This is a genomic window from Yoonia sp. SDW83-1 (assembly GCF_046762885.1).
Lineage (GTDB): Bacteria > Pseudomonadota > Alphaproteobacteria > Rhodobacterales > Rhodobacteraceae > Yoonia.
The window spans coordinates 168,651-224,658 of the sequence record NZ_JBKQXO010000006.1 but is presented as its reverse complement, the minus strand read 5'-3'; the positions used below and the strand labels follow the sequence as shown (position 1 = coordinate 224,658).

Below are 56,008 nucleotides of genomic sequence, written 5' to 3'. Positions count from 1 at the left end.
GCAAAGCTACCTGTCATTCCCCGCCATCATTTCCGCATGCGAAATCACCGGCGCACAGGCGATCCATCCGGGCTACGGGTTCCTGTCAGAAAACGCAGCCTTCGTGCAGGTTGTCGAAGATCACGACATCACCTTCATAGGCCCCACCGCCGAACATATCCGGATCATGGGGGACAAGATCACCGCCAAGGATACGATGAAGGAACTGGGCGTGCCATGTGTACCCGGCTCCGACGGCGGCGTGCCCACTTTGGATGATGCAAAGCGCATTGGCGAAGAAGTCGGTTATCCGGTGATCATCAAGGCAACTGCCGGTGGCGGTGGACGCGGCATGAAAGTGGCCAAAACCGCCGCTGACATGGAAAAGGCCTTCATGTCAGCCCGCGCCGAAGGCAAGGCTGCGTTCGGCAATGACGAAGTCTATATCGAAAAATACCTGACCACACCGCGGCACATCGAAATTCAGGTCTTTGGGGACGGCAAGGGGAACGCGGTCCATCTTGGCGAACGCGATTGTTCACTGCAACGGCGGCACCAGAAAGTATTCGAAGAGGCCCCCGGCCCCTGCATCACACCTGAACTGCGCGCCAGAATAGGCAAGGTCTGCGCGGATGCGGTCGCCAAGATCAACTATATCGGTGCCGGAACCATCGAATTCCTGTTCGAAAACGATGAATTCTACTTCATCGAAATGAACACTCGCCTGCAGGTCGAACACCCCGTGACCGAAGCGATCTTTGGCGTGGACCTCGTGCGCGAACAATTGCGGGTCGCTTCCGGTCTGCCAATGTCAATCACTCAGGATGATCTGCAGATCAACGGTCATGCGATCGAGGTACGGATCAACGCTGAAAAACTGCCTAGCTTCTCCCCCTGCCCCGGCACCATCACCCAGTATCACGCCCCCGGCGGCCTTGGGGTGCGGATGGATTCGGCACTTTACGACGGCTATCGGATCCCACCCTACTACGACAGCCTGATCGGCAAACTGATCGTGCATGGGCGCGACCGGCCTGAAGCGCTGGCGCGACTGGCGCGGGCCTTGGGTGAACTTATCGTCGATGGGGTCGATACCACCATCCCACTGTTCCACGCTCTGCTCGCTGAAGAGGCTGTGCAGACCGGTGACTACAACATCCACTGGCTGGAACATTGGCTTGAGCAAAACCTCGGCTAGGCCGATGCGGGATGATGAGCCGATCCTGACGCCAGACCTGCTGCTGCAGGCCTACACGGTCGGTGTGTTTCCCATGTCCGAAGGGCGGCATGACCCGGATGTGTTCTGGGTTGACCCCAAGCGTCGCGGGGTGATCCCTTTGGATGGTTTTCGGATCTCACGCAGTCTGGCGCGCACGATGCGGCGCGGACCGTACATGGTCACTGTGGATGCAGCCTTCGATGACACGGTGCAGGGCTGCGCCGACAGGGACGAAACCTGGATCAACGACACGATCTTTGGCCTATACCGCGCGCTATTCCTGCGCGGTGCCGCCCATTCAGTTGAGGTGTGGGAGGACACAAATCTCGTCGGCGGGGTCTACGGTGTGACCATCGGCAGCGCATTCTTCGGGGAAAGCATGTTCAGCCGCACCACGGACGCGTCAAAAGTCGCGCTTGCCTATCTGGTGGACCGGCTGCGATTGGGTGGGTTTACCCTATTCGACACACAGTTCATTACTCCGCATCTGGCCAGCTTGGGGGCCATCGAAATCAGCCGGGCTGACTACCGCAAGCAGCTGGCCGCGGCGATCCGGACAGATGCGTCATTCGCGGCACCCGGGCCGGTGCCACCCGCTCAGGATGTCATACAGCGCAACACCCAAACGTCATAACGGGGGTGATCCATGGCATGTAGTGCAGGCGCCGACGCCAACATCCAGCCTGAAAATGCGGGTTCGGGCTCGGCCTGATAAAAGACGTCCAACGCGGCATAGGCATCACCTGACGGGTTATCCGCCGGATAGCGGCACGCATTCAACGTCACCCGCAAATAGCCCAACTGCCCGGTTTCACCGCGGCGCAGCGACATATCCGTGACCACGCCGGTCAACTTGTCCAGCACCCTCAGATCACCACCCGGCGCATCCGCAACCTGTTGGGCAGACGCAGGTCCAGCCAGCGCCAAAAAAGTCAAAGCAGCAAAAAGAAAACCACGCATAGGATCAATCCTATTCCGGTGACCACGCCTCATAATCGGACCGCTCCGCCGGGGCCGATTTGCGAATGGAGCCGGCGGGCGCATAGGCCGCCATCGTGCCGGTCAGGTTTTCCTGATGCGGCTTTTCCCAGTCCTTGCGCTTCAATGCAGCCTCAGTCGGGGGCTGGTCCCATGTGTGATGCAGCCAGCCATGCCATTCCGGGCTGACACGCGATGCCTCGTTATCCCCGTTGTAGATCACCCAACGGCGGCTGTCGTCGGCGTTGCGATAATAGACGTTGCCCTCAGCATCCTCGCCCACCTTCTGGCCTTTGCGGCTGGTCCACAATTGGGTGCCATAAGACTGACCATCCCACCATGTGAAGATGCGTTTGATGTTATGACCAAGGCCCATATGCCGTCTCCATTCTCGTTGGGTCTGTCATGCACGAAAGGTACAGGAAGGTCCAGTAGGCTCAGGGCACGCGGGCCGTCACCTCAATCTCGATCTTCATCTCGGGGTTCTGCAACCCTGCCGAAATCATCGTCGCCGCCGGGCGCGCAGTGGCAAAGATTTCAGACGTGATCGGCCAGCAGGCAGGCCACTCGTCCACATCCGGCACAATGTAATTGACACGCACAACATGGTCGAGCCCGCTACCCGCCTCTTCCAGGGCCTTGGCGATCGTGCCCAGCGCATTGCGGCACTGATCCACGATGCTCTCGGGCATTGTCATCGTCGCATAATCGTACCCGGTCGTGCCCGCCACAAACACCCAGCCATCCGCCACAACAGCACGGCTATAGCCGATCTGTGCCTCAAAAGGCGAACCAGTTGAGATATGGCGGACGGTCACGGCAATCAGCTCGCCGTTGCAGGGGCTTTCTTGTTGCCTTTATCGTGGATCATCAGAGGGGCAACATCAGATGTCACAGCCTCTTCATTGACCACCACTTCGGTCACGGTATCCATACCGGGCAGGTCAAACATGGTATCCAGCAGGATATCTTCCATGATCGAGCGGAGGCCACGGGCACCCGTCTTGCGCTCGATCGCCCGTTTGGCAATAGCGGCCAGAGAATCATCGGTGAAGGTGAGCTTGGTATCTTCCAGCTCGAACAGGCGCTGATACTGCTTGACCAACGCATTTTTCGGCTGGGTCAGGATCGTGATCAGCGCATCTTCATCCAGATCAGTCAGCGTCGCAATCACCGGCAATCGACCCACGAATTCAGGGATCAAGCCGTATTTCAGCAGGTCTTCAGGCTCCAGATCCTGGAACACTTCACCAATTCCGCGATCATCATTGTCTTTGACATCAGCACCAAAGCCCATGCCGGACCCTTTGCCGCGCTGGCCGATGATCTTGTCCAGACCAGCAAATGCGCCACCACAGATAAACAGGATATTCGTCGTATCGACCTGCAGAAACTCCTGCTGCGGATGCTTGCGGCCACCTTGCGGGGGCACAGACGCAACCGTGCCTTCCATGATCTTCAGCAAGGCCTGCTGTACACCCTCACCCGATACGTCACGGGTGATCGACGGATTGTCGGACTTGCGGGTGATCTTGTCGACCTCATCAATATAGACAATGCCACGCTGGGCGCGCTCGACGTTGTATTCAGACGCCTGCAGCAGCTTCAGGATGATATTTTCAACATCCTCGCCCACATAACCGGCTTCGGTCAGCGTCGTGGCGTCGGCCATGGTAAACGGCACATCCAGAATACGGGCCAGTGTCTGCGCCAACAGGGTCTTGCCGCAACCGGTGGGACCGATCAGCATGATGTTGGATTTCGCCAGTTCAATATCCGACTTATCGGCATGGTTCAGGCGTTTGTAGTGGTTGTGAACCGCCACGGACAGCACGCGCTTGGCATGCATCTGGCCAATCACGTAATCATCCAGAACCTGACAGATTTCGGTCGGGGTCGGCACACCGTCGCCAGCCTTCAGACCGGCGGATTTGGTTTCCTCGCGAATGATATCCATGCACAGCTCAACGCATTCATCACAGATGAACACGGTCGGCCCGGCAATCAACTTGCGCACCTCATGCTGGCTCTTGCCACAAAAACTGCAATAGAGCGTGTTCTTGCTATCGCCACCGGATGTATTCGCCATCTCAAACCTCTTGGCCGCTCGGCCGCTCAAATAGAATTCGGGCTGCCCCCGGTCCCAACACTAGGACAGCCCGCCAAGGTCCACAATGTCAAAATGACCATGCGCACGGTCAAGTTAACAAGGTCTTTACGGTGCGGCGGCTTTCCGCAAAGTCAGCACAACGATATGGCCATGTGGCAACACATCGCCAAACCGTTACGCCATCGCAGCTACGGCCTTAATCGTCCGACTTTTCGCGGTTTTCGACAATCTCGTCGATCAGACCCCAATCCTTGGCCTCATCAGGCGACATGAAATTGTCACGCTCCAGCGCTGTTTCCACCTTTTTCAAGGTTTGACCGGTATGCTTGACATAAATCTCGTTCAGCCGGTCCTTCAGCTTCTGGGTCTCCTGGGCATGGATCATGATATCGGTCGCCTGCCCCTGATACCCCCCGGATGGCTGGTGAACCATCACACGGGAATTGGGCAGAGAAAAGCGCATGCCGGGGTGGCCGGCCGTCAACAACAACGACCCCATGGATGCCGCCTGCCCGATCACCAGGGTCGACACTTTCGGTTTGATATACTGCATCGTGTCATAGATCGACAGGCCCGAGGTCACGACACCACCGGGGCTGTTGATATACATGCTGATCTCTTTCTTGGGGTTTTCGGCCTCAAGATGCAAAAGCTGGGCAACAACCAACTGACTCATCCCGTCATGAACAGGACCATTCAGGAACACGATACGTTCCTTCAGCAGGCGGGAAAAAATGTCATAGGCACGCTCCCCCCGCGCGGTCTGTTCAACGACCATTGGGACAAGGTTCATATAGGTCTCGACGGGGTCTTGCATATTTACTGCCTCACTGTTGGACGGTTCTGTCCTACTTCTAAAATCCTGACAGAGTCTTAGTGTTGGGTGTCAGGGGCTTCAAGGGTCGCATGGCATGATTGACAAATCGTAAGCGATGACTTACGGTAAGTCATGAATTACGAAGATGCAATAGTCGCCCTCGCTGATCCCACACGACGCACCATTATCGACAAGCTGCGTGGTGGCGGGTTGCCGGTTGGGGCCATCGCCGAGGGTCTGCCTGTCAGCCGACCGGCGGTCAGCCAGCATTTGCGCGTGTTGTCCGATGCGGGCCTGCTGCACGTCACGCCAAAAGGAAACAAACGGCTCTACAGCATTGCCCCCGAAGGTGTGGACAGTCTGCGCCGATACCTCGACAGCCTGTGGGATGATGCGCTCGCCGCCTTCGCCCGCGCCGCCGAAGACCAAGCCAAAGGAAAAACTGATGAATGATCCAATCAACAAATCCGTTACCGTACCCCTGACCGCGGCGGAGGCATTCGCGCTCTTCACCGACGGGATCGACAAATGGTGGCCGGGTCAGACGCATTCGGTTTCTGCCAGCCAGAAAAAGACACCAAAGAAGGTTCATTTCGATACCCATAAGGACGGCAAAATCACCGAACTGACGGAAGACGGCGAAACCCATATCTGGGGCAAAATCCTCGCCTATGACCCCGGCAAATACCTCGCCTTCACCTGGTTCCCGGGCAAGACAGAGGACGAGGCAACCGTTGTCACCGTCAGCTTCCAGCAAACCGAAACAGGCACGCAATGCGACCTGACCCATGGGGGTTTCGACATCCTCGGCGATCTGGCCGATGCCGTCAGCAGTAGCTACCTCACTGGCTGGGATCTGGTCTTGGGCAGCTACTGCACCGCAGCAAAACAGCCCGCCTTGGCGTAAGACGGGTTGTCGAAATCAAATACGCCGCGTCAGTTCTAATTCGGCGCGTCTGATGTGAATTGCGGAATCGCCCGGTCAGAGGCCGGGGTCGGCTCGATATCAACCCAGTTGGTCTCTGCCAGATTGATATTGGCCGGAATATCCTCTTCCCAGAACCCAACCACGTTCTTGGTGATGTTCAGATAAAGCTTGTCATCCACAATCCGCCACAGGTTGGGATTGCCGGGAACCTTGCCACCTTTGGAAACACCATAGGCACAATGGCCATCGTATTGCGGGACGTAAGCCGCTGGATCAGCCAGAAACCGATCCCGGTTTTCCTCGGTCGCAAAGGCGAACATGGCGCCATTATACTCCGCCGTGATGCTCGACAATCCGGGCACGGCGGCAGGCTGCGATTGCCCCACAGGGCTCTGCTCCAGATCGAAATAGGCAACAACATCATAGCCCGAAACGGCAAAACCCGTCGGGTCAAGATACTGATCACCGGCAAAGGCAACGCCGGGCAGCATGACCACCGCAGCGATAAATGAACGAAAACGACGCATGAGAAACCCCTTTTTGCAAGTTGGTGATATCTCGTATCCCGCACCATGCATCGCCGATAGCCCCGCTAACGCGCAGTTGATCAGGGGTGAGGGTCGCGTGTTTTTCTTGCGCACAGAAACCCGGTCGGCTCGCTTGAAAGCAGCAGAGCGCGCTTTACTTGGCTTAATATGTTTGAGCCTACCTACACCGCCGCCCTGCAACGCCTGCAGGATTTCGTCCCGCATGCCGGTCGGGACTACGCCGCCAAACGCAATTACGACGATACGGCAGGTGTCTCGACCCTCTCACCCTATATCCGCCACCGGATCATCACCGAAGAGGACGTGCTGCGCGCCACACTCCGCCGCCACTCACCCGCTGCGGCTGAGAAGTTCATACAAGAGTTCTATTGGCGCACCTATTGGAAAGGCTGGCTGGAAATGCGGCCCGGCGTCTGGAAGGCCTACAAGACCGACCTGAACGCAGCACTGAACCGGATCCGCACCGAAAGCGGGCTCCGCCAGAATTGGGAAGCAGCCTGCAAAGGCGACACCGGGATCGATTGTTTTGACCATTGGGCGAACCAACTCGCCGATACCGGCTACCTGCACAATCACGCGCGCATGTGGTTTGCCTCGATCTGGATTTTCACCTTGCGGCTGCCCTGGACCCTGGGCGCTGATTTCTTCCTGCGGCACCTTATCGACGGCGACCCGGCCTCGAACACGCTGTCATGGCGCTGGGTCGGCGGCCTGCAAACCATTGGCAAAACCTACTTCGCCCGTCCGGACAATATCGCCAAATATACCGAAGGGCGGTTCAAACCGACGGGGCTCGCCACACATGCCGCCCCGCTTGATGGACCGCCGCATCCCGAACGCGGCCCGCTGCCAGCCAGCGACACTCTCGACCCCAAGCTGCGCACCGGACTTCTGATCACCGAAGAAGACCTGAGCGTGGGCTGGCTCTGCGATCAGGTCAGGCCCGTCGCCACCGCGACAGTGCAAACAACGGCCCATCGCAGCCCGCTGAGCGTCGCGCCAATAGTCACCGATTTCGTCGGAAACGCGATCACGGATTGCATGACCCGCTTCGCCGACAAGCTGGGGCCGGTCACCAAGCAAACGCCAGATACCCTGTCCGACTGGGCCCATGCCAACAACCTCGATCAGATCGTGACCAGCTACATGCCCACAGGACCAACCGCCGACGCGCTGGCCGGGCAGCCATTACGGCAGATCATTCGCCCCTATGACAGTTCTGCCTGGCCATACGCGACCCACGGTTTTTTCAAGTTCAAGGAGAAAATCCCCAAACTCATCGGCGAAATACGCGGTCTCAGCATCGCCTGATCCGCATCTTCTTTCTTCCTCAAACACTCCCGCCGGAGGCATCCGACCGTTGCCGCAGGCGTGGAAAGCGGATAAACTGAACCAAACCGTTCACTTAAAGCATGAGGTCCCACATGCCGACGACGCTCACCATCAACGGAAATGACCAGACCATCGACCTGCCCGATGACGTGCCCCTTCTGTGGGTCCTGCGCGACGAGGTTGGACTGACCGGAACGAAATTCGGCTGCGGCGTGGCCGCCTGCGGCGCCTGCACCGTGCATATTGACGGGGAGGCCGTGCGCTCTTGCCAGGTCGCTCTCGCCGATGTCTGGGGTGAGGTGACAACCATCGAAGGGCTCGGCACACCCGACAACATGGCCACGATCCAGCAGGCCTGGGTCGATCATCAGGTCGCCCAATGCGGCTATTGCCAGTCCGGTCAGATCATGAGCGCGGCGGCCCTTCTGGCGCAAACGCCGAACCCAACTGATCAGGACATCGACGATGCCATGCAGGGCAACCTTTGCCGCTGCGGCACCTACCCCCGCATCCGGGCCGCCATCAAAGACGCCGCCCAGCGCATTCAGGAGGCGTAAACCATGGCCAGCATCGGAAAAATCGCCCGCCGCACATTCCTTGTCGGTGTCGCCGCCATCGCCGGTGGCGCTGCCTTCGGGGTCTACATGGTCCGCAAGGATGCCCCCAATCCGCTCGTCGCCGGTGACGGTGAGGCAACGCTGAACCCCTACATCCTGATCAATCAGGACGGGGTCACCATCATCGCGCCCCGCGCCGAAATGGGGCAAGGCGTGCACACCACCCTCGCCGCCCTTGTTGCCGAAGAACTCGACGTCGCATGGGACGATATCACCGTGCTGCACGGCCCCCCCGCGCAGGCCTATTACAATCAGGCGCTGCTCGGCCTCGCCCTGCCCTTCCACCACTACGCCGACAGCGATTTCCAGCATAACCTGCGCAAAAACGTCGGCATGGTCGGCAAACTTCTGAACCTGCAGGTCACCGGCGGTTCGACCTCAATCAAAGACGCCTATGACAGGATGCGACACGCCGGGGCCTCCGCCCGCGAGGCGCTGAAACTCGCCGCCGCCAAGCAACTCGGCGTCGATGTCGCCACGCTGCGCACCGAAAACAGCAAGGTCATCGCGCCCGACGGCACAGAAATCGCGTATACCGATCTTGCCATGGCCGTGCGCGACATCAACCCGCCGGATGTTGACCTGCGCGCCAAATCCACCTGGAAATACCTCGGCACATCCATGCCCCGCACCGACATGGTCGCCAAATCCACCGGCACGGCCCACTACGCCGCCGACACCAAACTCGACGGCCTGAAATACGCCACCGTCCGCATGAACCCACGCCGGTCCGGCATGATCAGCTACGATGACAGCGCCGCCCGCGACATGCCCGGGGTTGAGGCCATAATCGACCTCGGCGACGGGATCGGCGTGGTCGCCAGCAACACATGGCTCGCCATGCAGGCCGCCGAGGCAGTCGAAATCGAATGGGAACCGGCCAGCTACCCCGCCGATACCGACGGGTTGATGGCCGCCACCCGCGCCGCCTTCGACCTTGAACCCAATTCAACAACCCGCGACGACGGTGATGTCACAGCCACCGTCGAAGGCACTGAAATCACAGCCGAATATATCGTCCCCTACCTCGCCCACGCGACGATGGAGCCGATGAACGCCACCGCCCTCTACACCGGCGACGCGCTCGAAGTCTGGTCCGGCAACCAGGCCCCCGTCATCGTCCGCGACAAATGCGCAGAGGCCGTGGGGCTCGATCCCGAACAGGTCACACTGCACACGACAATGCTCGGCGGCGGCTTCGGACGTCGCGGCGAATACGACTTTTCCGTACCCGCCGCAAAAATCGCGGCAGCCCTGCCCGGCACCCCCATCCGCATGACCTGGAGCCGGGAAGAGGACATGCGCCACGACTTTTACCGCCCCGCCGCCATGGCGCAATTCCGGGGCGTGGTGCGCGACGGTAAGGCACAACTGGTTGATGGCAAGATCGCCGCGCAATCGGTCACCCACACCTCCTCCATGCGGCTTGTGGGTCAGGTTCCGCCCGGCCCCGACAGGGGCCATGTGGAAGGTGCCGCCGACCAGCCCTACGCCATCCCCAATTTCCGCATCACCGGGCATCTGGCCGACCTGACCGTGCCGCTCGGTTTCTGGCGGTCCGTCGGCAACTCCCATAACGGTTTCTTCTTCGACACCTTCATCGATGAAATGGCGCATGCCGCTGGCGCCGATCCCCTGCAATTCCGGCTCGACATGGCCCGCGCCGAACACGCACCCTCGGCGGGCGTGATCGAAGCCGTGGGCGAAATGTCGAACTGGGGCAGCGACAAGCCCGCGAATATCGGGCGCGGCATCGGCTTCACCTATTCCTTCGGAACGCCAACGGCCGAAGTGGTCGAGGTCGAAGACACCGGCAACGGCATCCGCATCAACAAATGCTGGATCGCGTGCGACGTAGGCACCGCGCTCGACCCCAGCATTATCGAGGCACAGATGGTGTCCGGCGCGGTTTACGGATTCTCTGGCGCGATGCAGGGTGAGGTAACGTTCAGCGATGGCGCGGCAGAGCAGTACAATTTCTACGACTACGACGCGCTGCGCATGCACAACACGCCCGCATTCGAGGTCCGCATTCTTGAGACGAACCCCCATATGGGCGGCGTCGGCGAACCCGGCACACCGCCTTCGATGCCCGCCCTCGGCAACGCGCTCTTCGATCTGACCGGCACGCGGGCACGGGAATTGCCGCTGATCAAGACGTTCGATCTGATCCTGTAGGGGCCAGGCAAACCAACAAAGGACGGTCGTTGGGTATCAAAGCCCGGCGGCCCCATTCTCCAACCATGTGCGGTCCTCTGGCGCCAGATGTGCATCCATCATGGCGTCATAGGCCGCAACCTCTTCATCGGTCAGCCTGCCGCGCCATTGTCCGCTGCTGCCACTGTGAAAGAACGCGGCATCCGATTTGTAAAACCCGGTCCCGCCGCCGGGGGCATAGCTGTCCGCCTTCTGCTTCATATTATCAAAAGTTGCAGCCTCTATCAGTCGCTCCATGACCGCCGCAGGATGTGAGATTCCCAGCAACGCCGCCACTTTGGCAAACACCCCTGCCAAATCCCGCGTCATATCCGCATAATGGAAAAGCGACACATTGGGTCGGACAGACAAGGCCTTGGCCACCGTGTAATGCCGCAAGATATGGGCGAGCGGCGCTGCATCACAGTCATCCCCATCTGCCGCGCCCTTCAAAAAGCGGCGAAATGTCGTGCCGCCCGCATCATCCCTTGGGTACCGGTCATCAAACAACGGCACAGAGATGTTTTGCACATGGTTCCTGAACGAAAAATGCGCATCAAGCGGGTGCCGGAACACGCAAATATACTGCGCATGATCATCCAATGGCAGACCGTCCATCGGCGTATGGCTTTTCATGCTGCGACGATGGGGCATGGCCTCAAGCCTGTCAGCCACCTCTGAAATCTCGCGAAAACGGATATCGACCCAAGGCATCTTCAACGACAACTCCGTCTCGACATGCGGATCGCCGGACAGCAAAAGCGCCACGATTGTCTGCATCCAGGTCGTGCCGCATTTGGGCGGCGTCACAACGATCACATCGTCCGGGCGGATGTTGATCCGATCCCAACGCCTGTTGTCAGTCAGGGGACCAAGGTAAAGCTTTCGATGCGTCATATCCGGCATCCTCCCGCATGTGGATGAGGTCAGAAAATGTGGACTGCCCGCAGAACAAAACGAAAAAGTCTCATAGCCCCGGAAGCCCTAGGCGCGATCTTCAAACCGCAGGCTTACAGCCAGGTCCTGTAATCACTCACCAGCAAATGCGTCGGCGCCACATCTTCCTCAACCTCCGCAAACCGGCCAATCGGCTCGCGAAAAACGTTGTCGGTCTCATCATCATTCACAGTCGACACTTCACCAATCAGCACATCACCCCCCTCGCCCCAAAATGCATGCCAGTCGCCAGGCATCAGGGTGACACTCTCGCCCGGTGCAAACCGCAGTTTCTCGCCCGGCGCAAACTCCCGCCGGATACCGTCACACATAACAACACCACCTGCCGTCTCATCAAAATTCCCGTCCGGGTCAGAGCCATAAAGCTGCACCACCAGCGTCGCCCCACCGCGGTTGATGATATCCTCGGCCTTGATCACATGGGTATGCATCGGCGACAGCTGATCCTGCTTTGAAATCAACAGCTTCTCGGCATAGCACATACCCCCGCCTCGCTGCAGATCCGCCAATCGGCCATTGCGCAGAGTGAACAGAAACAACCCCATCTCGTCATAACGACCGGCACCATAATCGGTGATGTCCCAGCCGCAGCGGGCATCAATCACAGCACGCGCGTCATCGGCCCGCGCCTTGAATGCCTCCGGCGTCCAATAGGCGAAAGGCGGCAGCACAAAACCGTAAGAGCGGATCATCTCATCCGCCTCAGCTATGATCTCATTGATGCGGGATCGTTTCATCACCTGCTCCGTAATCGTTTACGGAACAGTGCAGCAATCCTCAACGACTTACAAGGAGCAGATGTGCCCGGCGGAACTCAGGTGCCCAGCCAATTGTCCAGGGTGCTTTTCAACGCGGCCCAATCCGTCATTTCTTTGTCCACATGCGGGTCAACATCCTCACCCTTCTGCGATGCAATCCAGCGCATGGCCCAGGATTTGAAGAAATCATACTCGGTAAACCGGAACGCCCCCGCGACATGGAACAACTTGGGAGGCGACCAGCCGGTCTTTGATGCAAACCGGGCGACGCATTCCTTCAGCCCGTCCCAATCTTCGGCATCGTCACCGGCAGCGGCAAGCGAGACCGACATGAACGCCGCATTCATCCCGTTCAGCTTTTCCGCCTGCCGCTTGGCAAACTTGACCAGCGGTTTCTGATAACGCCCCGCATGCACCGACCCGGCCACCAAGGCCGCATCAAACCGGCCCAGATCCACATCCTTTGCATCTCCGGCCCCCAGAATCTCGACCGAATGGCTTTGTTCCATCATGTGGTCGGCGCAGAACTGGGCAATCTTGCGTGTCTGCCCCTCGGTCGAGGCATAGACGATCAGTATCTTCATCAGCGGTCTCCTCTTGATCCGCTGACAAAATGCCTGAACCCGCAAGTGGGCCATTGATCCAGATCATTGGGGCCGAAATTGCAGGGTCACGCAACGCACGCGCCATTAATCACCGCAAATGTGGCTCAGGGGTCCGACGCAAGTCCGACGTTTTGCCGACGCGATGCCGACCGGCCAAATCGGCCCGATCCCCAGTGTTTACAAATGATTCGTAAAAATAGGGGCCACGGCCGTACGGTGCCCCTGCCGCAACACCACCGCGCGTTGCTAACCCGCTTTGCGCAACGCCCCCGACGCCCAAGCACGGCATGCATCACCAAACGCCTCGAACAGCGGGCGTGACACCGGGTCATCGGCCGCGTTCCACTCCGGATGCCATTGCACCGAAAGGGTAAAACCGGGCGCATCCGCGATATAGATCGCCTCCGGCGTCCCATCCGGTGCATGACCATCAATGACAATACGCGCCCCCGGCGTCTTGATCCCCTGCCCATGCAACGTGTTGGTCATCACCTCGCGGGGCCCCATCAGACGATGAAACACACCGCCTTCTGAAAACGTCACAGCATGGCGCAGTTCAAACTTCTCGGCCAATGTGCCCTCTGGCGGCATGCGGTGATTATCGCGGCCCGGCAGGTCACGAATTTCTGGGTACAGTGTTCCACCCATCGCGACGTTAACCTCCTGAAATCCACGACAAATCCCGAAAATCGGCTGACCTCGCGCCACGCAGGCGCGGATCAGCGGCAACGCAATCCGGTCACGGTCGCGATCAAACGCACCGTGGGCATCCGTCTCTTCTTCACCATACTCCTCAGGATGCACATTGGGGCGACCGCCGGTGAACAAAAAACCGTCACAAACAGCCATCAGCTCGTCCACCGCCACCACACCGGGATCAGAGGGTACGATCATCGGCACCGCACCCGCAACCTGTGATACCGCATGCGTATTCATCTGTCCGGCAGCATGGGCCGGATACTCATCATTGATCAGATAGCTGTTGCCGATAATGCCGATCACAGGCCGGGACATGAAAACTCCATTCAGATTTAACCCGTATTACAGCCAAATCAGGCGCAACGAAAGACAGCGGATGCGCACAACACTGTTGACAGGGCTGCACATGCTGCCCAACTCAACACTATGGCCCATGATTTAAGCAGCCCTGAATTTCTTGCAAATCCCGGGCCGTTTCTATCCCGTATGCGCTCCGAAGGTGCATTGGTCCGCGTCAAACTGCCCATTATCGGGCAAACGTGGATGACCACCAGCGACGCCGCCGCCCGGTCGCTTCTCAAAGACCCCGAACGGTTTGCACGGAACCCTTTGGCAGGTACCGGCAAGACACTGGCCCAAAAATACTGGTACTTCCCGTCGTTCATGAAACCCCTCTTTCAGAACATGCTGGGCTATGACGGGGCCGCACATAAACGGCTGCGCGGTCTGGTCGATCAGGCGTTCAACCGCACGTCAATTGACGATATGCGTCCACGGCTCGCGGCCTTGGCTGATGATCTCCTCAATGCGATAGATACGGATCAACCCACTGAAATCATTTCACAATATACACGCCCCTTACCGCTGATGGCGATCTGCGACCTGCTTGGTGTGCCCGATGCGGAACGCACGAAGGTGGCACATTGGATCGCCCCGCTCTCCGGTCCGACAAGCGCATGGGGGATGCTGCGCGGCTTTCCGGGTTTGTGGCGGATCATGCGCTATTTCCGGGTTGATTTTGATCGGGTCCGGCGGCACCCCCGTCCCGGCCTGATCACCGATCTGGTCGCGGCAGAGGATGCGGGCGACCGGCTGACCGATGACGAACTGCTCGCCATGGTCGTCACGCTTTTCATCGCCGGGCACGAAACCACGGTGCATCTGATCACGATGGGGATTTATGGGTTACTGACTCATCCGGCGGCGCGGGCCGCCCTGCATGATCATCCCAATAAACTGCCCCTGCTGGTCGAGGAGTTCATGCGGTTCTATTCACCTGTCATGATGACCAAACCGCATTTCGTCCAACAAGATACTGTTTTTGAAGGAACCCCCCTAAAGAAAGGCGAACAGGTCGCCGCCCTTCTGATCGCCGCCAACCATGATACTGCCCGCTTTGACACGCCAGAGGAACTGATCCCAAACCGCCGCCCAAACGCCCATCTGGGCTTTGGACACGGCCCGCACGTTTGCCTTGGAATGCAGCTCGCCCGCGCCGAAGCACAGGTCGCCATTGAACGGCTGTTCACCCGCTTCCCGAACCTAGCCTTGGCGAACCCGAACACCGCGCCAGATTACACGCGGCGCATCGGCATTCACGGTCTCAAGCGGCTCGACCTACGCCTCGCCAGATAGACCTGCGGCCTCGATCCCGGCCATGGCGGCGACCACATCATTGTCCGATGTGTCGCCCGTCACGCCGACAGCACCCATCACCGCGCCTTTCTTGTCGCGCACCAGAACACCACCCGGCACCGGCACAACCTGCCCGCCATAGACGCCATTCACAGCAGCCATAAAATAAGCCTGCTGCTCGGCCCGGGCCATCTGTGCAGTGCCAGCCATGCCCAGCATCACCGCGCCATAGGCCTTGCCATGAGCAATGCCGAACCGGCCCGGTGCAGCCCCATCGGCGCGCTCGAACGCTTTGACATGACCACCGGAATCCAGCACGACCACTGACAGCGGCTTGAATCCCATCTCGTCACCCTTGGCCAGTGCCTTGCGGATGATCGTCCGCGCCTTATTCGCTGAAATCTCTGCCATTTTCCGCCTCTCCGTAAGATGGGTTTCAACCCATCACCCCTCAATGATTGCGCTGCGCTTTCAATTCCAACCGGCGCTGATGCAGCACAGGTTCGGTGTAGCCCGACGGCTGAATACGACCCTTGAACACCAGATCACAGGCCGCCTGAAACGCGATACCATCGAAATTCGGAGCCATCGGACGATAGGCCGGATCATCCGCATTCTGACCGTCCACAACAGCGGCCATCTTTTGCATGGCTTCCATCACCTGCGCCTCGGTGACCACGCCATGGTGCAACCAATTGGCCAGCGCCTGGCTGGAAATCCGGCAGGTGGCCCGATCCTCCATCAGCCCGACATTGTTGATATCCGGCACCTTGGAACAGCCCACACCCTGATCAATCCAACGCACCACATAGCCCAGAATGCCCTGCGCGTTATTCTCGATCTCCTTGACCTTCTGCGCATCGGTCCAGCGTTGATACTGCGCCAGCGGAATATCAAGGATCGACGATACATAGGCGCGCCGCCCACCCTTGCGCAGCCTGTCCTGCACTGCCATCACATCGATCTTGTGATAATGCAGCGCGTGCAGGGTCGCCGCCGTCGGGCTTGGCACCCAGGCGCAATTGGCCCCGGCCTTCGGATGGTCGATCTTCTGTTCCAGCATCGCGGCCATCAGATCGGGCATCGCCCACATGCCCTTGCCGATCTGCGCCTTGCCGGAAAACCCACATTCCAGCCCGATATCCACGTTCTGGTCTTCATAGGCGCCAATCCATTGTTTGCGCTTGATAAAGTCCTTGCGGCTGAATGGTCCGGCCTCCATCGAGGTGTGGATTTCATCGCCGGTCCGGTCCAGAAATCCGGTATTGATGAACGCCACCCGCGACTTGGCGGCACGGATACATTCCTTGAGGTTCACGGTCGTGCGCCGCTCTTCATCCATGATGCCGATCTTGACGGTGTCGCGGGGCAGCCCCAGCGCATCCTCGACCGCGGCAAAGATATCGCAGGTAAACGCCACTTCTTCGGGACCATGCATCTTGGGTTTGACGACATAGACCGATCCAAAGTCCGAATTGCCACCCTCGCGTTTCAGATCATGCATCGCGATCAGAACCGTGAACATCGCGTCCATCAGCCCTTCGAAAACTTCTTCCCCGTCCGCATCCAGAATGGCCGGATTGGTCATCAGATGACCCACATTGCGCACCCACAGCAACGCCCGCCCCTTCAGCGTCAAGGGGCTGCCATCGGGGGAAGTATAGGTCATGTCTTCGGCCAGACGACGGGTCATGGTCTTGCCGCCTTTCTGGAACTCCGCCGCCAGATCACCCTGCATCAGGCCCAACCAGTTGCCATAGGCCAGCACCTTGTCCTCGGCATCGACGCAAGCGACGCTATCCTCGCAGTCCATGATTGCGGTTATCGCGCTTTCCAGCCGGACATCGGCCAGCAACGCCTGATCGCGGCTGCCAATCGGGTGGGCACGGTCAAAGACCAGTTCCACATGCAGCTCGTTGTTTTTCAAAAGGATCGCATCAGGCGCCTTTGGATTACCGCGATAGCCCACGAATTTCGCCGGATCGCGCAACGGCAAATCATCAATCAACAGCGCACCATCATGCACATAGTAGCGGCGCACGTCAGCATGGCTTGTACCTTCAATCGGGAATGCCTCGTCCAGAAAGACGCGCGCACGCGCCACGACGCGGGCACCATGCCCGCGATCATAAGCGCCTTTCGGGGGCTGCACGCCCATCGCGTCCGTACCATAGAAGGCATCATAAAGGCTGCCCCAGCGGGCATTTGCGGCATTCAGGGCAAAGCGCGCATTGGTGATCGGCACCACCAATTGTGGGCCGGGCACGGTTGCGATTTCCGGATCGACATTGGCTGTTTCGATCTCGAAATCTTCGCCTTCAGGGACAAGATAACCGATCTCTTCCAGAAAAATCTCATAAGCCGTGCGATCAAGCGGCTGACCCTTGCGGGCGATATGCCATTCATCAATTTTTGCCTGCAGATCATCGCGTTTTTCCAGCAAAGCACGGTTGCGCGGGGTCATTTCGGCCACCAGATTGGTAAAGCCTTTCCAGAATACGTCCGCTGCAATCCCCGTGCCGGGAAGGGCCTTTTCATCAACAAAGCTGGCCAATTCTGTGGCAACGGCCAACCCTTGTCTATCAACGCGTTCTGTCATGATGGTGTTCCCCTTTTGACGGCATGCAGCGGCACACAGTGATGCGTGGTTGGGTAAAAGAAAAGTTTCCGATAGGCAACATGGCTGGTCATGTTTCATGACCAATTCGGACAATCATGATTTGGATCGATTTGAACGGCAGCGGTCCGAACAATAACGGACCTGATCCCATACCTTCTCCCATTTCTTGCGCCAGACGAAAGGGCGACCACAAGTGGCACAGGTCTTTTGGGGCATGTCGGTTTTGCGGCGCATCTTGGGCATGATGCTGAACCTATCGCGCGGCAAAAGTTTTTCAAAAACTTTGGTGCCAGATTTTGCCCGCCCGGCCGCGATCACGGTGGAACATTGCGGCGACCCGCCGTAACCTGCTCTCAAACCCTCAAAGGATCGCCCAATGAAAGATGCCGCTCCCCAGACGATCTATCTGCGCGACTACACGCCACCGGCCTATCTGGTTGATGACGTCCATCTGACGTTCAAGCTGGCCGCCACCAAGACGCGCGTGATGTCACGCATCCGGTTCCGACCGAATCCGGAGGCGACCTCAAATGAATTCTTTCTACACGGCGAAGACCTAAAGCTGATCAACGCCAAAATCGATGGCGAGGACATCACGCCTGAACTCACCGCAACCGGTCTGAGTTGTCCCGTGCCCGACGCCCCTTTCACCTTCGAAGCAGAAGTCGAAATCAACCCGCAGGCCAATACCGCGCTGGAAGGCCTTTACATGTCAAACGGCATGTACTGTACCCAGTGCGAAGCCGAAGGGTTCCGCAAGATCACTTACTATCCTGACCGGCCCGATGTGATGGCCACATTTACCGTCCGGATCGAAAGCGACCTGCCGGTACTTTTGTCCAACAGCAACCCCACCGGTCAGGGCGAAGGCTGGGCCGAGTGGCACGATCCGTGGCCCAAGCCCGCTTATCTTTTCGCCCTTGTCGCCGGTGATCTCGTCAACCACCCCGACCTGTTCACCACCATGTCCGGCAAGGATGTGGAACTGAACATCTGGGTCCGCCCCGGCGACGAAGGCAAATGTGCCTTCGGGATGGAGGCGCTGAAGAAATCCATGAAATGGGACGAAGATGTCTATGGCCGCGAATACGACCTTGATGTCTTCAACATCGTGGCCGTCGATGATTTCAACATGGGGGCCATGGAAAACAAGGGGCTGAACATCTTCAACTCGTCTGCCGTCCTCGCAAGCCCGGAAACATCGACAGACGCCAATTTCGAACGGATCGAGGCGATCATCGCCCATGAATATTTTCACAACTGGACCGGCAACCGGATCACCTGCCGCGACTGGTTCCAGCTGTGCCTCAAGGAAGGGCTGACCGTGTTCCGCGATCAGCAATTCACCGGAGACATGCGCAGCCACGCGGTCAAGCGGATCGACGATGCGGTGGTCCTGCGGGCGCATCAGTTCCGCGAGGACAATGGCCCGCTCGCCCATCCGGTGCGCCCCGAAAGCTTTGTCGAGATCAACAATTTCTACACCGTCACGGTTTACGAAAAAGGGGCCGAGGTGATCGGCATGCTGAAGCGGCTGGTAGGCGATGACGAATACAAAAAAGCGCTCGACCTCTATTTCGACCGCCATGATGGTGACGCCGCCACGATCGAGGATTGGCTGAAGGTTTTCGAAGATGCGACAGGGCGCGACCTGACCCAATTCGCCCGCTGGTACAGCCAGGCCGGGACGCCCCGTGTCAGCGTCCGCGAGGATTTTGTGGACGGCACCTACACCCTGCATCTGACGCAGCAGACGCCACCGACACCGGGACAACCGCACAAGGACCCGATGGTCATCCCTATCGCGGTCGGTCTACTGAACGACAACGGGGATGAGGTCGTGCCCACAAAAATGCTGGAAATGACCCAAGCTGAACAAAGCTTCTCCTTCGAAGGTCTTGCCAGCAAACCGATCCCGTCGATCCTGCGGGGATTTTCCGCCCCGGTCATTCTGGAGCACGATCAGACCAAAGCCCAGCGCGCGTTCCTTCTGGCCCATGACACTGATCCGTTTAATAAATGGGACGCAGGGCGCAAATTGGCGCAGGATGTGCTGGTCGGCATGGTGCGGGACGGGGCGACGCCAGACGGTGCCTATCTTGACGGTCTCGCCGCCGTACTGCGCGATGACAGCCTTGATCCAGCGTTCCGGGCGCAGGTGCTGGCCCTGCCCAGCGAAGACGACACCGCCCAGGCACTTGTTGATCTGGACCATGTACCGGACCCAACAGCGATCTATGATGCCCATGAAACGCTGAAACTGCAGATCGCCCAACATCTGCAGGATCAGTTGCCGCGCAGCTATGCCGACATGGCTGTGCCTGGTCCCTATACCCCCGATGCCGAACCGGCAGGCAAACGGGCACTTGGCAATACCGTGCTGTCGCTGATGTCGAAACTCGATGGCGGGCGGCAAGCGACACAGCAATATGCCACGGCCGACAACATGACCCAGCAACTGGCGGCCCTCGGGGCCTTGCTGAAAATCGGCAAAGGTAAAGCTGAGCTGTCAGCCTTCGGCGAACAATGGCAAAACGACCGGCTGGTCATGGACAAATGGTTCGGCCTGCAAGTCGCCTGCGCCAGCCCGGATCAGGCTGCAGCAACCGCCGAAACGCTGGCAGCCCACCCGGCCTTCGATATCAGGAACCCCAACCGATTCCGGTCCGTATTCGGCGCGCTGGGGGGAAATGCTGCCGGGTTTCATCACCCCTCGGGCAAGGCATATGACCTGCTGGCGGACTGGCTGATCAAGCTTGATGAACTCAATCCCCAGACCACGGCGCGTATGTCCACGGCATTTTCCACCTGGAAACGCTATGACGATAACCGGCAAGCCAAAATGCGCCACGCGCTGGGGCGTATTGCGGCAAAACCCGGCCTATCCGCCGATACAACCGAGATGGTGAGCCGCATACTGGGCTGAAATCTGCCGAAATTGAACAACGTTCGCGTATTGGTTTTACGCCATCCGATCCCTATCTATGATCTGTCATACAACCATGACAAAGATATGGTGAGTGGTCGCTATGGAACATCGCATTGACCCGCTGATCGCTGAGCGCGCGCCCTGGCTTTACAGTGATCGCCCCGGCACAAAAGCTGCAAGGCGCAGCCTGCACAAGCTGCTGGGATACGACGCAACCGTGCGCATCGCCAGAGCGTTCAAGGATGAACCGGCCAGCCGGATCATGAACGTGATGGGTGATATGTTGGCCAAAAACGCCGATGTCACCGGGCTTGGCAATATCCCGATGCATGGCCCTGCCTTGATCGTGGCGAACCACCCAACCGGGATTGCTGACGGGATCATCCTGCACCACCTGATCGCCCGGGTCCGCTCTGATGCCTATTTCTTTGCCAATCGCGATATCTTGCGGGTCTTTCCCCAGATGGACACCATGATTGCCCCGGTCGAATGGCGCACAGAGCTGCGCAGCCACGCTAAAACCCGGGCGACGATGGCTTACGTACGCGAAGCGACTGATGCAGGGCGGCTCGGCGTCATCTTCCCGTCGGGTCGTCTGGCCAAGCGGCGGGGGCTGCGCCTGTTTGAAAGGCCCTGGATGGCCTCTGCCGCGATGCTGGCGCGCAAATATGATCTGCCCGTCATTCCAATCAACATTCAGGCGCGCAACTCAGTCCTGTTTTACCTATTTGATCTGATGCATCCGACATTGCGGGACATCACCCTGTTTCATGAAACGCTCAACAAGGCGAAACAGCCGTTTACTGTCACCGTGGGCGAACCGATATCTGCAGCCTCCATGCCGAAAAATTCCGAAGACGGTATCGCAATGCTGCGCAAGGCCACATTGGCACTGGGCGGTAAGGATGCGCCGGCAGTCAGTCTGGTTGCCGCGTCGCGTCCATTGTTGACACGCTCACGAGCGCATTAGGACGTACTCTGGGACGTATGTTGTTGAGTGGCTGGCAATAGCTCTGGGCAGAGGTCCAGGCCGCCATATCCGCGATCTTCCTCCTGTTCGTCATCGGACCCCAATCGGCGGCGACACCGCGCCAGCGCCCATCGTTCACCGCAATCGCGCGATCACGTTCGACCGTCACGGCCATAATCCGGGCAGCACAGCTCAGGTTGTCTGCGGGGTTCTTGAGCGCCTCACCTGTCGTGGCACGACAGCCGTAACTGCGCGCCGTGGGCGGGTAAATCTGCAGCAATCCGTACCATTGATTGCCGCCGCCGACAGCGCGGGGATTATAGGTGCTTTCGTGCTTGGACAACGCCGACATCATGCCGACCCAGAACGCGGTCCGGGTCTGGGTATTCGCCGTCTCATAGGCCGGGCACCAGGTATCAATATCGCGTGGAACGATCGTCGGCAGTACTTCAAATCGCGTCACCGCTGTCATCGCGGAACGTGTCCAGACGGCCGATCCTGTTTTGAAATCCCAGCGCGCTTCAGGCAAAAATGCATCCCGTGCTTCCGGACGGACAACAGGTGCGCGCGTCTCAACCGCGACCGGGTAACGCAGCATATGTGGCGGGCGCGCCACCGGTTTCACAGCACGCAATTCATCCAATACGCGCGCCGCTTCGACATCTGAGCGCGACAGAGGGCGCGCGTCTTCAGCTGCGGTGCGATCCGCGCTAGCGGCCAGACAAAGAGCGATCAGAAATGATGTAACGACCTTCATAAACAAAACTTGCGCCACACCCTTGGTGCAGCGCAAGTCAGAGAGCAACAGGCGGCAATCCACCGCCGAGCCATCATTTAGGCGGCGTTGGGACGCGGGTGCTTGCCCTCTTTCACTTCCTCGACAATCTTGGAGACAAATGCGTCCAGATCCTCGGGCGACCGGCTGGTGATGATACCGTTGGAAATGGCAATCTCCTGATCCACCCACTGGGCTCCGGCGTTCTTCAGATCGGTCTTGATCGAATGGTAGGACGTCATTTCGCGGCCACGAACCACATCAGCCTCGATCAGCAGCCATGGGGCATGGCAGATCGCCGCAACGATTTTTCCCTTGCTGACAAAGCCCTGGATCAGCTTGATCGCGTCAGCTTCGACCCGCAGCAGATCAGGGTTGATCTGACCGCCGGGCAGGACGATGCAGTCGTAGTCTTCGACCTTTACGTCAGCGATCTTGGCATCGGCATCCACCGATTTGCCCCAATTGTCCTTATCCCAGCCCTTGATTGCGTCGCCATCCAGCGTCGCCACATGCACAGTTGCGCCCTTTTCGCGCAGTTGCTCCAACGGCACGAACAGTTCCGATTGTTCAAAACCGTCGGTGGCGACAATAACAATTTTTGCATCGGTCATATCGGTCATGGCTTTCTTTCCTCTGGTTGATTGTATTGTGCTGACCTAACGCGCAATGCCGCCACTTGTTCCCAACCAATCGCTGTTTTAGAAGCGGGCTAACGCAAGCCTTGGAGTTTCCCATGCTCGATCTCACCTATGATGCCCCCGCCCCCAAAGTGATTGCCGGTGCCAAGCATGACTGGGAATTGGTCATCGGGCTTGAGGTCCATGCGCAGGTCGCCACCAAGGCCAAGTTGTTTTCCGGTGCCTCAACCGAATTCGGGGCAGAGCCGAACAGCAACGTGGCCTTTGTGGATGCCGGGATGCCCGGTATGCTGCCCGTGATTAACGAGGGCTGCGTGGCGCAGGCCGTCAAAACCGGTCTTGGCCTGAACGCTCAGATCAATCTGGTCTCGGCCTTTGACCGCAAGAACTATTTTTATCCTGATCTGCCGCAGGGTTACCAGATTTCCCAGCTCTATCATCCCATCGTCGGCGAAGGTGAAGTGCTGGTCGAAATGGGCAACGGCACCGCGCGCAAGGTGCGGATCGAACGGATCCATCTGGAACAGGATGCGGGCAAATCGATCCATGATATGGACCCGAACATGTCGTTCGTGGACCTAAACAGGACTGGCGTCGCACTGATGGAGATCGTCAGCCGCCCCGATATTCGCGGCCCCGAGGAAGCGGCGGCTTATGTGCTGAAGCTGCGCCAGATCCTGCGCTATCTGGGGACCTGTGACGGCAACATGCAGAACGGCAACCTGCGGGCCGATGTGAACGTATCTATCTGCCGCCCCGGCGATTACGAGAAGTATCAGGAAACACAGGATTTTTCCCATCTTGGAACACGCTGTGAAATCAAGAACATGAACTCTACTCGGTTCATTCAGATGGCGATTGATTACGAGGCACGGCGCCAGATCGCCTTGCTGGAAGACGGCAAAGAGGTCGTGCAGGAAACCCGGCTTTACGATCCCGACAAGAACGAAACCCGGTCGATGCGGTCCAAGGAAGAGGCGCATGATTACCGCTATTTTCCGGACCCGGACCTGCTGCCCCTTGAGATCGAACAGGGGTGGGTCGATGATATCAAAGCGTCTTTGCCGGAACTGCCGGATCAGAAAAAGGCTCGCTTTATCAATGACTTCGGGCTTTCGGAATATGACGCATCGGTGCTGACGGCAGAGGTGGCGAATGCGGCCTATTTCGAAAAAGTCGCTGAAGGTCGCGATGGCAAGTTGGCGGCGAACTGGGTCATCAATGAACTGTTCGGGCGGCTGAAAAAAGAGGATCACGGGATCGAGGAAAGCCCAGTATCCGCCACCCAACTGGGCGCGCTGATCGGGCTGATCAAATCAGGTGACATCTCTGGCAAGATCGCCAAGGAAGTGTTTGAAATCGCTTACACAACGGGCCGTGAGCCGGCAGAGATCGTCGAAACCGAGGGCATGAAGCAGGTCACCGATACCGGTGCGATCGAGGCAGCGGTGGACGAGATTATTGCGGCCAATCCGGCGCAAGTCGAAAAGGCAAAACAGAACCCGAAACTGGCGGGCTGGTTTGTGGGTCAGGTGATGAAGGCGACCGGTGGCAAGGCCAATCCGGCGGCTGTCAATCAGCTTGTCACGGCCAAGCTCGGGCTCTGAAAACTGCTGTCGGCATCGCGTCGGACTTGCGTCGGCAAAACGTCGGACCCCACCGCACGCATCTGTTAACGAAGTCTTAACCCGAATCCTTGGACTCGGCCGTCAGCTTTGCTATACCCGTGCAGTGGAAATAGGGGTGACGGAATGTCATACGAATACAAGGTCGTGCCAGCGCCGACGCGCGGATTGAAAGCCAAAGGCATCAAAACCGCCGAGGACCGGTTTGCAAATGCACTGGAGACCGCCATCAATGAGCTGGCCGCCGGCGGGTGGGAATATCAGCGCACCGACACCCTGCCCTCCGAACAGCGTGAAGGGCTGATGAGTAAGACAACAGTCTATCAGAACATGCTGGTGTTTCGGCGTGCCAGATCAGCGGCTGCCCGCCCCGCGCCTGCACCGCAGGTCGCAGCGCCCGCACCACCTGTCGCGAAGGCCCCTGCGTCAGCGCCTCGTCCTGCGCCCACGCCCCCGCAGCGTCCTTCGCCTGATGTGGCGGCAGAGTAATTACTGAATATCAATCGCTAGGGCGTGGATCCGCCCGATGATGTCTTTGCCCAGTGCCGCATGGATGGCGCGATGGCGTGCAATGCGCGACATATCGTCCAGCTTTGATGCCTTGATTACAATCCGCCAATGGCTTTCGCCGGATCCATCATCGCCCGCATGCCCGCTGTGCAAGGCACTTTCGTTAATCACGTCCAGCTTGGTTGGTGCGAGTGTCTCCAGGCTTTCGCGAATTTCGGTCTCAATTCCCATTATTTTGCTCCTGCCCTCTTCAATCTCTTGCCGTGCGGTCTTACAGTCAGTCGCTCGAGTCGGAAAGGGATGACGCGCGATGAAAAAGGATGACCCCTTTGGTTTTGATATGTCGGTTTCGAGTTCCAAGAAGAAGAACCCGCGCGGTCGGCGCGGTATGTCCGGCGCGTCCGAGACCTCGACTCGCGTCTGCGATCACGAGGGTTGTCAGGAAGCGGGCAAGTATCGTGCACCCAAATCCCCCGATGTGCTGGATGACTATTACTGGTTCTGTCAGCAACACGTGCGCGAATACAATCTGAAGTGGAATTTCTTTGACAGCACGTCAGAGGCGGAACTGGCCGCACAGATGGATCAGGATCGCGTCTGGGAACGCCCGACAAAACCGTTCAAACGGACCGTCGAGGAACGGGCCTGGGCCCGTCTGGGCGTGGATGATCCGCATCAGGTGCTGGGCGAAAACGCGACCCGTAATCCGGGCCGCGGTGCTGCGACGGGCCGCAAGCTGCCCCCAACCGAACGCCGCGCGATCGAGATCCTTGAAGCGAAGGACAACTGGTCGAAACCGGAGATCCGCAAAGCCTACAAGGCGCTGATCAAGGTGCTGCACCCGGATATGAATGGTGGTGACCGCAGCCAGGAAGAACAGTTGTCAGAGGTTGTCTGGGCCTGGGACCAGATCAAGGTCAGCCGGAACTTCCGCGACAAGGACTGATCGGCGCGCAATCACATGGACCAACGCCATCATCGCCAGCCACGCCAATGCAATCAGGGGCGTGCTGCCAATGATGGTGGCGATCATCACAACGCAGATCATCGCTTCTTCCAGTGTCTGGAACATCATCAGTCCGCCCAGAAAGGCACCGATGGCGGTTGAACAGATCGCCCCGATCGCGGCCAGCATCCACCCTTTCCTGCCCTTTCGTCCGAAAGCGACACCCACGATCAGCCCGGCAAGAAATGCCCCGGCCAGTGCGACGGAAATAAATGCGACCTCCTCTCCCTGAAACATCGGGCTGCCGATCATCCTGAAATAGATCAGCATGGCCGTGGCGGTCGCCCCGCCAACCAGTGAAATCATGGCTGCTATCGGCACTGACCGGCGGCTTGGACGTAGGTAAATCATGTATCTTCCCCTTTTTTTCTGCCTGCCATCAATCAAACAGCCATGCAGAGATTCTGTCGGAAAGTTGTGCAGAAGTTTCGCATTGCGCAAGAAAAAGGGGCCCGAAACGGACCCCTTCGCAAACCGATATATAGCCCCTCAGTGCCGATATGTATGGCGGTAGAGATTGGCCTGCGACAGGCTGCTGAGGTGAGAGACGGCCTTGCTGGTCCGGGTCCATTCCTCTTCGGCCCGCAGGATGGCGATCAGGAAATGCGCGCCAAACAGAACCACGAACCAAGCGACAGCCAGAAGCGGTTTGGCCATGAATTCTGATACAAGGACGAAGGGCCCCACAAGCGTGCCATAAAACGGTGACACCAAGGTGCCGGCGATGATGGCGGTCACGAATGTCACAATGATCGCAGCAACGATAGCGCGGGCGAAGCCCAGCGCGCCGCGGCGCCCCATCCATGCCCGCGACATATACAGCGCAACACCCGAAGCAATACCGCCTGCGATGATCACCCAGTTGTCATACAATGTCGGTTCGGGCGGAATGGCATATGCGCCTTCCATTGCGGACATCAGCATCAGCGTAATGCCCGATGATACTGCCATGACCCCACCATAGGCGATTGCGACAGCTTTCTGCCCGCGGCTTAAATGCAAAGTTTTAAATAAACGCGCGAACATTGCGCAGACCTCCAAGATACCGTTTCGTTGGCCCCTACATCACAAAATCGCAGCGGCGCGTCTGTGCGAGAACACACATCAAGTGCAAATCTCGGCTTGCCCATTTTTTGCCACATTCCGCCTATCGCCACAATAAAAAAACGGCAATAATCCGCCTACAGACCCCAACATGCCGGAAATATTGAATATTTTCTCAAACTACCTAAGGTTGTGTGATGCATCACTGTATCGGATTCAGTCGCAATCGTCTGATTGAGCCGAAATTGGTTCGATTAACATCCTGCAAAATTAACCAAAGAATCTGCATGCGGCCCCGAACCGCGCCCTAACGGACCCGGCGGAACGCCGTCGATTTCTAGGCTGTTCGCGTTAACTTTAGGCCCGAAACACTAGGCTGGCCCCGTTCAGGCAATGCCGTTTGCCCGTCGGTCGCGGCCCGTCGTCAAAGATATGACCCAGATGGCTGCCGCAGCGGCGGCAATGGCATTCGGTGCGCACTGTAAACAGTTTTCGGTCGGGCTTGGTGCCGATGGCACCGGGCAGGCTGGCGTAAAAGCTGGGCCATCCAGTTCCGCTATCGTATTTCGTTTCAGAGGAATAAAGCGGCAGGTCGCAGCCCCGGCAGTGATAGGTCCCGTCGGCATAGTTCTTGTCGAGCGGTGATGTGCCTGCCCGCTCTGTCCCTTCCTGGCGCATCACCCGGTATTGCAGGTCGGTCAGCATGGCCCGCCACTCAGCATCGGTGCGGGTCACTTCGAATTGTTCGGCCCAGAGTGCGGCGGGCGCGGTCGCCATGGCGAGTGTGGAAAGGGTGAAGCTGCGGCGGTTCATCATGGTCGTTCCTTTGAAAGTAGACGGATCCTAGCAGCCAGTGCTGACCAAGTGGTAATAAAAGCCGACCACCCCACGATCATGTGATCAGCCGCCGACAGGTCCAGACCGCCCTGATTGACCACGCCAGCGCCCCCTTCCCCTTGCAGCGCCCCGCGTTATGTTGCATCCCCGACATCAAACGATCTGACCCAGTGGAAAAGGCAACGATTATGGCCGACGGCACAACCGATATGCAGGCGAAACCGACCGAAGATATTTCTGTTCGCGAGGTGTTTGGCATCGACAGCGACATGAAAATCAAGGCGTTCGCCGATCGGTCAGACCGCGTGCCGGAGATTGATACCACCTATAAATTCGATCCTGACACGACCCTCGCGATCCTTGCCGGTTTTGGTTACAACCGCCGGGTCATGATCCAGGGTTACCATGGCACGGGCAAATCGACCCATATCGAACAGGTCGCCGCCCGTCTGAACTGGCCCTGTGTGCGCGTCAATCTGGACAGCCATATCAGCCGGATCGACCTGATCGGGAAGGACGCGATCAAGCTGCGCGACGGCGTACAGGTCACTGAATTCCATGAAGGCATCCTGCCCTGGGCCCTACGCAATCCGGTCGCCATTGTGTTCGATGAATATGACGCGGGCCGTGCTGACGTGATGTTCGTGATCCAGCGGGTGCTGGAACACGACGGCAAGCTGACATTGATGGATCAGAACGAGATCATCACGCCGAACAAGTATTTCCGTCTTTTCGCCACAGCCAACACCGTTGGCCTGGGTGACACGACCGGTCTGTACCACGGCACCCAGCAGATCAACCAGGCGCAGATGGACCGGTGGAGCCTTGTCGCGACCCTGAACTATCTGTCGCATGATGCAGAAGCGGCCATCGTTTTGTCGAAATCGCCACATTACAACACCGACAAGGGCCGCAAGATCGTCAGCCAGATGGTCACCGTCGCAGACTTGACTCGTACCGCGTTCATGAATGGCGATCTGTCGACGGTCATGTCGCCGCGGACCGTGCTGGCCTGGGCCGAGAATGCGCGTATCTTCCAGGATGTCGGTTACGCTTTCCGTCTGTCATTCCTTAACAAATGCGACGAGCTTGAGCGCCAGACGGTTGCCGAATTCTACCAGCGCTGCTTTGACGAGGAACTGCCAGAGAGTGCGGCAAGCCTGAGCCTGGGGTAATACCCGTCGCAAGGGTTTGTATCTGCTTGAGGTCGCTGCACGAACGGCGTCCTTTCGCTCTACCGCGACCCTAAATCCGGCACGAACCCGCCGTCATTTTTGTTCCGTCACTTCACCACCGTCCCGACACAGTTTCGCCCGGACCAGCCCGTTTACTTCACGTCAGTAGTAATGTGAACGTAATGGTTGGTTATAATGCGATACGTGAAGACCCTTGGCCGTGGTTTGGCCCTCACCCTGATTTTGGCGGCCCCCGCAGGCCACGCCCAGACGCTTTCGGCAGAGGCGCAGTTGCAGACATTTGCGACCTGCGTGGGCCGTCTGACTGCGGAACTGGAATATGAATGGAGCACGCAAGGTGCTTATTCCGACGAAGCCGCCTTTCGCCGTGACGCCACGGTGCAGTTGGTCGCCGCCATTGTGTCGGACGAGCAATCGCGCGACGTGTTGCACTGGCGCGATGCCGCAAAGCGCGCGCAATATGATCTGCTAAGTCGGTCGCAATACAGCCGTGATCAGGCCGAAGCGGAATGGGCCAAAAGCCGGGCCGCGATGCTGGAGCAGGAATGCACGTCACTCCTCTTAGGCTGATCAGCGCGGGTTGAAGCAGGCCTGAGGCTAGGTCATGGTTCTGTCCATGGCCAAACCTTTGCATATCGGATTGATCGGCGGGATCGGTGTTGCCGCCACAGTCGTCTATTACCAGCGCCTCACGCAGGCGGTTGATCGACTGGGCGGATCACTTGACCTGACAATCGTCCACGCTGATGTGCAGACGCTGATCCGCAATAACCTCGCCGATGACCGGGCTGCCCAGGCAGCCGTGTACGCCCCGCTCATCGACAGGCTGAAGGCGGCAGGCTGTGACTGTGCGGCCATCACCTCACTCGGCGGGCATTTCTGCTTCGACGAAACTGTCGCGCTGTCATCTTTGCCGCTGGTCTCGGCGGTGGCCCCGCTGGATGCCTATTTTGTCGCGCAAAAACTTGGCCGGGTCGGACTGCTGGGTACCCGTGTGGTGATGCACACCCGGCTTTACGGGCAATTGGCGCGGACCGAAGCCATCGCACTTGACGATGAATGTGACGAGATCGGCCAGACCTATCAGGATATGGCCGTCGCCGGGTATTGCACCGACGCCCAGCGGACGTTTTTTCTTGATGCAGGTGCCCGGCTGGTCAGGGATCATGGGGCAGACGCGATTGTGCTGGCGGGGACGGATTTGAACCTTGCCTTTGACGGTCAGGACCCGGGGTATCGCGTCATTGATGCGCTGGATGTGCATGTGGACCTGCTGGCCCGGCTTGCCGCCGGACACGCGACCCTGGACCGGTAGCGGCTCATACGCCACAAAACGATGTGTTTCCGAAGTGCCTGATTGATTGGCGATATTTTTACACTCATGCTGCAAATATGAGCGGTATGAAAACAGTTCTTTCGCTTCTCTTTCTCGCGCTAGCGGTCGCACCCGCACCGCTGCGCGCCCAGACGGATGACAGCCAGCTGCGCCTGTTTGCCAGTTGCGCAGGCCGGCTTTCGGCGGCGATGGAATATCAGTGGATGTTTGACGGCGCCGCATCGGAACGCACCGAACTGCAGCGCGCCAGCGTCCTGCAACTGGTCGAAGCCACGATGCCCGATGGAATGGGCCGCGAAGTGCTGCACTGGCGGTTGTCGGCGAAGCTGGCACAATCGGCCCTGCTGACACGGGCCACATTCAACGACGATCAATCTGATGCCGCCTGGGCTGCGCAAATGGCAGATCGACTGACCCGCGAATGTACGGCGTTGATCCTAAGTTAACTGCCAGATCATCACCTTATCTGTTGCGGTGCGGGATTTCCCGGCAGTATGCTCTGCCTCACGAATAGATCGGAGCCAATTATGAAAATGAAAGTTGGGACAGAGCTGCCCGCAGATTATGTGGTCAGCCACGAGGATTTGTCAGAATCCGCCGCAACACTGATGGCGCATGCTTTGCTGCCTCTTTTTGCCGAAAATATGCCCGCAGACGCAGCCAAGGCCAATGTCGAAGGCATCCTGACCGAACTGGCCTATCTGTTTGACGAAGGCGAGATCAGGATCGGCGGCAAGACTTATCGCCCCCGCCTCGCCTTTGTTGATGAGAGCGGCGCGATTGTGCCCGGGGTTGCCAACCTCAATACACTGCACCGACTGGTCGAAGACCCGTTCGACATCGCACCAGAGGCGAATATCACCTTTGAAGAGGATGAATTCATCGAAGAGTAGGCACGGTTTGCGTCCCTGGCCTCTGGTCATTGCGCCCGCCCGGTTCTAGTTTGCACCCCAGCAGAGGACGCGGCCGATGAGCAAACCATCCGACAACCCAGCAGATCCGTTCAAAAAGGCATTGGCCGAGGCGACCAAGGTCATGGCCGATGATCCGGAACTGGCGGTGACCTATTCGGTTGATCCGGCTGGGCAAACGGCTGAGACGATCCGCCTGCCACAAGTGTCGCGCCGGATGACACGCGATGAGGTGCTGTTGGCCCGTGGCACTGCCGACGCGTTTGCCCTGCGCCACAAGTTTCACGACCCCAAGGTCGGCGCCCGCTACATGCCGCAAGGCCAGATGGCGCAGGATTTGTACGAGGCGATGGAAACCGCCCGTGTCGAAGCCCTTGGCGCCCAGCATATGCCCGGCACGGCTGGCAATATCGACGCGAAAATCGGCAATGAGGCCGCCCGCAAGGGGTATGACCAGATCACGCAAGCCGCCGATGCGCCGCTGTCAGTCGCAGCCGGTTATCTGATCCGCCATTTGGCCACAGGTCGCGATCTGCCCAAAGGGGCGGATAACGTGATGGAGCTGTGGCGCGGCTTTATCGAAGATCATTGCGGTGGCACGCTGGAAAGCCTGGAAGACACGCTGTCCGATCAACAGGCCTTTGCCAAATTCGCCCGTCAGCTGATCAGCGATATGGGCTATGGCGATCAGTTGGGTGATGATCCTGACAGCCTTGACGACGATCAGGAAGACGAGGCCGAGGAGAGTTCCGAGGACGATCAGGACGAGCCAGACAGCACCGGAGAGGATGAAAGCGAAGGTGAAGACGCCGAAGCCTCGCCAGAACAAACCCAGGAAGATCAGCAGGATGCATCACAGGCCGAGGTCAGTATGGATGATCAGGCTGATGCGGAAATGGGCGAAGAAACCGAGATGCCAGAGGGCGAGGCCCCGCTGGAGCCGCCCGCCCCGCAGCCCGTATCAGAGGCTGATCCTGATTACCGCGTTTTCACAACAGAATTTGACGAAGAGATTGGGGCCGAGGATCTGGCGGAGCCGGTCGAGCTGGAACGGCTGCGCGCCTATCTTGATCAGCAGTTGGAGCCACTGAAAGGGGCCGTGTCGCGCCTTGCCAACAAGCTGCAGCGCCGCCTGCAGGCGCAGCAGAACCGGTCATGGGAGTTTGACCGGGAAGAGGGCATTCTGGACGCGGGCCGCTTGGCCCGGATCGTCGCCTCGCCCACAACCCCGCTGTCCTTCAAGGTCGAGAAAGACACTGATTTCCGCGACACTGTGGTGACCCTGCTTCTGGACAATTCCGGGTCCATGCGTGGTCGCCCGATTTCCATCGCGGCCATCTGTGCTGATGTCATGGCGCGCACGCTGGAACGGTGTGATGTGAAGGTGGAAATTCTGGGCTTTACCACGAAGGCGTGGAAGGGCGGACAAAGCCGCGAGAAGTGGTTGCAAGAGGGCCGCGCCGCGACCCCCGGTCGCCTGAATGATCTGCGCCACATCATCTACAAATCCGCAGACGCGCCCTGGCGGCGGACCCGGCCCAATCTGGGGCTGATGATGAAAGAAGGGCTGTTGAAGGAAAACATTGATGGTGAGGCGCTCGAATGGGCGCATCGGCGCATGGTGGCCCGGCCGGAACAGCGCAAGGTGCTGATGGTGATCTCTGACGGGGCGCCGGTGGACGATTCAACTTTGTCCGTTAACCCTGCGAATTACCTGGAAAAACACCTGCGCGATGTGATCGGCATGGTGGAAAAACGCAAGGCCGTGGAGCTTGTGGCGATTGGGATCGGCCATGATGTGACACGGTATTATGAACGCGCAGTCACGATCACGGATGTGGAACAACTGGCCGGGGCGATGACCGAACAATTGGCGTCGCTTTTCGACAGCGATCCACGCAAACGCGCCCGCGTGCTGGGCATGCGCAAGGCGGGTTAGGCCAGAACAGATTTCCAGAAATTTGTTCGCCTCCGGCGGGAGTTATTCTGGAAGAAAGAAGTTGAGGAAAAGTATTATGTTTCAAACCTTTGAGGCACAATCCTCACCTGATCAGGGGCCGCCCAGACTGGCCGCGCTCCGCCTGTTGATGGCGCAGCATGAGGTGGACTGTTTTCTTGTTCCACGCGCCGACGCGCATCAAGGCGAATATGTCGCCCCCCGCGACGCGCGGCTGGAATGGCTGACCGGATTTTCCGGCTCTGCGGGGTTTTGTGCGGTGTTGCAGACTATCGCGGGCATCTTCATCGATGGCCGCTACCGCGTGCAGGTGCGGGCGCAGGTGGCCGATGATTTTACGCCAGTCCGTTGGCCCGAGGTCAAACTGGCCGACTGGCTGATCGAACAGATGCCAAATGGCGGGGTCGTTGCCTATGATCCCTGGCTGCACACCGCCAGCGAAATTGCCGATCTGCGCGACAAGCTGGAGGGCTTTACCCTGCGCCCTGTTGCCAATCTGGTTGACGCCATCTGGACCGATCAGCCGGATCCTCCCAACGCCCCGTTTACTGCTCACCCGATGGAACATGCGGGCGAAAGCCATGCCGACAAACGCCGCCGTCTCGCGTCAGATCTGGGGGCGACGGCCGCGATTATCACTTTGCCCGACAGTATTGCCTGGCTGTTGAATATCCGTGGGACGGATATTGAGCGTAACCCGGTCCCGCAGGCCTTTGCGGTCCTTTCGGATGACGGCACCGTCAACCTGTTTGCCGGATCAGATAAGGCAAAAGATATATCGGACCACCTTGGCCCGGATGTGACCGTTCGTGATGTGGATGGCTTTCTTGACGCCGTCGCGGCGCTTGATGGCCCGGTTCGGATCGATCCGAAATCGTGCCCCGATGTGGTGGCATCGACGCTACGCGACGCCGGGATCGACATCATCAAGGATCGCGATCCCTGCATCCTGCCCAAGGCGCGCAAGAACGCGGCAGAGATCGCTGGCGCCAAAGCCGCCCATGAACGCGATGGCGTGGCTATGGTCCGGTTTCTGGCGTGGCTGGACGCTGAGGCTCCAAAGGGGACGCTGACTGAAATCGACGTGGTCAAGTCGCTTGAAGGGTTCCGGCGCGATACCAATGCCCTGCGCGATATCAGCTTTGAAACCATTAGCGGTGCCGGGCCGAACGGTGCCATTGTGCATTACCGTGTCAGTGAAGACACCAATCGCCCTGTGAAACCGGGTGAGTTACTGCTGGTCGACAGTGGCGGCCAATATGTGGACGGAACCACCGATATCACCCGCACGATGATTGTGGGCGACCCGACAGAGGAACATCGCACCTGCTACACCCGCGTGCTGCAGGGCATGATCGCGATCAGCCGCATCCGCTTTCCAAAAGGGGTTGGCGGGCAGCATCTGGATGCCCTGGCCCGCGCGCCGCTTTGGCTGGCGGGCATGGATTATGATCACGGAACAGGGCACGGGGTCGGCAGTTACCTGAGCGTGCATGAGGGGCCGCAAGGCATCTCGCGCCGGTCAGAAGTGGCGCTGGAAACCGGCATGATCCTGTCCAATGAACCGGGATATTACCGCGAAGGGGCGTTTGGGATCCGGATCGAAAACCTGATCGTCGTGGCTGAAGCGTCCGCCATAGAAGGAGGCGACGACCGCGAGATGCTGCATTTCGAGACGCTGACCTACGTGCCATTCGACCGGCGTCTGATTGATGTCAATTTGCTGTCGGACGCAGAACGGGACTGGATTGATCGCTATCATGCCGATACGCTGCACCTTCTTGGGGGGCGTCTGGATGATCGTGCGGGTGATTGGTTGACCAAAGCCTGCGCACCGCTTTGACATCAAGGCGTCAGATACCCCGGCGGGATGTGTGATTTCAGAGGGAGGACCAGCCATGGCGGACCATATCAAGATCAGACCAGCCAAAGGCAACTGGACGGTTCGCGCTGGCGGCGCGGTGCTGGGTGAAAGCAGCAATGCGCTGGAATTGACGGAAGGGGATTACCCGCCGGTCATCTATTTCCCGCGGGCGGACATCGCCATGGCCTTTCTTGAGCCCAGCGACACCACATCAACCTGCCCACATAAAGGTGTGGCCAGCTATTACTCCATCGCGGCCAAAAGCGGATTGATCAAGGACGCGGTCTGGTCCTATGAGGACCCGCATGATGGCGTGGCGGCGATCAAAGACCATCTGGCGTTCTACCCGTCCAAGGTGGCTGTTGAAGAAGTGTGAGCGCGGCTGGGAGGAAAGATTTTCGCGAAAATCTTTGTAACCCAAAATTTTCTGGAAAATTTTGGTGCCTCAGGCGTGTTCTTCTGCCGCCGTTTCGGCCAGCGCCCGGTTCATCGCCTTCAGCGCATCGACCTGAAACAAGGCCCCCCACAGCTCTGGCGGGCTTTCTTCACCCCCCAACGTGACCACCGGGATGAACGTTTTGCCGGATTGTTCGAAGATCGGCATGGCCTGCTCCAGCGTTGCATTCCCGTCGATATAGACGCCCTCACTGACAAGATCCCAGCACGCATCTTCCGATGCCGCATCCGGCGTACCGGTCTTGCGCATGACTGTGGCAACCTTGAAGGTCGCCAGCAGATAGGCCTGCGGACCTGCGGCCAGATGGATATTGCGCCGCTCGAGCTGGGTCAGAAAGAACGAACGATCCACCAGCCGCGATGACAGGGCCGTGGACAGCGAAACCGACACCATGACCGCAAGGCCGGTCTGCCAGTCGCCGGTCAGTTCAAAAACAATCAGCGTAGTCGATATGGGTGCCCCCAGAACAGCGGCGGCAACCGCCCCCATGCCGGCCAGGGCATACAATGTCCCCTCCCCGGACACATTGGGAAAAAGCGACGTGGCGATGATCCCGAAGGCCAACCCGGTCAACGCACCCACCATCAGCGACGGCGAAAACACCCCGCCGCCCATGCGCCCACCCATCGTAATTGCCACCGCAATGACCTTGAGCACGACGAAGACAATCGCCTCATGGGCCAACAATTCGCCTGTCAGGGCTGCTGATGTCGTCTCGTACCCGACGCCGATGATGTGGGGCCACCAGATGGCCAGCAAACCCAAAAGCGCGCCTGCCACAGCCGGTCGTAAAAACCGGGGCAATCCGGTTCTGGCTTGCAGGAAACCCGCAAAATCCTCTGCCCAGAAAATCGCTTTCATCAACAGTACAGCGACGAGGCCACAGACCACGCCCAGTAGCAGGAACGCGGGCAGTTCGACGTAGAATTCCAGGGCGTTTTTGCCCGTCAGCATGAATTCGGTCACATCGCCAAAGGCCAGCCGGTTGATCACCGTGCCGGCGACCGATGCAATCACAATAGGGGCAAAGGCGTGAAGCGCGAAATGACGCAGCACGACCTCTAGCGCGAACAGAGCCCCTGCGATCGGCGCGTTGAAGCTAGCGGATACAGCCGCCGCAACAGCGCATCCCAACAGGTCACGCCCGGTAATTCCATTGGCCCGGATCAGCCTGCAGACAGCGGTCGAAATCACCGCCGCCAGATGCACCACCGGCCCTTCCCGTCCGCTGGACCCCCCAGATGACAATGTGATCAACGACGCAGCAGCAGAGGCCAGACCGCGCCGTACCTCAACCCGGCCTTCGTTCAGCGCCGCACCTTCGATGACATCAGCGACAGAGCGGACGCGACCGTCATCTGTAAACCGGTCCAGAATAATGCCAACACAGAGGCCGCCAATAATCGGGATCAGGAGGATCTGATACCATGCCAGACCTGCGGCAAAACTCGCCAGATAGGTCGGATCGTCAGTGCCATAAAGAAATGATTGCGCCGCCTCGATCCCCAGACGAAACAGCAATGCCGCCACACCAGCGGCGATGCCGATTGCCAAGGCGATGAACCAGAATTGCACCTGACTGGGGCCACGTGTCTTCATCACGTGCAGACCGTCGCGGCAGACGCCTTTCAGGTCTGTCGCCCCCTGCTCGATCAGTCCCTTTATCGATTTACCCATCGTGCCTCTTGGCGGTTATATGGTCCGATTGGCACTTTGGCCGCCAACAGAACGACGCTGCGGGCAAGCCTTGACTGGCACCACACATCAAACATCCTTCTGTTGTAGGGGATCGTCGGGGGCGGTCCAAGATGGTTTCGGGACCATAACCGGCTTTTCCGACTCGGGTGTTTTTCCTGTCAAGAAGACTTTGCCCAGAACAGGTCCGTACTTGGAAAAGCAGTCCTCGATTCGCTGTTTCGCCTCATCGATTTGTCGGCGTATTTTCGCCGGTGCAAAAATAACACAAATTAGAACTCCGTGATGCGGTGCTGGTTTGAAGTTCGAGTTTACGGAACGTCACAGACTCAACCCAAACGTTAACACGCCATCGGGAGCGCAAAAATGTTAACCAACTGGAATACGGCAGCATACGGATGAAAGCTTGACCAGAACAGATTGCAAATATTGTATAAAAAATGGCTTTGGGAGGGGGTTCAGCAAGACCAAAGGGATGAAATGATGCTCTCTTGGTTAACTTTTTCGTATACGAAAATCAACTTAAAGTGTTTATGTCAGCATTATTGACATACTTTGGGATAGGTTGATGCCTTCCGTGAAACTCTGCTAATTCTTCTTCATGAGATCGATTAGATCTTGTGTAGGTAACGAGTGTCTGGGTTCGGTTCCACATATCGGCGAGAATCTGCCCAAGTTTAAAGGAAGGAAACGTTTGCGGGTCCTTTCACGACACATTTCAAGACGTGCGTGGCGGAGGTGAGTGGCCAAAGCGTACACTGTTACGAGTGGGTTGGGTAACCCGTATGTTCCGGGGGCGACATCAACGTAAGACGACCGAAAGGGAAGCTGCGTTGTTGTCGCCCCCAATTCTTTTCCTACAGATCGATCAACACACGCGCGGCCTCGCGCGCGGCATCAGTCACGCGATCCCCTGACAACATCCGCGCAATTTCATCAACCCGTGCAGACTGATCAAGCGCCACAACCGTTGATGTGGTCGCATCGTTGTCCTGTCGTTTTTCCACCCGCCAGTGGTGCCCACCCAGCGCCGCCACCTGCGGCGAATGGGTGACGACGAGTACCTGCCCGCCCTTGGCAAGATCGGCCAGCCGGCGGCCGACTGCATCTGCGGTCGCCCCACCCACGCCACGGTCAATCTCGTCAAAGATCATGGTCAGACCTTGCGCGGCATCGGTCAGGCAGACCTTGAGCGCCAGCAGGAACCGGCTTAACTCTCCGCCCGATGCGATCTTGTTCAACGGCCCCGCAGGTGCGCCTGGGTTGGTCGCAACGGTAAATGCGACTGCATCAGCACCCTCCGGCCCCGGTTCGGCCACGGTAATGCTTGTCGCAAAAACGGCCCGTTCCATTTTCAGCGGCGCAAGCTCTGCCGCCATTGCCTTATCCAATGCTTTGGCGGCCTTTGCGCGCTTCTGGGTCAGGCGCATGGCATTGGCATCATAGTCTGCCTGCGCCGCCTCAACAGCCACAGTCAGGGATTTCAGATCACTGGCGCTGTCATCCAATACGGCAAGCCGGGCGCGCAGGTCATCCGCAAACGCACGCAGATCATCGGCCAGAACACCATGTTTACGCGCAAGACCCCGGATCGCGAATAAACGTTCTTCGACATCTTCCAATTCTGACGTGTTGAAGGACAATGCATCAAGGCAATCCGCCACACCTTGCTGGGCTTCGTCCAACGCCAGCATGGCCTGTTCAATCGCGGCGAGTGGTGCATCCAGACGCCCCTCCGCCTTGTCGGCGACGGCTTGCAACCAGCGCGAAGCGTCGGTGACCAGCCCCTCTGCTCCTTGCAAACCTAGCGCCTCACCAGCCTTGCCGATATCAGCACGGATCTTTTCAGCGGCTTGCATCAGGCGACGTTGCGTATCAAGTGCGGCCTCTTCCCCCGCCTCAGGAGAAAGGGCATCCAGTTCCGCCACCGCGTGGCGCAGATAATCCTCTTCTGCTTTGGCTTCGGCTATTTTTGCTTCGGTTGCGGCCAGCGCCTTGCGCGCCTCGCCCAGTGCGCGCCAGCTATCGCGGGTCTTGGCCAGATCATTGTCCAGACCAGCGAACGCATCCAGCATCTGCCGATGACCGCGCGGGTTCAGCAGCCCGCGATCATCATGCTGCCCGTGCAATTCAACCAGTGTATCCGACAGGGCGCGCAACACCTCACCACTGACACGGCGATCATTGACCCAAGCCGTCTTGCGTCCATCCTTGGTATTTATGCGGCGCAGGATCAGCTCATCTTCGGCAGTGATCCCCGCCTCTTCGAGTACCGCGTGGGCCGGATGGTCAGGGGCAAGGTCAAACCACGCTGTCACCTCGCCCTGATCCGCGCCTTGCCGGACCAATTCGGCCCGGCCACGCCAGCCAAGCACGAAGCCCAACGCATCAAGCAGGATGGATTTGCCGGCACCGGTTTCGCCTGTCAGAACATTCAGCCCGGGTTGAAACGCGATTTCCAACCGGTCGATAATCAGCATGTCGCGTATGTCTAGGCCGCGTAGCATGTCGCGCCCCCCGGGATCGGCCCTAGGCCACCATGCCTACAGCCATTCACCGCGCACCACCTGCCGGTAGATCGATGCCAGCCAGTTGTCGCCTGCCACTTCAGGCGGCAAACCCCGGCCGTTCAACAGCGCGAAACTGGATTCGTACCACTGGCTCGACCGGTAATTCAGACCAAGAATGGCACCCGCTGTCTGCGCCTCTTCCATCAGACCAAGGGCCATGTAGCTTTCCACAAGCCGGTGTAGCGCCTCGGCGGTATGGGTGGTGGTCTGGAAATCTTCGACCACGGTGCGGAACCGATTGGCGGCGGCCGCATAATGGCCACGCTTGAGGTAGTAGCGCCCGATTTCCATTTCCTTGGCCGCCAGATGATCAAAGGCGAGATCGAATTTCAGCACCGATGTGCGGGCATATTCGCTGTCTGGATAAACCTCAATCACCTGCCTTAGGGCCTGCAATGCCTGGAATGTCAGCCCCTGATCACGGCCAACTTCGTCGATCTGGTCATAATAGGACAGGGCCAGCAGATAGGCGGCGTAAGGCGCATCCTCTTCCGCCGGGTAGAAATCCAGATAACGCTGTGCAGCAGCACGACTATTGGGATAATCGCCGTCGCGGTGATAGGCAAAGGCCTGCATGATCAACGCGCGTTGGGCGTATTCGGAATAGGGGTAAAGCCGCTCAATCTCGCCAAATGAAAACGCAGCGTCGTCGGGCTGGCTGTTTTCAAGCTGCCGTTCGCCGCGTTCAAAGATCTGCTGGGCGGTCAGGTTTTCCAGCGGGGCTTCGTTAGAGGTGCCGCAAGCCACCAATAGCGCCAAGGCGAAAACCGCGCCAATACGCGCGCGTGTCTTGCTGGACCTGCCTGACATTATTGTTGTCCCCACGCTGTGGTCGCTCGGAATTGGGGCGCATTGGCCCATGGTTGGGTTTCGGTCTAGCATAGAAAAATCGGGGGCAAAATGCCTTTTGCACCGCAGTTCGATCAACTATCTGAAGGTGTTGTTATGCAACCGCGTGAAGATCGGCCATGCTGACGCCCACGCCGGGCAGACGAGCGGCGATTTTGGCGTCACAATTCACCCAGCGCCATGCGTCTGGATCCGCGAACAGGGCACGCAACAGCTTGTTCGTCATGGCGTGACCGGACCGGGCACCGGTGTAACGACCCAGGATGGGTGCACCGGCCGTGTAAAGATCACCCAGCGCATCCAGCATCTTGTGGCGCACAGCCTCATCCGCGTGGCGCAGGCCACCTGGGCTCAGCACCTTGTCACCATCGACGACAACGGCATTATCCATGGTGCCGCCCAGGGCCAGCCCATTGGCGCGCATCGCATCCACATCAGAAGACCGGCAGAAAGTGCGGCTGTCACAGAGTTCGCGCACGAATGTTCCATTGGCCAAATTTAGCGTCTTTTGCTGACGACCAATCGCCTCGTCCGTGAATTCAATTTCGAAATCAATCTGCAGGGTCGTTGCCGGTGAAAGCGTTGCCCGGGCTCGACCATCGGCCACGGTGATTTCCTTGAGGACTTCAATCGCGCGCAACGGGGCCGACAGCCGGGTCAGCCCGGCCTTCACAAAACCACGCACAAACGCAGAGGCGCTGCCATCCAGAATAGGCACTTCCGGGCCATCAATCTCGATCAGGGCGTTATGCACGCCGCATCCGGCAAGCGCTGCCATCAGATGTTCGATGGTGGAAACGGTGACGCCATCGGCATTGGTCAGGCGCGTATTCAGCGGCGAAACGATCACATTGTCCCATGTCGCCCGCAGCTCAGGACGCCCCGTCAGATCCGTACGGCGAAACACGATACCTGTCGACGCAGCCGCCGGACGCACAACAATGCGCACCGGTGCACCGGAATGAAGTCCGGTGCCGTCAAAGGTCACGTCAGTGTTCAGTGTCGTTTGCACGGGGGTGAGGCCCTTATGGCGTATTTCTTGCTGGCCATGAAGTAGAGTGCGGGGGGCGATGTCTCAACTCACTCTTTACAACGGTCTGAAACATCGGCGGGCGATTTTGTGGCAACAATGTGGCAGGCGCAGCAAGCCTATGTTTCTGAAAGAAAAAGGCCACCAAATGGTGGCCCTTCTTGTGATTTCAACCTGACGTCATTTGTTGCAAAAAAGCACGCCCTAGTTGGCCTGACGACGCAGAAAGGCCGGAATCTCGATTCGATCCTGATCCTCGGTTTGCTCTGGCTCTTGCCGGATCGCGGTGACCTGCGGCTGCGTGCGCGCTGGTTGCTGAGCGGCGCCTTCGGCCTGCGCGCCGGTCATCCGGTTGATCAGGGAATTGATCCCGAACCGTGGCTTTTCACCCTCTTGCGCCGCGGGCGTGGCCGCCTGCTGCGGACGCTGCTGCTGTGCCGACTGGTTGGTCTGCTGACCGGGCGCACGGGCGACGGCGGCCTGCAGGCGCGCCAGTGCTTCGGGCGTCGGGGTGCCGGGTGCCGCTGCGCGTGGGGCGACAAAGGTTTCCGCCTCTGTCAGTTGCGGGGACGGGCGTGGTTTATAGGCAGGCGGCGGCAGATCATCATCTGCCTGTGCCTGCTGTGCGACCTGTGGTTCAGGCTGACGCTGCTGGGACGCGGCAGGGCGCGGTGTAGGTTCGGCACGCGGCACATCGAGTTCGGCAAAGGATGGCTGCTGTTCGGTTTCCGCAACGGCGGCCACGGCTGGTGCTTCTTCGACCGGTTGAGGTGCGGGGGCTTCTGCGGTTTGGGCCAGCGGGGCGGCCATGGACCGGCGCGGCAAAGGTTGGTCGGCGTGGCTCACGGCGGCATCGATCCCGGTGGCCACAACGGACACCCGCATCTTGCCTTCCATATTGGTATCAAGGGTCGAACCGACGATGATATTCGCCTCTGAATCAACTTTTTCGCGGATCTTGTTCGCAGCCTCATCCAGTTCGAACAAGGTCAGGTCGTAACCCCCCGTAATGTTGATCAGAACACCCTTCGCACCTTCCAGCGAAATCTCGTCCAGAAGCGGGTTGGCGATGGCCTTTTCAGCCGCCTGGATGGCCCGGTTCTCGCCATCGGCTTCACCGGTCCCCATCATCGCCTTGCCCATTTCGTCCATTACGGCGCGCACATCGGCAAAGTCGAGGTTGATCAGGCCGGGACGCACCATCAGGTCAGTCACACCCTTCACACCCTGATAAAGCACGTCATCCGCCATCGCGAAGGCTTCGGTAAAGGTGGTGTTTTCATTGGCCAGACGGAACAGGTTCTGGTTCGGGATGATGATTAGCGTATCAACAACCTTTTGCAGGGCTTCGATCCCTGCATCGGCCTGCTGCATCCGCTTGCCGCCTTCAAACTGAAACGGCTTGGTCACAACACCAACAGTCAGCACACCCAATTCACGGGCAGCTTGGGCAATGATCGGCGCCGCCCCTGTCCCGGTGCCACCACCCATACCGGCGGTGATAAAACACATATGTGCCCCAGCCAGATGATCGACAATCTGTTCAATGCTTTCTTCGGCGGCTGCTGCACCCACGGTCGCGCGGGCCCCTGCCCCCAAACCTTCGGTGACTTTCAGGCCCATCTGGATCTTGGCCGAGGCACGCGATTGCTGCAGCGCCTGCGCGTCGGTATTGGCCACGACAAACTCGGTCCCGTCAAGCTCCTGCTCGATCATATTGTTGACCGCATTACCGCCTGCGCCGCCGACGCCGAACACGGTGATGCGTGGCTTCAGTTCTTCATGCCCCGGAAGGGAAAGATTCAATGTCATAACTCGATCCGCCTGTTTTTATATGCCCGTGCCCACGAGCGCCTGCTGATTATTGCGTCGACTTTAACGCTGTGATGCCGAAAGGTCACGACAAAAACACAAAATCGCCACCAAATCTGGACAAAAACTCTGACTTTTCTGCTTGATCTCGGCCAATCGGCAAGATGTTGCGTATTACCAGTTGTCCTTGAACCATTTTACCGCCCGTTTCAGCGATCTGGCCGGATATCTGTCGGCCGGAATTTCGAAATCCCACCATTCATCCTGTGGATTCGCCGCAAAGAGCGAGAGGCCAACCGCACTGGAAAATGCAGGCCCGATAGCGGCTTGCGGCAATCCCTGCACCCGCAACGGACGGCCCAAACGCACCTGCTGGCCCAGAATTTTGCTGGCCAAACCATCAAGGCCGGGGATCTGGCTGCCGCCGCCTGTCAGCACGATCTGCTGACTTGGCAAATGCTCAAAACCCGCCGCATCCAGACAGCTGCGTACCTCTTCCAGAATTTCCTCGACCCGGGGGCGCATGATCCCGATCAGTTCGGCCCGGCTGACCGTCCGACGGTCGTGCTCCCAATCGCCGGTATCGCCGCCGATTTCGATCATCTCGCGATCATCCATGCCGGTGGCGACAACGCCGCCATAAAATGTCTTGATCCGTTCGGCTGTCGCCGCCGGAATCTGCAGCCCCATGGAGATATCACTGGTCACATGTTCACCACCCATGCGCACGGCATCGGCATAGATCATGTGTTTCTTCATAAAGACCGAAATGCCGGTTGATCCGCCGCCAAGGTCGATACAGGCCGCGCCCAGTTCTTGTTCGTCCTCGACCAGCGATGACATGCCCGACACATAGGCCGACGACGCCAGCCCGGCGAGTTCAAGATCACAGCGCTTGATACAGTAAAACAGATTCTGAACGGCGGTCGCATCGACCGTGAGCATATGCATATCCGTGGTCAGTTGATGGCCAATCTGCCCGCGCGGATCAGCAAGACCCGACCGGTGATCCAGCGCGAAATTGACCGGCTGCGCGTGCAGCACCTCGCGATCCGCGCCATAATCCGGCACGTCGCAGCTGGCCATGACCTGACTGATATCCTGCTCGGTCACCATGCCGCCCGCCACATCGAGCGCGCCGTCCAGACCGTAAGACCGGGGCCGCGCACCAGACAGACACGCGATCACATGATCGACACGAACATTGGCCATTTTCTGGGCCGCCTGCACAGCCGTGCGAATGGCGCGTTCGGTTTCCTGCATCGCGTCGACTTCGCCAAAGCGGACACCGCGTGACCTGGTTGTCGCCGCACCGATCACCCGAAACTGTGACTGGCCCGCCATGGAGCCCACACCATCGACACTGCGAAACCGCTCGGGTCCGTCAAAGCGCAACACCAGACAGGCGATCTTGGATGTGCCCACATCCAGAATAGCCACAACACCCCGCTGCATCGCCGCCTTGCGCATCTGCCGCATCGCCCGCTGACTGTCGTAAAGATCGCCCATTAGTCGCCTGCCCCATCGTTTGTTGTTATTTCGCTGACACGGCGCAGGGCCGCCGCAGCTTCTGCATTCATTCTTAGTGTCGGGCGTTGCGCATTGCGCATGTCCACCACGACCACATCACGCGCCAGCATGTCCTGCGCTTCGTTCAACGCGATGATCCGCTCGAACGCGGGAACGGCCCCGTCATCGGGCAACAGGATGCGCTGGTCGCGATCCAGCACGATATCCCAGCGCCGTTCACCCATGCGCACGACGCCACGGACGCGGTCACGCAAAGGACCGGCCCCGGCATAAAGCGCCAGCGCCTCGGCGATATTCTGTTCGGCGCCATCGCCGGCGATCAGCGGCAAATCCAACCGATCAGCACGGGTTGGCACAGTGCCTGATTCCACACCATCCGCATCAATCAGGCGCAATGTTGTGCCGTCACGCCACAGGGCCACCGGCACGCGCGGGGTCACAGCCACTTCCAACGCGCCGCCCTGCCCAACCTTGACGCTGGCTGATTTGACCGCGTCAAGCGCCTCGACCGTGCGGCGCATCGCCTCAAGATCCAGATCGAAAGAAGAGACCGGAAAGGTCACCGGCAAGGCCGCATCAACCAGCGCGGTGAGCGCATCATCGGCACCGGTAATGGCAATCGCCTGCACCATGAATTGCGGACGGGTCTGAAAGCTTTGCTTTGCTTCGGCAATCCGGGTGTTCAGCATTTCGCGGTTTTCGGGCTTGGAAAAGAACGATGTGGCGATGGCCGCAATCAGCAGGATCGGCACACCAATGCGTACGCTAGCCCGGAAGCCCGGCGTCAGCATCAAACGCTGATAGCGATAGGTCAGCTTGGACGGCGCGGGATCGCGCGGCGCAGTGGCCGGTTTGCGGCGGATCAGCGATCGCATGACGCGTCCTCCACCAGCCAGCGGCACAGTTGGGGAAAGGTGACGCCCACATGTGCCGCCTGTTCGGGGGTGAGTGATGTGGGCGTCATACCCGGCTGGGTATTGGTTTCGAGCAGGATCAGACCATCCAGACCGCGGGCTTCATCCCAGCGAAAATCGGTGCGGCTGATCCCGCGGCAACCCAGCACGCGATGGGCGCGCAGGGCGTAATCCATGCAGGCATCGAAAATCTCGGCGGGCACATCAGCAGGCAGCACATGGCGGGATCCGCCCGGCGCATATTTCGCATGATAATCATACCAGCCGTCGGTGATGATATCGGTCACGGTAAGGGCGCGGTCACCCACGACGGTCGTTGTCAGCTCTCGCCCCGGCGCATAAGCCTCGACCATGACCTGGTCGGGCATGTCATCGGCCAGTTGTGGCGGGCCATTTGCATCCTCATGCACAATGTAGATGCCCACGCTTGAGCCTTCATTGTAAGGCTTCACCACATAAGGCGGTGGCATGACATGGGCGGCACGCACATCGACAGCGGCCGCCAGAATGCTCTCCACGACAGGCAGACCTTCCTTGCGGTAAAGGTCCTTGGTGCGTTCCTTGTCCAGCGCCAGGGCAGAGGCCAGCACGCCGGAATGCGTGTAAGGGATTTGCAGCCACTCCAGAACGCCCTGAATGACGCCATCTTCGCCACCCGGACCATGAAGTGCATTGAAAACGACATCGGGGGCAATTTCGATCAGGCGTGCAGCAACGTCGCGGTCCGCATCGACCTCGATCACTTCGCATTCTGCCTCCCGCAAAGCTGTCGCACATTCGCGGCCCGTACTCAACGAAACTTCACGTTCCGCCGACGGACCGCCCATCAGGACTACAACTTTCGGGTTTGCCCTGCTCGACATACCCTACCGCCTCTTTCGCGGGTCTTTGGCGACCCGTCAATTATATCGATCCTTGCCTCGGATCAGGCCGTTTTCGGCCAGTTATTTTGCGGTATCTTCACCTAACCGGTTTCCGACCCGCATGATTTCCCATTCTAGCTCAATCCCTTGGCTAGCGTAAACCTTTTTCCGCACCTCTTCGCCCAAATCCTCCAGATCGGCGGCAGTTGCGTCACCGGCATTGGTCAGGAAATTGGAGTGTTTGGTGTTCATGACGGCCCCGCCCAGCGTGGCCCCGCGCATCCCCGCCTGATCAATCACCTTCCAAGCCTTCAGATCATGAACATCATCCGCTTGCCCGGTCGAGGAAAAACCCGCCGGATTGCGAAAGGTCGATCCGGCAGTGCGATCCTTGGTCGGCTGGGTTTCGTCGCGCTTGGCCAACTGGTCCTGCATTTGCTGCGCCAAAGCCTCGGGATCGCCTGCGGGCGGGGTAAACCGGGCTTGCACGATCACGGCACCGTCAGGGATGACGCTTTGGCGATAGGCGAGTTTCAGGGCGTCGGTCGCCACCTGGGTCACCGTGCCATCGCGCAGCACCAGGGTTACCGATGTTAAAACATCGGCCACGTAAGTCCCGTAACACCCCGCATTCATCCGCACAGCACCGCCAATCGTGCCGGGAATCGTGCGCAGAAATGTCAGGTCCAGCCCTGCCTCGGCGGCCTTGCGCGCAACATGGGCGTCAAGCGCAGCCGCGCCAGCGGTGACAATACCACCCTCAATGCTGATTCCATTAAACCCGCGCCCCAGACGAATGACGACACCGCCAATTCCCCCGTCGCGGACAATCAGGTTACTGCCTACCCCCATCGGAAACACCGGCACAGCCGGATCAAGGGCGGCGAGAAATTCGGACAGATCATCAACATCGGCGGGCTGAAACAACATTTCAGCGGGTCCACCGACCCGCATCCATGTCAGTTCCGCCAACGGGCGATGCGCGGTCAGTGTGCCGCGCACCGGAGGGAGGTCAAGCATGTATCATCCTTCTGCCACGCAGCCATCCAACAAGGCCACCCAATCCAAGTCCTGCACCGGCGGGCGCCGCCAAAAAGGCCAGCGCAATAACGTAACCAAAGCCGTCCCAGCCGCTGGCCTGTTCCATTCCAAAAAACATCGTACCTGTAAACCCTGCCCAAAGCAGGCCCAGCAATGTCAGGATCGGTGCGCTGCGTGCTTTGGCGGCGAAATAGGTCGCTACGCCGGCCGCCAGAAAAGTCCCAATAGGAACAGCAAAAATCAGGAATTCTTCACCAGTCATGATTCGTCTCCATTTATGAACATTGTTCATTTTTAGCAAATTAATGAACAGTGTTCAAGTATTTTGTGAAGCGCCCTAAATCCGCCGATCATCCTTGCGACGCAGCATCCACCCAAGCAGCGCCCCTGCCCCCGCCCCGACCAGCGTTGGCAACACAAACAGCAACGCGCCACCCATGGCGATCACCGGGTCAATCCCAAAGGGTCGCCCGGCGGCATAGATCAGGATCGTCAGCACCGCACCCAGCCCCGAGATGATGCTCAGCGCCAACCCGGACTGCCCGCCGCGCACCAAACGCGCCAGCCCCATAAAGGCGATCAGCGCGCAGGCGCACATGACACCGAGAATGGCAAATGTCTGCATCATCAGCGCTGTAACTGGCGGCGCAGCCAGCGATAAAGATAGATCAGCGGCCAGCGCAGCACCGATGCTGCAACGATCAGGAAAATGACAGCATATATCATGGTACCGCTCCAGATCAGCCAAACCAGCATTGGTGCCCCGATCGCCATCAGAACATAGGCCCGCCGCCAGTGATTGTCGTTGGAGGGGATCAGGGCCATCACAAAGGCCACGACGATCCACAGACAAATCGCCAGGATCGGCGCCATCATTTCGGGATCTCCGGCCGCTCACCACGGGCCCGTTTGTAAAGATAGATCAGCGGATTGCGGAACATGGACACAAAGGCCAGCAACCCCAAGACACCGAAAACCCAGCCATGCGCATAGCCGATCCAGACAATCAGAAACGGGGCAGCAATCAGCAGGGTCAAACCCGGCTTATACTGATGCTTCATAGGCAACAGCGCCACAATCGTGGCAGCAAGCACCCAAAGGCAGCCGATGATCAGCGGCAAACTCATGGATGTTCGGTGGCCTGACTAGTCATCTTAATAAACCTGCGTCAATCATGCTCTGATATCGACAGATTAAGGCAGACATAGACGATGGCCAAGAGATCATAACAAAACCATCGCGGATTGACCCACTTGCCCCAAGATCTCGTCATCCGTGTTATCGCTGTCGGGGACTTCTTCCTACGTGGTGGATGCGCCAAGCCGCGCCGGCAACCCGTTCGCCCAGGCGCTGATCGTCCCCGCCCCGAGGCAGACAACCATATCGCCCGGCCTTGCCTGTTCGCGGATGATCCGCACCAGATCATCCTCGGATTCGACGATCCGTGCATGTCTGTGGCCGTGCCGGATCAGACCTGCGACCAGATCGGCGTGGCTCGCGCCTTTGATGGGCTCTTCGCCGGCCGCAAAGACTTCAGAGATACCCACCACGTCGGCATCGTTGAAACAGGCGCAGAATTCATCGAAGTGATGCGACAAGCGGGTATAGCGGTGCGGCTGATGCACGGCGATGACCCGACCTTCGCTCGCCTGCCGGGCCGCTTTCAGCACGGCGGCAATCTCAACCGGGTGATGGCCGTAGTCATCAATGATCGTCACCCCGTCCACTTCACCGACCTTGGTAAAGCGCCGGTTGACACCGCCAAAGCCCTTTAAGGCCGCTTTGATCTCGTCCTTTTTCATGCCCAAGTGGCGGGCGACTGCGACAGCAGACAAGGCGTTGGACACGTTATGGTCCCCCGGCATCGGCAATTCGCAACCTTCGATCACAGCGTCTTCATTCTGCAGGGCGATGTCGAAATGGGCCACGCCTGACTTATAGGTCAGGTTGATCGCACGCACATCGGCCTGCGCGTTGAACCCAAAAGTGACGACCCGCCGGTCAGTGATCTTGCCGACCAGCGACTGGACATCCGCGTCATCGGTGCAGCACACGGCCAGCCCGTAAAAGGGGATGTTCGACACGAAATCGTAGAAGCCCTGATGCAGCGCCTCCTCTGTGCCCCAATGCTCCATATGCTCGGGGTCGATATTGGTCACGATAGCGATGGTCGCTGGCAAGCGGTTGAACGTGCCATCGCTTTCATCGGCCTCCACCACCATCCATTCGCCCTGCCCCATGCGCGCGTTGGAGCCATAGGCGTGGATGATGCCGCCATTGATCACGGTCGGGTCGATCCCGCCTTCGTCCAGCAGGGCCGCGACCATGGTGGTTGTCGTGGTCTTGCCATGTGTGCCTGCCACGGCCACGTTGGATTTCAGGCGCATCAGTTCGGCCAGCATCTCGGCCCGGCGGACGACAGGCAGGCCCTTGGCCCGCGCCTGATCCAGTTCGGGATTCCCCGGCTTGATGGCTGACGAAATCACAACCACCTCAGCCCCTTCTAGGTTTTCAGCGCGCTGGCCTTCATAGATCACAGCGCCCAGCGCTTTCAGCCGGTCGGTGATCTTGGACGATTTCAGATCAGACCCCTGCACCTGATAGCCATGGTTCAAGAGCACCTCGGCGATACCGGACATGCCAATCCCACCGATGCCCACAAAATGGATCGGACCCACATCAAGGGGCAGTTTTGTTGCTGCGTTCATCACCGGGTTCCCGTCCATCATGTTTCGCGTCCCTCTGCCAGATTTTCCACCAATTGCACAAGGCGTTCCGTCGCATCCGGCACGCCACAGGCGCGGGCAGCCTGCGCCATTTTCATCGCCCCATCGCTGTTTTCAAAGACCAGCGCAATCTGGTCGCGCAATGTGTCCACCTCGAACATCGTCTCGGGCATCATGATCGCCGCCCCCGCCTCAACCAGTTGGCGGGCATTCGCGGTCTGCTCATCCCGAATGGCGCTGGCCAGCGGCACCCAGATCGCGGGGCGCCCGATGATGCTCACATCCGCCACGGTCGACGCGCCGGAACGGGCAATCACCAATTGCGCATCCGCCATCCGCCCCGGCACATCGTGAAAGAAAGTCTGCACATCCGCAGTCAGCAACTCGCTTTCATAATAATCAGTCACCCGGGCCAGATCCTCTTCCCGAGCCTGTTGGCTGACGCGGATATTGCGACGCAGATGTTCGGGCAGGCTGGCGATGGCAGGCGGCACGATATCGGACAGAATACGCGCACCCTGGCTGCCGCCGAGAACCAGAATGGACATCGGATAGTCGCCAGGCGGAATGTAGGGGGCGCCCTCGCGTTCCAGAATGGCTGCACGGACCGGGTTGCCGGTATGCACACCCTCAACACCTGCGGGTAACTCGGTAGGCCAGGTCCCGCAGGCCACCGCATCGACACGGCGGGCAAAAAGCTGATTGACCCGGCCAAGCACGCCATTCTGTTCATGGATCATGCGTGGCACACGCAAGGCCCAGGCTGCCGCCATCGCCGGGATCGCGGGATAGCCGCCAAAGCCTATAACAACGCTGGGCCGGTCGCGCAGCATCCGCCATTTGGCCGCGACGATGCCGCCCAGAACGCGGAACGGGACCAGCAGCTTTTGCAAAATGCCGCCACGGGCAAAGGTGGCGCTGCCCACCACGTTGATTTCGACCGCATCGGGGAACCCACCTGTATAACGCGCACCACGCGCATCGGTGGACAGTTTCACCCGCCAACCCTTTTCCAGCATCGCCTCGGCCAGGGCCTGCGCGGGAAACATATGCCCGCCGGTTCCCCCGGCGGCGATGATCAGCAGCGGTGATTTCATCGATTGGCCCTGCGCAACAGGATATCCTCCATCTCGCCCTGCGGACGCGTGCGGGTAAAGGCAAGCAGCATGCCCACGGCAATGCCACCGGCAATCAGGGACGACCCGCCATAGGACACAAATGGCAACGTCATGCCCTTGGCCGGTAACAGGCGGACCGCGACCCCCATGTTGATCATCGCCTGCACACCGAACGCACAGGCCAGTCCCGTGCCCGCCAGCCGAATAAAGGGATCACGTTCTTTCATCAGGCGCAGCAGGGATCGGACAACAATCACCGTATAGAGAGCGATGATAACCAGCACGCAGATCAGGCCGTATTCCTCTGCCGCGACAGCAATAATGAAATCGGTATGAGCATCCGGCAGCGACCATTTCACCTGCCCCTCGCCCACACCAACGCCAAAGAAGCCACCTTCGCGGATGGCATTGGTGGCATAACCCAGCTGGGTGGTCGGATCGACATCAGGGGACAGGAACCCGTCAATCCGGCGGGCAAAATGCTCGGAATTGGAATAGGCGACAGTACCAGCAAACACCACCAAACCGGCGAGCATGCACAGGATCAGCATCGGGGCACCGGCCACGAAATACATCACACCCCAGGCAAACAGGATCAGGGCCGCCTGCCCGAAATCCGGCTGCATCGCCAACATCAGGACAATCACCATGGTCAGCACAAATGAGTATGATTTGCCCGGCGGGCCACCGATCTGCTGGCTCGCGGCAAGCAACCAGGCCGCCATGACAATGAAGCCAGGCTTAAGGAATTCAGACGGTTGCAACGACGCAAAACCCAGTGAATACCAGCGCACTGCCCCTTTGCCGAAATCCGTGCCCAGCACGGGCAGCATGGCAAGGGCAGCAAAGGCCGCGATAAATCCCAACACGGCCAGACGGCGGACAAGTTTGGGTGACATCATCGAAATGACGAACATCACCACCATCGCCATGGCACCAAAGATCGCCTGACGGGTCACATAATGAAACGGCTCCAGCCCGTTCTTGGCCGCCAGGGGTGGGGATGACGCAAGACCCAGCAACAGACCAATCCCGAACAGGATCAGAATGCAGGACATTGTCCATTTATCAATTGTCCGCCACCACCGGGGAAGAACCGGGTCACCGGATGATACCGGGACCGTCCCATAGACCATTTCCGTCATGGATCACCGCCAAACTGCCTCTACTGCCCGGTTTGTCCCGGGTCTGATGGCACCTTAACGCGCAACTTCTCGCGATTCCACCAAAACCTTCTGCTTCTTCCGAGCACAAATATCCCCGCCGGAGGCATCAAATTTCTGGAAATTTGATATCCCGTCTGTCCCATGCCACATGGACCGGATGAAGGTTGAAACTCTTATCATCGGGGCCGGGGCGGCTGGCATGATGTGCGCGGCCCATGCAGGCCCCGGCGCGCTGATCGTTGATCATGCAAAGGCCCCGGGTGAAAAAATCCGCATCTCCGGCGGCGGGCGCTGCAACTTCACCAACCTGCACACCAGCCCCGCCAATTTCCTCAGCCAGAACAGGCATTTCTGCAAATCGGCGCTGGGGCGGTATACCCAGTGGGATTTCATTGATCTGGTCGATCAACACCGGATTCCGTGGCATGAAAAGACGCTGGGCCAGCTGTTCTGCGACACCACAGCCCGCGACATCATCGCCATGCTGCTGGCGGAAATGGACAAGGCGGGCGCGCAACTTTGGTTGCTGACTGACGTAGGCGAGATCAGCCATGATGGCAGCCATTTCTGCGTCATGCTGAGCCGCGAGGGGCGCGCAACAGCAGTCACCGCGCGGAATCTTGTTGTCGCCTCCGGCGGCAAATCCATTCCCAAGATGGGGGCGACCGGGCTTGGCTATCGGATTGCCGAACAGTTCGGCTTGCCCTTGATCACGCCCCGTCCCGGCCTTGTCCCGCTCACCTTTTCAGACGACAGGTTCAAACCGCTGGCAGGTGTCGCGACCCCGGCACGGGTCACCGCCAACGGCACCAGCTTTGATGAGGCGATCCTGTTCACCCATCGCGGCCTGTCCGGCCCCGCGGTGCTGCAAGCGTCGTCATACTGGCACGAGGGCGAGACGATCAGCGTGAACCTGTCGCCAAAGATGAACCTTCTGGGCACGTTGCAAAGGCAACGCAAAGCGGACGGGCGCAAAGCGCTGACGACCGTGCTGGGCCAGCATCTGCCAAGCCGCCTGATTGATCATCTGGGCGATGAACTAAACCTGAAGGGCAACATCGCCGATCAAAGCGATCTGCGGCTGCAGACCCTTTGCGACGCGCTGCAAAACTGGACGCTGACACCCGGCGGATCAGAGGGGTACCGCACCGCAGAAGTCACGCTGGGGGGCGTGGACACCGACGCGCTCTCCTCGAAAACCATGGCAACGAAGGCGGTTCCGGGGCTCTATTTCATTGGCGAATGCGTGGATGTGACCGGCTGGCTCGGCGGCTACAACTTCCAATGGGCCTGGTCGTCGGGCTGGGCAGCCGGGCGCGCCATTGCCGCGTCGTAAGATGGGTTTAAACCCATCTTACCTTGTCGCATCTGTCACGCGATCAACGAAATCCTCGCCGCGTTTCTCGAAATTGTCATACTGATCGAACGATGCCGCCGCCGGCGCCAACAGCACAACCTCGCCCGGCTCCGCCTCGGCCACAGCCTTGGCCACAGCCACATCCATTGTCGTACAGACCTCCGCCTCTGTCCCGGTCAGTTGCCGCGCGAACCCTTCTGCCTCGCGCCCGATCACATAGGCCTTCACCACATGACCCAGATACGGCACCAGCCCGTCCAGCCCACCATCTTTCTGCAAGCCGCCGCAAATCCAGCGAATTTTCGGAAAGGCCTGCAAGGCCTTGGCGGCGCTGTCCACATTGGTGGCTTTACTGTCATTGACAAAGATCACCCCGTCTTTCTCGGCCACCACCTGACTACGATGGGGCAGGCCGGGGTAGCTGCGCATCGCGGCCTCAATCCCTTTGGGGCCGAGGCCTAGCGTTCGGCAGGTGCCATAGGCCGCGCAGGCGTTCTGGTGGTTATGCGCGCCCGGCAACCCCTTGATATCGCGTAGATCTATCGACCCGATCTGCCGGCCTTTGCGGAATTCTGACAGGAACCCTTTGCGTGCAAAAACGCTCCAGCCGCGTGTCAGTTTCTGACCCGAAGAGACGCGGATGACCCGATCATCCTCCGCATTTTCGGTCAGTTGATTGACCAGATAGCGGCCCTCGACCTCGTCCACGCCGATCACGGCGCGATCCGGACCGCCCTCGGCAAAGAGCCTGCGTTTGGCTGCGAAATACCCGCCAAGGCCTGCATGACGGTCGAGGTGATCAGGAGAAAGATTTGTAAAAACAGCGACATCCGGGGTCATTGCCCGGGCGAGGTCGGTCTGGTAGGAGGACAATTCCAACACCACAACCTCGCCATCATGGGCCGGATCAATATCCAACACCCCGCGCCCGATATTGCCTGCCAATTGGGCGGGGCGGCCATTCTCGACCAGGATGTGATGGATCAGGGCGGCGGTGGTCGATTTGCCGTTTGATCCGGTCACCGCGATCACCCGGGGGGTGGTGTCGAAACTGTCCCAGTCCTGGGTCGCAAAAGACCGAAAAAACAGCCCGATATCATTGTCCACGGGCACACCGGCCTGCATGGCGGTTGCAATGACAGGGTGCGGGGCGGGGTAAAGATGGGGAATGCCGGGGCTGACGATCAGGGCCGCAACATCTTCAAAAGCTTGCGCTTTTGTCAGGTCGCGCAGGTCGAACCCGTCCTGTTCGGCAGCTTCGCGGGCAGGCACACTATCGTC

Annotated in this window: 58 protein-coding genes (2 of these 58 only partly in view); 22 read left to right on the top strand and 36 right to left on the bottom strand. The window is 59.0% G+C overall.

Annotation, left to right across the window (positions count from 1 at the left end; genetic code table 11):
* A protein-coding gene (gene accC, locus ACFWW4_RS10205; RefSeq protein WP_411890738.1) for an acetyl-CoA carboxylase biotin carboxylase subunit crosses the window boundary here: on the top strand, positions 1-1,177 show its 3' portion. The gene continues 170 nt to the left of window position 1, outside the view; the window shows 1,177 of its 1,347 coding nt (coding positions 171-1,347); its start codon lies off the left edge, out of view; its stop codon occupies positions 1,175-1,177.
* 4 nt (positions 1,178-1,181) lie between these two features.
* Positions 1,182-1,832 (top strand): leucyl/phenylalanyl-tRNA--protein transferase, encoded by a 651-nt coding sequence (aat, locus tag ACFWW4_RS10200; protein WP_411890737.1) that lies wholly within the window; start codon positions 1,182-1,184, stop codon positions 1,830-1,832.
* Here aat and ACFWW4_RS10195 read toward each other — a convergent pair.
* The 5 genes from ACFWW4_RS10195 to ACFWW4_RS10175 form a co-directional block, all read right to left on the bottom strand.
* Positions 1,796-2,158: a DUF2155 domain-containing protein gene (locus ACFWW4_RS10195; protein WP_411890736.1), complete on the bottom strand. Its 363-nt coding sequence runs from the start codon at positions 2,156-2,158 to the stop codon at positions 1,796-1,798. The two genes, aat and ACFWW4_RS10195, sit on opposite strands and share 37 nt — an antisense overlap.
* A 10-nt stretch (positions 2,159-2,168) precedes the next feature.
* The gene (locus ACFWW4_RS10190; RefSeq protein ID WP_411890735.1) at positions 2,169-2,552 is read right to left on the bottom strand and encodes an NADH:ubiquinone oxidoreductase subunit NDUFA12; all 384 of its coding nucleotides are present in this window, start codon (positions 2,550-2,552) and stop codon (positions 2,169-2,171) included.
* Positions 2,553-2,613: 61 nt separating this feature from the next.
* On the bottom strand, positions 2,614-2,994 hold the full coding sequence (locus ACFWW4_RS10185) for a RidA family protein (RefSeq protein ID WP_411890734.1): 381 nt from the start codon (positions 2,992-2,994) through the stop codon (positions 2,614-2,616).
* A 5-nt stretch (positions 2,995-2,999) separates the two neighbouring features.
* A complete protein-coding gene (gene clpX, locus ACFWW4_RS10180; RefSeq protein ID WP_393931174.1) occupies positions 3,000-4,265 on the bottom strand; it encodes an ATP-dependent Clp protease ATP-binding subunit ClpX in 1,266 nt (421 codons plus the stop codon).
* Between the two features lie 217 nt (positions 4,266-4,482).
* Positions 4,483-5,103 carry an ATP-dependent Clp protease proteolytic subunit gene (locus ACFWW4_RS10175; protein WP_393931171.1) on the bottom strand — a complete coding sequence of 207 codons (621 nt, stop codon included), beginning with the start codon at positions 5,101-5,103 and terminating at the stop codon, positions 4,483-4,485.
* 132 nt (positions 5,104-5,235) lie between these two features.
* On the opposite strand from ACFWW4_RS10175, the gene ACFWW4_RS10170 reads away from it, so the two are divergent.
* Both ACFWW4_RS10170 and ACFWW4_RS10165 read left to right on the top strand, forming a co-directional pair.
* Positions 5,236-5,556 (top strand): ArsR/SmtB family transcription factor, encoded by a 321-nt coding sequence (locus tag ACFWW4_RS10170; protein WP_411890733.1) that lies wholly within the window; start codon positions 5,236-5,238, stop codon positions 5,554-5,556.
* The gene (locus tag ACFWW4_RS10165) at positions 5,549-6,010 is read left to right on the top strand and encodes an SRPBCC domain-containing protein (RefSeq protein ID WP_411890732.1); all 462 of its coding nucleotides are present in this window, start codon (positions 5,549-5,551) and stop codon (positions 6,008-6,010) included. The genes ACFWW4_RS10170 and ACFWW4_RS10165 overlap by 8 nt, the downstream gene beginning before the upstream one ends.
* A 35-nt stretch (positions 6,011-6,045) precedes the next feature.
* Here the strand turns inward: ACFWW4_RS10165 and ACFWW4_RS10160 are convergent, their stop codons facing one another.
* On the bottom strand, positions 6,046-6,558 hold the full coding sequence (locus ACFWW4_RS10160; protein WP_411890731.1) for a YHS domain-containing (seleno)protein: 513 nt from the start codon (positions 6,556-6,558) through the stop codon (positions 6,046-6,048).
* Positions 6,559-6,726: 168 nt separating this feature from the next.
* On the opposite strand from ACFWW4_RS10160, the gene ACFWW4_RS10155 reads away from it, so the two are divergent.
* From ACFWW4_RS10155 to ACFWW4_RS10145, 3 genes are all read left to right on the top strand, one after another.
* Complete coding sequence (locus ACFWW4_RS10155; RefSeq protein WP_411890730.1) at positions 6,727-7,890, top strand: FAD-binding domain-containing protein; 1,164 nt, start codon at positions 6,727-6,729, stop codon at positions 7,888-7,890.
* Between the two features lie 113 nt (positions 7,891-8,003).
* Positions 8,004-8,468, top strand: a complete 465-nt coding sequence (locus ACFWW4_RS10150) for a (2Fe-2S)-binding protein (RefSeq protein ID WP_411890729.1) — start codon at positions 8,004-8,006, stop codon at positions 8,466-8,468.
* A 3-nt stretch (positions 8,469-8,471) separates the two neighbouring features.
* Positions 8,472-10,706: a molybdopterin cofactor-binding domain-containing protein gene (locus tag ACFWW4_RS10145; RefSeq protein WP_411890728.1), complete on the top strand. Its 2,235-nt coding sequence runs from the start codon at positions 8,472-8,474 to the stop codon at positions 10,704-10,706.
* A 36-nt stretch (positions 10,707-10,742) separates the two neighbouring features.
* Here ACFWW4_RS10145 and ACFWW4_RS10140 read toward each other — a convergent pair whose 3' ends face one another.
* From ACFWW4_RS10140 to ACFWW4_RS10125, 4 genes are all read right to left on the bottom strand, one after another.
* Positions 10,743-11,621: a sulfotransferase domain-containing protein gene (locus tag ACFWW4_RS10140; RefSeq protein ID WP_411890727.1), complete on the bottom strand. Its 879-nt coding sequence runs from the start codon at positions 11,619-11,621 to the stop codon at positions 10,743-10,745.
* A gap of 113 nt (positions 11,622-11,734) precedes the next feature.
* Positions 11,735-12,418, bottom strand: coding sequence for a D-lyxose/D-mannose family sugar isomerase (locus tag ACFWW4_RS10135; protein WP_411890726.1), 684 nt, complete (start codon positions 12,416-12,418; stop codon positions 11,735-11,737).
* Between the two features lie 77 nt (positions 12,419-12,495).
* A complete protein-coding gene (locus ACFWW4_RS10130) occupies positions 12,496-13,023 on the bottom strand; it encodes a flavodoxin domain-containing protein (RefSeq protein WP_411890725.1) in 528 nt (175 codons plus the stop codon).
* Between the two features lie 267 nt (positions 13,024-13,290).
* The gene (locus ACFWW4_RS10125; protein ID WP_411890724.1) at positions 13,291-14,058 is read right to left on the bottom strand and encodes a gamma-glutamyl-gamma-aminobutyrate hydrolase family protein; all 768 of its coding nucleotides are present in this window, start codon (positions 14,056-14,058) and stop codon (positions 13,291-13,293) included.
* Positions 14,059-14,286: 228 nt separating this feature from the next.
* Between ACFWW4_RS10125 and ACFWW4_RS10120 the strand changes: the two genes are divergently transcribed.
* Entirely contained in the window at positions 14,287-15,378 is a 1,092-nt protein-coding gene (locus tag ACFWW4_RS10120) for a cytochrome P450 (protein ID WP_411890723.1), read from the top strand.
* Here the strand turns inward: ACFWW4_RS10120 and ACFWW4_RS10115 are convergent.
* The 3 genes from ACFWW4_RS10115 to ACFWW4_RS10105 form a co-directional block, all read right to left on the bottom strand.
* Positions 15,361-15,789 (bottom strand): GlcG/HbpS family heme-binding protein, encoded by a 429-nt coding sequence (locus ACFWW4_RS10115; RefSeq protein ID WP_411890722.1) that lies wholly within the window; start codon positions 15,787-15,789, stop codon positions 15,361-15,363. The two genes, ACFWW4_RS10120 and ACFWW4_RS10115, sit on opposite strands and share 18 nt — an antisense overlap.
* Before the next feature lie 40 nt (positions 15,790-15,829).
* On the bottom strand, positions 15,830-17,977 hold the full coding sequence (locus ACFWW4_RS10110; RefSeq protein WP_411890721.1) for a malate synthase G: 2,148 nt from the start codon (positions 17,975-17,977) through the stop codon (positions 15,830-15,832).
* A 114-nt stretch (positions 17,978-18,091) separates the two neighbouring features.
* A complete protein-coding gene (locus tag ACFWW4_RS10105) occupies positions 18,092-18,241 on the bottom strand; it encodes a DUF2256 domain-containing protein (protein ID WP_411890720.1) in 150 nt (49 codons plus the stop codon).
* 133 nt (positions 18,242-18,374) lie between these two features.
* Between ACFWW4_RS10105 and pepN the strand changes: the two genes are divergently transcribed.
* A complete protein-coding gene (gene pepN, locus ACFWW4_RS10100; protein WP_411890719.1) occupies positions 18,375-20,924 on the top strand; it encodes an aminopeptidase N in 2,550 nt (849 codons plus the stop codon).
* A 103-nt stretch (positions 20,925-21,027) separates the two neighbouring features.
* On the top strand, positions 21,028-21,897 hold the full coding sequence (locus ACFWW4_RS10095) for a 1-acyl-sn-glycerol-3-phosphate acyltransferase (RefSeq protein WP_411890718.1): 870 nt from the start codon (positions 21,028-21,030) through the stop codon (positions 21,895-21,897).
* Here the strand turns inward: ACFWW4_RS10095 and ACFWW4_RS10090 are convergent.
* Together ACFWW4_RS10090 and ACFWW4_RS10085 are read right to left on the bottom strand one after the other, a co-directional pair.
* Positions 21,845-22,654: a transglycosylase SLT domain-containing protein gene (locus ACFWW4_RS10090; protein WP_411890717.1), complete on the bottom strand. Its 810-nt coding sequence runs from the start codon at positions 22,652-22,654 to the stop codon at positions 21,845-21,847. The two genes, ACFWW4_RS10095 and ACFWW4_RS10090, sit on opposite strands and share 53 nt — an antisense overlap.
* A 77-nt stretch (positions 22,655-22,731) precedes the next feature.
* Positions 22,732-23,295, bottom strand: coding sequence for a type 1 glutamine amidotransferase domain-containing protein (locus tag ACFWW4_RS10085; protein WP_411890716.1), 564 nt, complete (start codon positions 23,293-23,295; stop codon positions 22,732-22,734).
* Positions 23,296-23,408: 113 nt separating this feature from the next.
* On the opposite strand from ACFWW4_RS10085, the gene gatB reads away from it, so the two are divergent.
* On the top strand, positions 23,409-24,920 hold the full coding sequence (gatB, locus tag ACFWW4_RS10080; protein ID WP_411890715.1) for an Asp-tRNA(Asn)/Glu-tRNA(Gln) amidotransferase subunit GatB: 1,512 nt from the start codon (positions 23,409-23,411) through the stop codon (positions 24,918-24,920).
* Between the two features lie 144 nt (positions 24,921-25,064).
* On the top strand, positions 25,065-25,427 hold the full coding sequence (locus ACFWW4_RS10075; protein WP_411890714.1) for a DUF4177 domain-containing protein: 363 nt from the start codon (positions 25,065-25,067) through the stop codon (positions 25,425-25,427).
* Here ACFWW4_RS10075 and ACFWW4_RS10070 read toward each other — a convergent pair whose 3' ends face one another.
* Entirely contained in the window at positions 25,428-25,679 is a 252-nt protein-coding gene (locus tag ACFWW4_RS10070) for a BolA family protein (RefSeq protein ID WP_393931129.1), read from the bottom strand.
* Between the two features lie 79 nt (positions 25,680-25,758).
* On the opposite strand from ACFWW4_RS10070, the gene ACFWW4_RS10065 reads away from it, so the two are divergent.
* Positions 25,759-26,394: a DnaJ domain-containing protein gene (locus ACFWW4_RS10065; protein ID WP_393931127.1), complete on the top strand. Its 636-nt coding sequence runs from the start codon at positions 25,759-25,761 to the stop codon at positions 26,392-26,394.
* On the opposite strand, the gene ACFWW4_RS10060 is transcribed toward ACFWW4_RS10065, so the two are convergent.
* The 3 genes from ACFWW4_RS10060 to msrB form a co-directional block, all read right to left on the bottom strand.
* The gene (locus ACFWW4_RS10060; RefSeq protein ID WP_411890713.1) at positions 26,332-26,805 is read right to left on the bottom strand and encodes a hypothetical protein; all 474 of its coding nucleotides are present in this window, start codon (positions 26,803-26,805) and stop codon (positions 26,332-26,334) included. The two genes, ACFWW4_RS10065 and ACFWW4_RS10060, sit on opposite strands and share 63 nt — an antisense overlap.
* Before the next feature lie 138 nt (positions 26,806-26,943).
* Positions 26,944-27,405 (bottom strand): hypothetical protein, encoded by a 462-nt coding sequence (locus ACFWW4_RS10055; protein WP_393931123.1) that lies wholly within the window; start codon positions 27,403-27,405, stop codon positions 26,944-26,946.
* 450 nt (positions 27,406-27,855) lie between these two features.
* Positions 27,856-28,311 carry a peptide-methionine (R)-S-oxide reductase MsrB gene (gene msrB, locus ACFWW4_RS10050; RefSeq protein WP_393931121.1) on the bottom strand — a complete coding sequence of 152 codons (456 nt, stop codon included), beginning with the start codon at positions 28,309-28,311 and terminating at the stop codon, positions 27,856-27,858.
* 212 nt (positions 28,312-28,523) lie between these two features.
* On the opposite strand from msrB, the gene cobS reads away from it, so the two are divergent.
* From cobS to ACFWW4_RS10010, 8 genes are all read left to right on the top strand, one after another.
* Positions 28,524-29,510 (top strand): cobaltochelatase subunit CobS, encoded by a 987-nt coding sequence (gene cobS, locus ACFWW4_RS10045; RefSeq protein ID WP_393931119.1) that lies wholly within the window; start codon positions 28,524-28,526, stop codon positions 29,508-29,510.
* 195 nt (positions 29,511-29,705) lie between these two features.
* Positions 29,706-30,101: a hypothetical protein gene (locus ACFWW4_RS10040; RefSeq protein ID WP_411890712.1), complete on the top strand. Its 396-nt coding sequence runs from the start codon at positions 29,706-29,708 to the stop codon at positions 30,099-30,101.
* Positions 30,102-30,159: 58 nt separating this feature from the next.
* Positions 30,160-30,846 carry an aspartate/glutamate racemase family protein gene (locus tag ACFWW4_RS10035; RefSeq protein WP_411890763.1) on the top strand — a complete coding sequence of 229 codons (687 nt, stop codon included), beginning with the start codon at positions 30,160-30,162 and terminating at the stop codon, positions 30,844-30,846.
* A gap of 86 nt (positions 30,847-30,932) precedes the next feature.
* Complete coding sequence (locus tag ACFWW4_RS10030; RefSeq protein WP_411890711.1) at positions 30,933-31,313, top strand: hypothetical protein; 381 nt, start codon at positions 30,933-30,935, stop codon at positions 31,311-31,313.
* Positions 31,314-31,394: 81 nt separating this feature from the next.
* Positions 31,395-31,760 (top strand): hypothetical protein, encoded by a 366-nt coding sequence (locus ACFWW4_RS10025; RefSeq protein WP_411890710.1) that lies wholly within the window; start codon positions 31,395-31,397, stop codon positions 31,758-31,760.
* Between the two features lie 76 nt (positions 31,761-31,836).
* Complete coding sequence (gene cobT, locus ACFWW4_RS10020; protein ID WP_393931111.1) at positions 31,837-33,717, top strand: cobaltochelatase subunit CobT; 1,881 nt, start codon at positions 31,837-31,839, stop codon at positions 33,715-33,717.
* Between the two features lie 76 nt (positions 33,718-33,793).
* On the top strand, positions 33,794-35,578 hold the full coding sequence (locus ACFWW4_RS10015) for an aminopeptidase P family protein (RefSeq protein ID WP_411890709.1): 1,785 nt from the start codon (positions 33,794-33,796) through the stop codon (positions 35,576-35,578).
* 55 nt (positions 35,579-35,633) lie between these two features.
* A complete protein-coding gene (locus ACFWW4_RS10010; RefSeq protein ID WP_411890708.1) occupies positions 35,634-35,975 on the top strand; it encodes a DUF427 domain-containing protein in 342 nt (113 codons plus the stop codon).
* A 69-nt stretch (positions 35,976-36,044) separates the two neighbouring features.
* On the opposite strand, the gene ACFWW4_RS10005 is transcribed toward ACFWW4_RS10010, so the two are convergent.
* The 16 genes from ACFWW4_RS10005 to ftsW all read right to left on the bottom strand — a co-directional run bounded on the left by ACFWW4_RS10005 (position 36,045) and on the right by ftsW (position 53,349).
* Positions 36,045-37,655, bottom strand: coding sequence for a chloride channel protein (locus ACFWW4_RS10005; RefSeq protein WP_411890762.1), 1,611 nt, complete (start codon positions 37,653-37,655; stop codon positions 36,045-36,047).
* Between the two features lie 953 nt (positions 37,656-38,608).
* Complete coding sequence (gene recN / locus ACFWW4_RS10000; RefSeq protein WP_411890707.1) at positions 38,609-40,258, bottom strand: DNA repair protein RecN; 1,650 nt, start codon at positions 40,256-40,258, stop codon at positions 38,609-38,611.
* A 36-nt stretch (positions 40,259-40,294) separates the two neighbouring features.
* Complete coding sequence (locus ACFWW4_RS09995; RefSeq protein WP_411890706.1) at positions 40,295-41,131, bottom strand: outer membrane protein assembly factor BamD; 837 nt, start codon at positions 41,129-41,131, stop codon at positions 40,295-40,297.
* Between the two features lie 133 nt (positions 41,132-41,264).
* Positions 41,265-42,182: a UDP-3-O-acyl-N-acetylglucosamine deacetylase gene (lpxC, locus tag ACFWW4_RS09990; RefSeq protein ID WP_411890705.1), complete on the bottom strand. Its 918-nt coding sequence runs from the start codon at positions 42,180-42,182 to the stop codon at positions 41,265-41,267.
* 222 nt (positions 42,183-42,404) lie between these two features.
* Positions 42,405-44,012, bottom strand: a complete 1,608-nt coding sequence (gene ftsZ / locus ACFWW4_RS09985; protein ID WP_411890704.1) for a cell division protein FtsZ — start codon at positions 44,010-44,012, stop codon at positions 42,405-42,407.
* A 174-nt stretch (positions 44,013-44,186) separates the two neighbouring features.
* The gene (ftsA, locus tag ACFWW4_RS09980; protein WP_411890703.1) at positions 44,187-45,521 is read right to left on the bottom strand and encodes a cell division protein FtsA; all 1,335 of its coding nucleotides are present in this window, start codon (positions 45,519-45,521) and stop codon (positions 44,187-44,189) included.
* The gene (locus tag ACFWW4_RS09975) at positions 45,521-46,417 is read right to left on the bottom strand and encodes a cell division protein FtsQ/DivIB (RefSeq protein ID WP_411890702.1); all 897 of its coding nucleotides are present in this window, start codon (positions 46,415-46,417) and stop codon (positions 45,521-45,523) included. The genes ftsA and ACFWW4_RS09975 overlap by 1 nt, the downstream gene beginning before the upstream one ends.
* Positions 46,405-47,283, bottom strand: coding sequence for a D-alanine--D-alanine ligase (locus tag ACFWW4_RS09970; protein ID WP_411890761.1), 879 nt, complete (start codon positions 47,281-47,283; stop codon positions 46,405-46,407). Before ACFWW4_RS09970 ends, ACFWW4_RS09975 begins: the two co-directional genes overlap by 13 nt.
* A gap of 117 nt (positions 47,284-47,400) precedes the next feature.
* On the bottom strand, positions 47,401-48,339 hold the full coding sequence (gene murB, locus ACFWW4_RS09965; RefSeq protein ID WP_411890701.1) for a UDP-N-acetylmuramate dehydrogenase: 939 nt from the start codon (positions 48,337-48,339) through the stop codon (positions 47,401-47,403).
* Positions 48,332-48,622 carry a hypothetical protein gene (locus ACFWW4_RS09960; RefSeq protein ID WP_411890700.1) on the bottom strand — a complete coding sequence of 97 codons (291 nt, stop codon included), beginning with the start codon at positions 48,620-48,622 and terminating at the stop codon, positions 48,332-48,334. Before ACFWW4_RS09960 ends, murB begins: the two co-directional genes overlap by 8 nt.
* Before the next feature lie 75 nt (positions 48,623-48,697).
* Positions 48,698-48,988, bottom strand: a complete 291-nt coding sequence (locus ACFWW4_RS09955; protein WP_393931087.1) for a UDP-N-acetylmuramate--alanine ligase — start codon at positions 48,986-48,988, stop codon at positions 48,698-48,700.
* A complete protein-coding gene (locus ACFWW4_RS09950; protein WP_411890699.1) occupies positions 48,988-49,236 on the bottom strand; it encodes a DUF2484 family protein in 249 nt (82 codons plus the stop codon). Before ACFWW4_RS09950 ends, ACFWW4_RS09955 begins: the two co-directional genes overlap by 1 nt.
* Positions 49,233-49,487: a DUF2484 family protein gene (locus ACFWW4_RS09945; RefSeq protein WP_411890698.1), complete on the bottom strand. Its 255-nt coding sequence runs from the start codon at positions 49,485-49,487 to the stop codon at positions 49,233-49,235. The genes ACFWW4_RS09950 and ACFWW4_RS09945 overlap by 4 nt, the downstream gene beginning before the upstream one ends.
* A gap of 174 nt (positions 49,488-49,661) precedes the next feature.
* Positions 49,662-51,068 (bottom strand): UDP-N-acetylmuramate--L-alanine ligase, encoded by a 1,407-nt coding sequence (murC, locus tag ACFWW4_RS09940; protein WP_411890760.1) that lies wholly within the window; start codon positions 51,066-51,068, stop codon positions 49,662-49,664.
* Positions 51,069-51,085: 17 nt separating this feature from the next.
* The gene (locus ACFWW4_RS09935; RefSeq protein ID WP_411890697.1) at positions 51,086-52,183 is read right to left on the bottom strand and encodes a UDP-N-acetylglucosamine--N-acetylmuramyl-(pentapeptide) pyrophosphoryl-undecaprenol N-acetylglucosamine transferase; all 1,098 of its coding nucleotides are present in this window, start codon (positions 52,181-52,183) and stop codon (positions 51,086-51,088) included.
* A complete protein-coding gene (gene ftsW / locus ACFWW4_RS09930; RefSeq protein WP_411890696.1) occupies positions 52,180-53,349 on the bottom strand; it encodes a putative lipid II flippase FtsW in 1,170 nt (389 codons plus the stop codon). Before ftsW ends, ACFWW4_RS09935 begins: the two co-directional genes overlap by 4 nt.
* Positions 53,350-53,527: 178 nt before the next feature.
* Here ftsW and ACFWW4_RS09925 point away from each other — a divergent pair, with 178 nt between their 5' ends.
* On the top strand, positions 53,528-54,706 hold the full coding sequence (locus ACFWW4_RS09925; protein ID WP_411890695.1) for an NAD(P)/FAD-dependent oxidoreductase: 1,179 nt from the start codon (positions 53,528-53,530) through the stop codon (positions 54,704-54,706).
* A gap of 18 nt (positions 54,707-54,724) precedes the next feature.
* Here the strand turns inward: ACFWW4_RS09925 and murD are convergent, their stop codons facing one another.
* Positions 54,725-56,008: the 3' portion of a UDP-N-acetylmuramoyl-L-alanine--D-glutamate ligase gene (gene murD / locus ACFWW4_RS09920; RefSeq protein ID WP_411890694.1), read on the bottom strand. Its footprint extends 114 nt past the window's final position; only the last 1,284 of its 1,398 coding nucleotides appear in the window; the start codon falls outside the window, past its right edge; its stop codon occupies positions 54,725-54,727.

Coding starts and splice junctions, on each gene's coding strand:
- ACFWW4_RS10030 (WP_411890711.1), top strand. CDS start 30,933: ATGAAAACAGTTCTTTCGCTTCTCTTTCTCGCGCTAGCGGTCGCACCC.
- ACFWW4_RS10135 (WP_411890726.1), bottom strand. CDS start 12,418: ATGAAACGATCCCGCATCAATGAGATCATAGCTGAGGCGGATGAGATG.
- ACFWW4_RS09970 (WP_411890761.1), bottom strand. CDS start 47,283: ATGGGCGGTCCGTCGGCGGAACGTGAAGTTTCGTTGAGTACGGGCCGC.
- ACFWW4_RS10065 (WP_393931127.1), top strand. CDS start 25,759: ATGAAAAAGGATGACCCCTTTGGTTTTGATATGTCGGTTTCGAGTTCC.
- ACFWW4_RS10105 (WP_411890720.1), bottom strand. CDS start 18,241: ATGCCCAAGATGCGCCGCAAAACCGACATGCCCCAAAAGACCTGTGCC.
- ACFWW4_RS10085 (WP_411890716.1), bottom strand. CDS start 23,295: ATGACCGATATGACCGATGCAAAAATTGTTATTGTCGCCACCGACGGT.
- ACFWW4_RS10060 (WP_411890713.1), bottom strand. CDS start 26,805: ATGATTTACCTACGTCCAAGCCGCCGGTCAGTGCCGATAGCAGCCATG.
- gatB (WP_411890715.1), top strand. CDS start 23,409: ATGCTCGATCTCACCTATGATGCCCCCGCCCCCAAAGTGATTGCCGGT.
- msrB (WP_393931121.1), bottom strand. CDS start 28,311: ATGAACCGCCGCAGCTTCACCCTTTCCACACTCGCCATGGCGACCGCG.
- ACFWW4_RS09945 (WP_411890698.1), bottom strand. CDS start 49,487: ATGAGTTTGCCGCTGATCATCGGCTGCCTTTGGGTGCTTGCTGCCACG.
- cobT (WP_393931111.1), top strand. CDS start 31,837: ATGAGCAAACCATCCGACAACCCAGCAGATCCGTTCAAAAAGGCATTG.
- ACFWW4_RS09960 (WP_411890700.1), bottom strand. CDS start 48,622: ATGACTGGTGAAGAATTCCTGATTTTTGCTGTTCCTATTGGGACTTTT.
- ACFWW4_RS10110 (WP_411890721.1), bottom strand. CDS start 17,977: ATGACAGAACGCGTTGATAGACAAGGGTTGGCCGTTGCCACAGAATTG.
- ftsZ (WP_411890704.1), bottom strand. CDS start 44,012: ATGACATTGAATCTTTCCCTTCCGGGGCATGAAGAACTGAAGCCACGC.
- ACFWW4_RS10095 (WP_411890718.1), top strand. CDS start 21,028: ATGGAACATCGCATTGACCCGCTGATCGCTGAGCGCGCGCCCTGGCTT.
- pepN (WP_411890719.1), top strand. CDS start 18,375: ATGAAAGATGCCGCTCCCCAGACGATCTATCTGCGCGACTACACGCCA.
- ACFWW4_RS10040 (WP_411890712.1), top strand. CDS start 29,706: ATGCGATACGTGAAGACCCTTGGCCGTGGTTTGGCCCTCACCCTGATT.
- ACFWW4_RS10170 (WP_411890733.1), top strand. CDS start 5,236: ATGAATTACGAAGATGCAATAGTCGCCCTCGCTGATCCCACACGACGC.
- murC (WP_411890760.1), bottom strand. CDS start 51,068: ATGAACGCAGCAACAAAACTGCCCCTTGATGTGGGTCCGATCCATTTT.
- cobS (WP_393931119.1), top strand. CDS start 28,524: ATGGCCGACGGCACAACCGATATGCAGGCGAAACCGACCGAAGATATT.
- aat (WP_411890737.1), top strand. CDS start 1,182: ATGCGGGATGATGAGCCGATCCTGACGCCAGACCTGCTGCTGCAGGCC.
- ACFWW4_RS10120 (WP_411890723.1), top strand. CDS start 14,287: ATGACCACCAGCGACGCCGCCGCCCGGTCGCTTCTCAAAGACCCCGAA.
- ACFWW4_RS09950 (WP_411890699.1), bottom strand. CDS start 49,236: ATGATGGCGCCGATCCTGGCGATTTGTCTGTGGATCGTCGTGGCCTTT.
- recN (WP_411890707.1), bottom strand. CDS start 40,258: ATGCTACGCGGCCTAGACATACGCGACATGCTGATTATCGACCGGTTG.
- ACFWW4_RS10145 (WP_411890728.1), top strand. CDS start 8,472: ATGGCCAGCATCGGAAAAATCGCCCGCCGCACATTCCTTGTCGGTGTC.
- ACFWW4_RS10150 (WP_411890729.1), top strand. CDS start 8,004: ATGCCGACGACGCTCACCATCAACGGAAATGACCAGACCATCGACCTG.
- ACFWW4_RS10195 (WP_411890736.1), bottom strand. CDS start 2,158: ATGCGTGGTTTTCTTTTTGCTGCTTTGACTTTTTTGGCGCTGGCTGGA.
- ACFWW4_RS10005 (WP_411890762.1), bottom strand. CDS start 37,655: ATGAAGACACGTGGCCCCAGTCAGGTGCAATTCTGGTTCATCGCCTTG.
- ACFWW4_RS09995 (WP_411890706.1), bottom strand. CDS start 41,131: ATGTCAGGCAGGTCCAGCAAGACACGCGCGCGTATTGGCGCGGTTTTC.
- ftsW (WP_411890696.1), bottom strand. CDS start 53,349: ATGACGGAAATGGTCTATGGGACGGTCCCGGTATCATCCGGTGACCCG.
- ACFWW4_RS09955 (WP_393931087.1), bottom strand. CDS start 48,988: ATGATGCAGACATTTGCCATTCTCGGTGTCATGTGCGCCTGCGCGCTG.
- ACFWW4_RS10055 (WP_393931123.1), bottom strand. CDS start 27,405: ATGGCAGTATCATCGGGCATTACGCTGATGCTGATGTCCGCAATGGAA.
- ACFWW4_RS09975 (WP_411890702.1), bottom strand. CDS start 46,417: ATGCGATCGCTGATCCGCCGCAAACCGGCCACTGCGCCGCGCGATCCC.
- clpX (WP_393931174.1), bottom strand. CDS start 4,265: ATGGCGAATACATCCGGTGGCGATAGCAAGAACACGCTCTATTGCAGT.
- ACFWW4_RS10025 (WP_411890710.1), top strand. CDS start 31,395: ATGAAAATGAAAGTTGGGACAGAGCTGCCCGCAGATTATGTGGTCAGC.
- ftsA (WP_411890703.1), bottom strand. CDS start 45,521: ATGGGCGATCTTTACGACAGTCAGCGGGCGATGCGGCAGATGCGCAAG.
- ACFWW4_RS09925 (WP_411890695.1), top strand. CDS start 53,528: ATGAAGGTTGAAACTCTTATCATCGGGGCCGGGGCGGCTGGCATGATG.
- murB (WP_411890701.1), bottom strand. CDS start 48,339: ATGCTTGACCTCCCTCCGGTGCGCGGCACACTGACCGCGCATCGCCCG.
- ACFWW4_RS10140 (WP_411890727.1), bottom strand. CDS start 11,621: ATGACGCATCGAAAGCTTTACCTTGGTCCCCTGACTGACAACAGGCGT.
- ACFWW4_RS10010 (WP_411890708.1), top strand. CDS start 35,634: ATGGCGGACCATATCAAGATCAGACCAGCCAAAGGCAACTGGACGGTT.
- ACFWW4_RS10165 (WP_411890732.1), top strand. CDS start 5,549: ATGAATGATCCAATCAACAAATCCGTTACCGTACCCCTGACCGCGGCG.
- ACFWW4_RS10115 (WP_411890722.1), bottom strand. CDS start 15,789: ATGGCAGAGATTTCAGCGAATAAGGCGCGGACGATCATCCGCAAGGCA.
- ACFWW4_RS10075 (WP_411890714.1), top strand. CDS start 25,065: ATGTCATACGAATACAAGGTCGTGCCAGCGCCGACGCGCGGATTGAAA.
- ACFWW4_RS10160 (WP_411890731.1), bottom strand. CDS start 6,558: ATGCGTCGTTTTCGTTCATTTATCGCTGCGGTGGTCATGCTGCCCGGC.
- ACFWW4_RS10130 (WP_411890725.1), bottom strand. CDS start 13,023: ATGAAGATACTGATCGTCTATGCCTCGACCGAGGGGCAGACACGCAAG.
- ACFWW4_RS10070 (WP_393931129.1), bottom strand. CDS start 25,679: ATGGGAATTGAGACCGAAATTCGCGAAAGCCTGGAGACACTCGCACCA.
- ACFWW4_RS10015 (WP_411890709.1), top strand. CDS start 33,794: ATGTTTCAAACCTTTGAGGCACAATCCTCACCTGATCAGGGGCCGCCC.
- ACFWW4_RS10125 (WP_411890724.1), bottom strand. CDS start 14,058: ATGTCCCGGCCTGTGATCGGCATTATCGGCAACAGCTATCTGATCAAT.
- ACFWW4_RS09935 (WP_411890697.1), bottom strand. CDS start 52,183: ATGAAATCACCGCTGCTGATCATCGCCGCCGGGGGAACCGGCGGGCAT.
- ACFWW4_RS10155 (WP_411890730.1), top strand. CDS start 6,727: ATGTTTGAGCCTACCTACACCGCCGCCCTGCAACGCCTGCAGGATTTC.
- ACFWW4_RS10175 (WP_393931171.1), bottom strand. CDS start 5,103: ATGCAAGACCCCGTCGAGACCTATATGAACCTTGTCCCAATGGTCGTT.
- ACFWW4_RS10090 (WP_411890717.1), bottom strand. CDS start 22,654: ATGAAGGTCGTTACATCATTTCTGATCGCTCTTTGTCTGGCCGCTAGC.
- ACFWW4_RS10190 (WP_411890735.1), bottom strand. CDS start 2,552: ATGGGCCTTGGTCATAACATCAAACGCATCTTCACATGGTGGGATGGT.